This window comes from Bacillus paranthracis (assembly GCF_024296885.1).
Classification (GTDB): Bacteria; Bacillota; Bacilli; order Bacillales; family Bacillaceae_G; genus Bacillus_A; species Bacillus_A paranthracis.
The window spans coordinates 2,681,266-2,738,936 of the sequence record NZ_CP101135.1; the positions used below are offsets into that span (position 1 = coordinate 2,681,266).

42 protein-coding genes, 1 pseudogene and 4 other annotated features (2 of these 47 only partly in view) are annotated in these 57,671 nt (G+C 35.3%); of the genes and pseudogenes, 10 read left to right on the forward strand and 33 right to left on the reverse strand.

Going from position 1 to position 57,671, the window contains the following annotated elements; all coding sequences use genetic code 11:
* The 12 genes from ltaS to NLJ82_RS13920 form a co-directional block, all read right to left on the reverse strand.
* On the reverse strand, positions 1-432 hold the beginning of the coding sequence (gene ltaS / locus NLJ82_RS13865) for a lipoteichoic acid synthase (RefSeq protein ID WP_000808747.1). 1,542 nt of this gene lie to the left of the window's left edge; 432 of the gene's 1,974 nt are visible here — the first part of the coding sequence; the start codon lies at positions 430-432; the stop codon falls past the left edge of the window.
* 522 nt (positions 433-954) lie between these two features.
* Positions 955-2,580: an ABC-F family ATP-binding cassette domain-containing protein gene (locus tag NLJ82_RS13870; protein WP_000633866.1), complete on the reverse strand. Its 1,626-nt coding sequence runs from the start codon at positions 2,578-2,580 to the stop codon at positions 955-957.
* Positions 2,581-2,957: 377 nt separating this feature from the next.
* A complete protein-coding gene (locus NLJ82_RS13875; RefSeq protein ID WP_001093198.1) occupies positions 2,958-3,806 on the reverse strand; it encodes a P-loop NTPase family protein in 849 nt (282 codons plus the stop codon).
* A gap of 472 nt (positions 3,807-4,278) precedes the next feature.
* Positions 4,279-7,395 carry an MMPL family transporter gene (locus NLJ82_RS13880; RefSeq protein ID WP_000040975.1) on the reverse strand — a complete coding sequence of 1,039 codons (3,117 nt, stop codon included), beginning with the start codon at positions 7,393-7,395 and terminating at the stop codon, positions 4,279-4,281.
* Between the two features lie 250 nt (positions 7,396-7,645).
* Complete coding sequence (locus tag NLJ82_RS13885) at positions 7,646-8,212, reverse strand: TetR/AcrR family transcriptional regulator (RefSeq protein ID WP_001107304.1); 567 nt, start codon at positions 8,210-8,212, stop codon at positions 7,646-7,648.
* A 220-nt stretch (positions 8,213-8,432) separates the two neighbouring features.
* Positions 8,433-9,590 (reverse strand): GNAT family N-acetyltransferase, encoded by a 1,158-nt coding sequence (locus tag NLJ82_RS13890; protein ID WP_001100966.1) that lies wholly within the window; start codon positions 9,588-9,590, stop codon positions 8,433-8,435.
* Between the two features lie 134 nt (positions 9,591-9,724).
* Entirely contained in the window at positions 9,725-11,014 is a 1,290-nt protein-coding gene (gene aroA, locus NLJ82_RS13895) for a 3-phosphoshikimate 1-carboxyvinyltransferase (protein WP_000664608.1), read from the reverse strand.
* Between the two features lie 16 nt (positions 11,015-11,030).
* Positions 11,031-12,131, reverse strand: coding sequence for a prephenate dehydrogenase (tyrA, locus tag NLJ82_RS13900; RefSeq protein ID WP_000549201.1), 1,101 nt, complete (start codon positions 12,129-12,131; stop codon positions 11,031-11,033).
* Positions 12,124-13,224, reverse strand: a complete 1,101-nt coding sequence (gene hisC, locus NLJ82_RS13905; RefSeq protein WP_001197248.1) for a histidinol-phosphate transaminase — start codon at positions 13,222-13,224, stop codon at positions 12,124-12,126. Before hisC ends, tyrA begins: the two co-directional genes overlap by 8 nt.
* 18 nt (positions 13,225-13,242) lie before the next feature.
* Positions 13,243-14,415 (reverse strand): chorismate synthase, encoded by a 1,173-nt coding sequence (aroC, locus tag NLJ82_RS13910; RefSeq protein ID WP_001269407.1) that lies wholly within the window; start codon positions 14,413-14,415, stop codon positions 13,243-13,245.
* A gap of 53 nt (positions 14,416-14,468) precedes the next feature.
* Positions 14,469-14,688 (reverse strand) — a binding site (T-box leader).
* A 9-nt stretch (positions 14,689-14,697) separates the two neighbouring features.
* Positions 14,698-15,774 carry a bifunctional 3-deoxy-7-phosphoheptulonate synthase/chorismate mutase gene (locus NLJ82_RS13915; protein ID WP_001273581.1) on the reverse strand — a complete coding sequence of 359 codons (1,077 nt, stop codon included), beginning with the start codon at positions 15,772-15,774 and terminating at the stop codon, positions 14,698-14,700.
* Between the two features lie 195 nt (positions 15,775-15,969).
* Positions 15,970-16,206 (reverse strand) — a binding site (T-box leader).
* Positions 16,207-16,260: 54 nt separating this feature from the next.
* Positions 16,261-16,497, reverse strand: a binding site (T-box leader).
* Positions 16,498-16,605: 108 nt separating this feature from the next.
* Positions 16,606-20,118, reverse strand: coding sequence for a DUF4020 domain-containing protein (locus NLJ82_RS13920; RefSeq protein WP_079994009.1), 3,513 nt, complete (start codon positions 20,116-20,118; stop codon positions 16,606-16,608).
* A 151-nt stretch (positions 20,119-20,269) separates the two neighbouring features.
* Here NLJ82_RS13920 and NLJ82_RS13925 point away from each other — a divergent pair, with 151 nt between their 5' ends.
* The gene (locus NLJ82_RS13925; RefSeq protein ID WP_000997699.1) at positions 20,270-20,707 is read left to right on the forward strand and encodes a YndM family protein; all 438 of its coding nucleotides are present in this window, start codon (positions 20,270-20,272) and stop codon (positions 20,705-20,707) included.
* Positions 20,708-20,896: 189 nt separating this feature from the next.
* Here the strand turns inward: NLJ82_RS13925 and NLJ82_RS13930 are convergent, their stop codons facing one another.
* The 5 genes and pseudogenes from NLJ82_RS13930 to NLJ82_RS13950 all read right to left on the reverse strand — a co-directional run bounded on the left by NLJ82_RS13930 (position 20,897) and on the right by NLJ82_RS13950 (position 25,579).
* The gene (locus tag NLJ82_RS13930; RefSeq protein ID WP_014297874.1) at positions 20,897-21,427 is read right to left on the reverse strand and encodes a cysteine hydrolase family protein; all 531 of its coding nucleotides are present in this window, start codon (positions 21,425-21,427) and stop codon (positions 20,897-20,899) included.
* Positions 21,428-21,442: 15 nt separating this feature from the next.
* A pseudogene (locus NLJ82_RS13935) lies at positions 21,443-21,976 on the reverse strand (GNAT family N-acetyltransferase); the annotation flags it as partial.
* Positions 21,977-21,989: 13 nt separating this feature from the next.
* Entirely contained in the window at positions 21,990-22,295 is a 306-nt protein-coding gene (locus NLJ82_RS13940) for a YfzA family protein (protein WP_000448507.1), read from the reverse strand.
* 250 nt (positions 22,296-22,545) lie between these two features.
* Positions 22,546-24,084 carry a cell wall-binding protein EntB gene (gene entB, locus NLJ82_RS13945; protein ID WP_088334099.1) on the reverse strand — a complete coding sequence of 513 codons (1,539 nt, stop codon included), beginning with the start codon at positions 24,082-24,084 and terminating at the stop codon, positions 22,546-22,548.
* Positions 24,085-24,532: 448 nt separating this feature from the next.
* Positions 24,533-25,579 (reverse strand): DUF2332 domain-containing protein, encoded by a 1,047-nt coding sequence (locus tag NLJ82_RS13950; RefSeq protein ID WP_001260252.1) that lies wholly within the window; start codon positions 25,577-25,579, stop codon positions 24,533-24,535.
* Positions 25,580-25,959: 380 nt separating this feature from the next.
* Between NLJ82_RS13950 and NLJ82_RS13955 the strand changes: the two genes are divergently transcribed.
* A complete protein-coding gene (locus NLJ82_RS13955; RefSeq protein ID WP_000069168.1) occupies positions 25,960-27,462 on the forward strand; it encodes a malate:quinone oxidoreductase in 1,503 nt (500 codons plus the stop codon).
* Positions 27,463-27,506: 44 nt separating this feature from the next.
* On the opposite strand, the gene lsrB is transcribed toward NLJ82_RS13955, so the two are convergent.
* The 4 genes from lsrB to NLJ82_RS13975 are packed head-to-tail and all read right to left on the reverse strand — an operon-like array spanning position 27,507 to position 31,964.
* The gene (gene lsrB, locus NLJ82_RS13960; RefSeq protein ID WP_000823639.1) at positions 27,507-28,550 is read right to left on the reverse strand and encodes an autoinducer 2 ABC transporter substrate-binding protein LsrB; all 1,044 of its coding nucleotides are present in this window, start codon (positions 28,548-28,550) and stop codon (positions 27,507-27,509) included.
* Positions 28,547-29,536, reverse strand: a complete 990-nt coding sequence (locus NLJ82_RS13965; protein ID WP_000878514.1) for an ABC transporter permease — start codon at positions 29,534-29,536, stop codon at positions 28,547-28,549. The genes lsrB and NLJ82_RS13965 overlap by 4 nt, the downstream gene beginning before the upstream one ends.
* Positions 29,533-30,486 (reverse strand): ABC transporter permease subunit, encoded by a 954-nt coding sequence (locus NLJ82_RS13970; RefSeq protein ID WP_000827495.1) that lies wholly within the window; start codon positions 30,484-30,486, stop codon positions 29,533-29,535. Before NLJ82_RS13970 ends, NLJ82_RS13965 begins: the two co-directional genes overlap by 4 nt.
* Positions 30,483-31,964, reverse strand: a complete 1,482-nt coding sequence (locus tag NLJ82_RS13975) for a sugar ABC transporter ATP-binding protein (protein WP_000432618.1) — start codon at positions 31,962-31,964, stop codon at positions 30,483-30,485. The genes NLJ82_RS13970 and NLJ82_RS13975 overlap by 4 nt, the downstream gene beginning before the upstream one ends.
* 197 nt (positions 31,965-32,161) lie before the next feature.
* On the opposite strand from NLJ82_RS13975, the gene NLJ82_RS13980 reads away from it, so the two are divergent.
* Genes NLJ82_RS13980 through lsrF form a run of 4 tightly spaced genes read left to right on the forward strand, consistent with a single transcriptional unit; the run spans position 32,162 to position 35,833 of the window.
* On the forward strand, positions 32,162-33,109 hold the full coding sequence (locus NLJ82_RS13980) for a sugar-binding transcriptional regulator (protein WP_000192721.1): 948 nt from the start codon (positions 32,162-32,164) through the stop codon (positions 33,107-33,109).
* On the forward strand, positions 33,094-34,656 hold the full coding sequence (gene lsrK, locus NLJ82_RS13985; protein ID WP_000018822.1) for an autoinducer-2 kinase: 1,563 nt from the start codon (positions 33,094-33,096) through the stop codon (positions 34,654-34,656). The genes NLJ82_RS13980 and lsrK overlap by 16 nt, the downstream gene beginning before the upstream one ends.
* Positions 34,657-34,681: 25 nt before the next feature.
* Positions 34,682-35,044: a cupin domain-containing protein gene (locus tag NLJ82_RS13990; protein ID WP_000909989.1), complete on the forward strand. Its 363-nt coding sequence runs from the start codon at positions 34,682-34,684 to the stop codon at positions 35,042-35,044.
* 6 nt (positions 35,045-35,050) lie between these two features.
* Complete coding sequence (gene lsrF / locus NLJ82_RS13995; RefSeq protein ID WP_000219758.1) at positions 35,051-35,833, forward strand: 3-hydroxy-5-phosphonooxypentane-2,4-dione thiolase; 783 nt, start codon at positions 35,051-35,053, stop codon at positions 35,831-35,833.
* A 124-nt stretch (positions 35,834-35,957) separates the two neighbouring features.
* Here the strand turns inward: lsrF and NLJ82_RS14000 are convergent, their stop codons facing one another.
* The 4 genes from NLJ82_RS14000 to NLJ82_RS14015 all read right to left on the reverse strand — a co-directional run bounded on the left by NLJ82_RS14000 (position 35,958) and on the right by NLJ82_RS14015 (position 40,288).
* Positions 35,958-37,196 (reverse strand): ComEC/Rec2 family competence protein, encoded by a 1,239-nt coding sequence (locus tag NLJ82_RS14000; RefSeq protein ID WP_000780637.1) that lies wholly within the window; start codon positions 37,194-37,196, stop codon positions 35,958-35,960.
* Positions 37,197-37,549: 353 nt separating this feature from the next.
* Positions 37,550-37,876: a heme-degrading monooxygenase HmoA gene (hmoA, locus tag NLJ82_RS14005; RefSeq protein WP_000469503.1), complete on the reverse strand. Its 327-nt coding sequence runs from the start codon at positions 37,874-37,876 to the stop codon at positions 37,550-37,552.
* A 96-nt stretch (positions 37,877-37,972) separates the two neighbouring features.
* Positions 37,973-39,193: an MFS transporter gene (locus NLJ82_RS14010; RefSeq protein ID WP_000768247.1), complete on the reverse strand. Its 1,221-nt coding sequence runs from the start codon at positions 39,191-39,193 to the stop codon at positions 37,973-37,975.
* Positions 39,194-39,244: 51 nt separating this feature from the next.
* Positions 39,245-40,288 (reverse strand): ArsR/SmtB family transcription factor, encoded by a 1,044-nt coding sequence (locus NLJ82_RS14015; protein ID WP_000454573.1) that lies wholly within the window; start codon positions 40,286-40,288, stop codon positions 39,245-39,247.
* A gap of 164 nt (positions 40,289-40,452) precedes the next feature.
* Between NLJ82_RS14015 and NLJ82_RS14020 the strand changes: the two genes are divergently transcribed.
* Positions 40,453-41,646: a NupC/NupG family nucleoside CNT transporter gene (locus tag NLJ82_RS14020; protein ID WP_000273598.1), complete on the forward strand. Its 1,194-nt coding sequence runs from the start codon at positions 40,453-40,455 to the stop codon at positions 41,644-41,646.
* Positions 41,647-41,697: 51 nt separating this feature from the next.
* Here NLJ82_RS14020 and proA read toward each other — a convergent pair whose 3' ends face one another.
* Together proA and proB are read right to left on the reverse strand one after the other, a co-directional pair.
* On the reverse strand, positions 41,698-42,945 hold the full coding sequence (gene proA, locus NLJ82_RS14025) for a gamma-glutamyl phosphate reductase (protein ID WP_001006654.1): 1,248 nt from the start codon (positions 42,943-42,945) through the stop codon (positions 41,698-41,700).
* Positions 42,946-42,976: 31 nt separating this feature from the next.
* A complete protein-coding gene (proB, locus tag NLJ82_RS14030) occupies positions 42,977-44,080 on the reverse strand; it encodes a glutamate 5-kinase (RefSeq protein WP_000744724.1) in 1,104 nt (367 codons plus the stop codon).
* 131 nt (positions 44,081-44,211) lie between these two features.
* Positions 44,212-44,422, reverse strand: a binding site (T-box leader).
* 338 nt (positions 44,423-44,760) lie between these two features.
* On the opposite strand from proB, the gene proC reads away from it, so the two are divergent.
* Positions 44,761-45,579, forward strand: coding sequence for a pyrroline-5-carboxylate reductase (proC, locus tag NLJ82_RS14035; protein WP_000360694.1), 819 nt, complete (start codon positions 44,761-44,763; stop codon positions 45,577-45,579).
* Positions 45,580-45,709: 130 nt separating this feature from the next.
* Here the strand turns inward: proC and NLJ82_RS14040 are convergent, their stop codons facing one another.
* Together NLJ82_RS14040 and NLJ82_RS14045 are read right to left on the reverse strand one after the other, a co-directional pair.
* Entirely contained in the window at positions 45,710-47,350 is a 1,641-nt protein-coding gene (locus NLJ82_RS14040) for a M20/M25/M40 family metallo-hydrolase (RefSeq protein ID WP_000049529.1), read from the reverse strand.
* Positions 47,351-47,425: 75 nt separating this feature from the next.
* A complete protein-coding gene (locus tag NLJ82_RS14045; RefSeq protein ID WP_000250760.1) occupies positions 47,426-48,175 on the reverse strand; it encodes an IclR family transcriptional regulator in 750 nt (249 codons plus the stop codon).
* A gap of 267 nt (positions 48,176-48,442) precedes the next feature.
* On the opposite strand from NLJ82_RS14045, the gene NLJ82_RS14050 reads away from it, so the two are divergent.
* Complete coding sequence (locus tag NLJ82_RS14050; protein ID WP_000079971.1) at positions 48,443-49,867, forward strand: amino acid permease; 1,425 nt, start codon at positions 48,443-48,445, stop codon at positions 49,865-49,867.
* A gap of 60 nt (positions 49,868-49,927) precedes the next feature.
* On the opposite strand, the gene NLJ82_RS14055 is transcribed toward NLJ82_RS14050, so the two are convergent.
* The 4 genes from NLJ82_RS14055 to NLJ82_RS14070 all read right to left on the reverse strand — a co-directional run bounded on the left by NLJ82_RS14055 (position 49,928) and on the right by NLJ82_RS14070 (position 57,162).
* On the reverse strand, positions 49,928-51,115 hold the full coding sequence (locus NLJ82_RS14055; RefSeq protein WP_000916223.1) for an RtcB family protein: 1,188 nt from the start codon (positions 51,113-51,115) through the stop codon (positions 49,928-49,930).
* Positions 51,116-51,389: 274 nt separating this feature from the next.
* Entirely contained in the window at positions 51,390-52,421 is a 1,032-nt protein-coding gene (gene desA / locus NLJ82_RS14060; RefSeq protein WP_000171518.1) for a Delta(5) desaturase DesA, read from the reverse strand.
* Positions 52,422-52,845: 424 nt separating this feature from the next.
* Entirely contained in the window at positions 52,846-55,230 is a 2,385-nt protein-coding gene (locus NLJ82_RS14065) for an immune inhibitor A domain-containing protein (RefSeq protein WP_001227686.1), read from the reverse strand.
* Positions 55,231-55,488: 258 nt separating this feature from the next.
* A complete protein-coding gene (locus NLJ82_RS14070) occupies positions 55,489-57,162 on the reverse strand; it encodes an alkaline phosphatase (RefSeq protein WP_000497799.1) in 1,674 nt (557 codons plus the stop codon).
* A 267-nt stretch (positions 57,163-57,429) separates the two neighbouring features.
* Here NLJ82_RS14070 and NLJ82_RS14075 point away from each other — a divergent pair, with 267 nt between their 5' ends.
* A protein-coding gene (locus NLJ82_RS14075) for a DUF2975 domain-containing protein (RefSeq protein WP_000809096.1) crosses the window boundary here: on the forward strand, positions 57,430-57,671 show its 5' portion. It continues 241 nt past the right edge of the window; the window shows 242 of its 483 coding nt (coding positions 1-242); the start codon lies at positions 57,430-57,432; its stop codon lies beyond the right edge, outside the window.

Consider the following 57,671-nt stretch of genomic DNA (forward strand, 5'->3'; position numbering starts at 1 on the left):
TGCTACTAACACAATTAAAATAATTGTATCTAAGAAGTATAGCGGATCATAAAGATGTAACAACGCAATAATACTACCACCTAAATCTCCAAAGTTATTCGTTTGTGTTAATGTCGGGAACGTAATAAAGTCACTGAAAAAGCGATAGTATACGACGTTTGCGTATAAAAGAATCGACAATAACAAGTTGATAACAATTAACCAAATATAAGATCGTTTCCCTTTTGCAAATAATGCAAGTCCTAAAAATAGAACTGCTGAACTAAGCGGGTTGAAAAACAGCAAGAATTTTTGGATTGTGTTTGAAATACCTAAATTAAATTCTGTTACATAAGCCGCATATGTTTTGAGCCAAAATAAAATAACGGCAAACAGAAAGAATCCAAAATGATTGCTTAGCACGCTTTTGCTCTTTAATAAGAATTGTTTCATTTCTCCACCTCTTTTGATCATCCAAGGCTTATTTTTTTTATAAGTCTGTCTCTCTATTCAATTTTTTATCTTCAAATAGATTTTATATATTTAACTATATGAAGAATACTAGTAATTATAATTTGAAGCTAGTATTTATTCAACTATTTCTTTTTAGACATTTTGACCTTGGTTTCTATTTAACAAAATAAATTTGTAACATTTCCTGTTTTCTCCCAAGATTCATCCACTAATTATGACATCACATACTATAAACCTTTATTCACTACTTCGCAAATAAATATGTCTCCAGTTCTGGAACATTAATGTAATATAATGAAATTCACAATAGATAGCATTTAATTTTTCGATATATATTATTTCTTCATTCAGTTATTTATGCTTCAGCAATTCTTCTATGTGCAACATCCAAATCTCTTCCCTCCAATAAAGTTATCCTTGAATAATTATTCGCTATCCATAAAAATAATGGATTATAAAAAACCTCGCTCTCATAACGAGATCGAGGTTTTTCATCATTTATTATTGACCTTTGTACATTGCATCTACTTGTTTTTGAAGTTCTTCATTTTCTAAGAACTCATCGTAAGTAGCCTCTTTATCGATTACACCGTTTGGCGTTACTTCGATAATGCGGTTTGCAATTGTTTGTACGAACTGATGGTCATGTGATGTGAATAAAATTGTACCTTTAAATGCAATTAAACCATTGTTTAATGCAGTGATAGACTCAAGGTCTAAGTGGTTCGTTGGGTCGTCAAGTGTAATAACGTTTGCACCACTTAACATCATTTTAGATAACATACAACGAACTTTTTCGCCTCCAGATAGTACTGAAACGTTCTTCTTAACTTCTTCGCCTGAGAATAACATACGGCCTAAGAAACCACGTAAGAAGCTTTCTGACTCATCTTGTGGAGAGAATTGACGTAACCATTCAACTAAGTTGTAGTCACTGTTCTCAAAGTATTTAGAGTTATCTCTTGGGAAGTACGATTGAGATGTTGTAACGCCCCATTTAAATGAACCACTATCTGGCTCCATTTCACCCATAAGGATTTTAAATAATGTCGTCATCGCAATATCGTTACGACCGATAAATGCAACTTTATCACCTTTATTTAAAGTGAAGTACACATTATCTAACACTTTTTCACCATCAATTGTTTTAGAAAGACCTTCAACAGTTAATAAGTCATTTCCTACTTCACGTTCTGGTGTGAAGCCAACGAATGGGTAACGACGAGATGATGGCTTAATATCATCTAATGTAATTTTATCTAATAATTTTTTACGAGAAGTTGCTTGTTTCGCTTTAGATGCGTTTGAGCTAAAGCGCGCAATGAAGTTCTGTAACTCTTTTACTTTCTCTTCTTTTTTCTTATTAGCATCTTGTGTTAATTTTAAAGCTAATTGGCTTGACTCATACCAGAAGTCATAGTTACCAACATAAAGTTGAATTTTACCGAAATCAAGATCAGCCATGTGCGTACATACTTTATTTAAGAAGTGACGGTCATGGGATACAACGATAACTGTATTTTCAAAGTTCATTAAGAAGTTTTCTAACCATTGAATCGCTTTTAAGTCCAGGTGGTTGGTAGGCTCATCTAGTAATAGAATATCAGGTTGACCGAATAAAGCTTGAGCAAGTAATACTTTTACTTTCTCTGCACCAGTTAACTCAGACATTTTCTTATCATGAAGGTCTTCACCAATACCTAAACCTTTAAGAAGGATTGCAGCTTCTGACTCAGCTTCCCAACCGTTCAGCTCAGCAAACTCACCTTCAAGTTCTGCAGCACGCATACCATCTTCATCACTAAAGTCTTCTTTCATGTAAATGGCATTTTTCTCTTGCATTACTTTATAAAGTTGAGTATGACCCATAATTACAGTTTCTAATACTGGAAACTCTTCATATTCAAAGTGGTTCTGTTTTAATACTGCTAGACGCTCGCCTGGCGTAATATGTATGTCACCTGTTGATGGTTCGATTTCTCCAGATAAAATCTTTAGAAACGTTGATTTACCAGCACCGTTTGCTCCGATTAAACCGTAGCAGTTACCTGGCGTGAATTTTATGTTAACATCTTCAAACAATTTGCGATCCGCGAAACGCAAACTAACGTTACTTACTGTAATCATTTGTGTCCTCCTACTAATACCGCTTATTTCAGCGTTTTCTCACCGATTGTCTTAAAAAATCGCATATTACGACTCAATTATTGTAGACTATAGCTATTATATAGTAGAAGCTGGATGAATAGCAACGGTTGATTGCTATTCCTTTCTTTCCAAACTCGAATAAAACCTTTGTTTTTAATTATATTAAAGTTACATACACGTTTTAAAGAGGATTCATTTTGAAAAAACATTTATAATTGGAGTATTATGTTTATCAATTGAAATAATACAATAATTTGCATGCATTTCGCATTATAAATAGCAAACTAAAACGCTCAGAAAATATTCTGAGCGTTTTCATTTCCTTCTCCAACTAAAGCACCAGGTAGTGTAAAAAGCTATTTCACCATTTGTATTGTTAACTTATCTTTTAACATTGACCTATATGAGTCAATTTCATATTTTGTATTATTGATTTTTTCTTTTTTCATTTTTAACATATCGAATATTTCTAACTCTAAATTCCTTCTAGCTTCAAGAACTTTTATCGCTCCTTCTACCCCTGAATGTTTATGTTCTTTCCCATAGCCTTGGTTCGTGTAATAGTCGACAATTCCTGTGGACCATTCTGGATTTCTTTCTTTTAATGCCTTCCTAAATGAAAATTCAAGATCATCTTGTTCTACATAGAATAACATTGGATTTAGATTCTCTATGATTTTTGCAACTTTCATTACATAATTTATTATTTTTTCTTTTTGTTCACCGTATTTAATCATCCCAATCGTTAATGGATTTTGTATGAAACAACATTCAAAAATATAAACCTTATTATCTTCTAGAGCAATTTCAGCAAAGTCATTCCATTTGTCAGCAATTAATTCAACATTTTTATCGAATGGTAATTCATATATATCGTTTCTTGAAATATCGTTAAATAATTCGTCCGAAAACTGGTCACCAAACTCATTTTTTATCTTTCTGTATGGTAATAAATAATTGCTTCCTTTTTTTAAAACTCTTTTAAGAAGAACTTCTTTAAAATCTCCACTGTTAGATACTAATCTATCGAATTCAAATTTATTAAAACAAGATACACCATCATAGTCGGCTGGGTGGTTCAAATTCCCCTCTAAAAATAGTTCAACTTCAATTTTATTTTGGCTTAGAATTTCATTTATTAGCTTTGCAGTGGTCGATTTTCCGAATCCAGGTAAACCTTCTACTATTATTAGTTTTGTATTCATAGCTATAAATCCCTTCCCTCAAAGTATTTAACTAAGATTTAAAAAATTACTTACTCCACTGCAATCACTCCTTCAAAATACGATATTCAACATTTCCTTTAAAAAATCCTTCTTAAATTAGCCTGATCGTTAACTTAAGAACATTTTTTCACAATCTCTATCATTATTTTAACATAAATTTTCCATTTATCTTTTAAAAAAAGATAGTCCACCATTATTTGAGTGAACTATCTAAAGTAAATTATATCTTTTAAACCAAATACTTTGTCAGTAATCCCCAATCGTTGCGCTGCTGTTTTTACTGTTTTCTTTTTCTCTTCCTTTGCAATTTTACTATATAAAAGTACTTAAACAATGTAATACCAATTAAAAAAGGGATGCTAAATCATATGTGATTTACATCCCTAATTTGTGTGTTATTTTATATGTTCTCTCCCATAACTGAAACAGTTACTTTTAAAAGGCGATTCTTTTATTTCCTTTCACTTAATTTCTTTGCATAATTCTTCATTTTACTCGTTAAGCCTATTAAAGCAGGTAGCAATATCGGCATCACAATAATAGCTAATAGTAACAGTGCAACACCAACTACGGATGCTACTTGTATAAGCGTTAATACACCTGAAGGGATTAATGCAGCAAATGTACCACCTAAAATAAGTGCCGCTGATAATACGACTCCTCCGATATGACGAGAAGCAATTACAATTTTCGTCGCTGGGTCCCCTTCTAACTCATTGTATCTCATCATTACAAAAATACTATAATCCACTCCTAAAGCGACAATCATTATGAAACTAAAGAATGGAACATTCCAGCTTAATGAATCTACATGTAAAATATGCGTACTAATTTGTTCACTTATCCCTAATGATGCAAAGTAAGCTAATAGTAACGATCCCATAATAAAGATGGTGTTTAATAATGAACGTGTAATCACAATTAATACAATCGCGATTCCAATTAACATAATTGTAGCTGTACGTAAGAAATCTTGCCCAGTTACTTCTTTTAAATCAACGTTTCTAGCTGTCGTTCCTCCGATTGCTGTTTTCGCATGATTTAATTCCGTCCCCTTCAAAGTACCATCTATCGTTTTATTGAGTTCTTGAATAATTGGCATCGCTTCTTTTGAATACGGATTTACGTCTAAAATGATTGTCATTTTAGCAGTCTTTCTATCATGTGACATGTACGTATTCAAAGCTTTTTGGAAATCTTCTCCCTCCAAAACTTCTTTTGGAATATAAAATTTCTCAGAGCTTTTTGATTCATTTAGTTCTCCTAAATATTTCTGAGCATCCCCTAGGCCATTACTTACCTTTTCAAGGCCTTCTGTACTTTTAGATAGTCCTGATTGTAATTGTCCCATCTGTTCTTGCAAGTCTTTCAGCCCTGTTAATAGCTGTCCTTGCCCATCATTTATTTTCGTTAATCCGGTTTGTAACTCCAATGACTTGTTTGCAATTTGTTTTGAACCTGTTGCTCCTTCATTTAATCCATTTTTAAGATCAGCTGCTCCTTTTTGTAACTTAGTAACTCCATTGCTCATTTCTTTTAAGCCGTTATCCACTTTCAATAACGATTGATTCGCTTCTTTAAATGATCCCATCGCCGCATTGTGCTGCGCTTTCAATTTATTTAATTCATTTGACAGCCCACCTAATTGCTTTTGAGCCTCTTTAGCAATTCCTATCGTCTGCAGAATGTTAGGATCATTTGCTAATTCTGGTTTCGTTTGAATGAAATTGGTCATTAACATTTCAATTTGTTCATAACCTTTCTTCGCACCGTCAATCGCTTGAGAAATACTTTCGAAGTATTGATCGTAAGAACTTAAACCTTTTTCTAACTGCGTATAGCCAGCATGAAGTTGTGAAGTTGCATGAGATAATACACTTATATTTTCATTTACTGAAGTTAACCCACTCTCAATTTGCTGCGCACCTTTTGCTCCGTCATTTATGCCATTTGATAGTTGATTTAAAGCTGTTCCTAATGCCGATACACCATTTTTCGCTTCATTTGTTCCATCAATTAACTTTTGAACGTTTGCAAGACTATTTGAGTTCTTATTACCCATCTTATCTTTCGCAGTAGTTAATCCATCATTAATTTCCTTTATACCACCATTGGCATCTCCTAAATCTGTATTTAGTTCACCCGCTTGTTTATTTATATATAGTTCTTTAATCCTATCACCAGTTGGACGTGTCGGTGCATATACTTCTGAAACACCTTTCACTTTCAAAATCTTATCAGTTAGTTCATCTAAAGTTTGAAGCGAACTCACCTCATCTAACTTGTTATTCGATTGAATGACTAACGTACTTGGTGAAGAAAAACCAGGTGGAAAATGTTCTTCTATTACGTTAATCCCCATTTTCGACTCATATTTATTATCTACTTCAAATAAATCGTTGTAATTAAGTGTATTAGAATACTTTAATATGAAAGGAATCGATATCACAAATACAATAATTAAAGCTACAAATGGTCTTACTACTGCGTTTTTCGCAAAGAATCCCCATAGACGACTGTCTTCATGACCTTTAAATGTTTTAACGGGATAAAACATCCCTTTTCCTAAAAGCACCATGAAAAACGGATTTAACGTAGTTAATACGAGTAATAATACTGCAACACCAATTGCTACCGCTGAAGTAGATTGATATAATTTAAAGCTCGCTAAAGCAAGAGATGCAAAACCAATTAGTACTGCTATCCCGCTATATAAAACAGTTTTCCCTGCCGATTTAAATGTTTCTTTCGTAGCCAAAAATACGTTTTCTTGTTTACTTAATTCTTCTTTAAATCTCGTAAATAATAAAATGTTATAGTCCGTTCCTACCCCAAACAGGACAACAACGACAAACACTTGTGTAAAGTTAGAAAACGGAAAATTAAATTGATCTACAAGATGAGCAATAACCCCCATTGAAACTAAATATGATACCCCAACAGTAAGAAGAGAAACAATAGGAACAATCGGTGAACGAAATACAATGATTAATATAACTAGAATGAAAATAATTGAAATAACTTCAGTCTTTTTCACGCCCTCTTGAGAAGATGTAAGAAAATCACCCGCGATTAAGTCACTTCCTGTTAAGTACGTTTTTACCCCTTTCGTTTTCACTTTATTATGAAGATTATTTGAAACTTTCGATATTTCACCATGTTTTTTATCTATCGATATTTGCGTTAAAATAGTCGTATTATCTTTAGAAACTAATTGTTTCTCTAATTCTTTATTATCTAAATGTGAAACAACTTCTTTAATTCCTAATTGTTCTTTTTCATTTTGCAAAGCATTGATTGTTTTTGTTATTTCCTCTTTTTGTTCAGTCGTTAAAGCTGTTTTACTACCACTATTAAAAACTGCTATAATCTCATACTTTTCTGTCCCGTCTTTATTCATTTCTTTTATCATTTTGTCAGCAATACTACTTTGTTCTGTATTAGGAATCGTAATGTGCCCTTTTTCTTTCACTAATTTATCCATATTAGGCATCGTAACGATCATTGTAATGGTAATAACTATCCACAATAGAAAAGATAAACTTCTCCAATTTCTCAGCTTGCTCATTTGCATCATCTCCCGCGATTAAAATTTCATGTTAGTTTTGGAATGAATATTCATTCCCACCTTTTTAAAATACCATTCCGGAATGAACATTCATTCCTATTACTCTATTACATTATTTTATAAACTCTATTAAACTACTTTTTCGGAATGAATGTTCATTCCTTTAGTTACACAAATACCCTCTCCTACCCTCATTTTTTAACTATATTTAGGAATGAATATTCATTCCTGTCCTTATAAAGCTATAGAATCAAATGATTCTAATAGCGTTCCAAGAGCTTTCTTCCAATTCTTTTACTAATTCTTTTGAGTACTCTAATTGCCCTGTTGCAATTACTTTAATTAATTTTTCTAACGGTTGATATACAATAATAATTAAAGCAACTGGAGGTAACGGACGGAGTAAGCCTTTTACAATCCCATCTTCTATAATATTCATAAAGAAGCCTATAAAATCATCAAATATTTTCTTGCTTTGTTCATCAAGAAAATAACTATCACAGTGAGAATTTGTAAACAGAAAAGCATCCACATTATTTCTCGCAAATTCAAATAAACGGTTATACGTATGACTAAACTGTTCACGAATATTTGCTTCAACAGGAAAATCCGTTTTTATCATTTCAGAAAGCTGTAACATACTTTTTGAAAATAATGAATTAACAAGCGCCTCTTTATTTTCAAAATAGCGATAAATAGTACCCGCACCAACTTTTGCCTTTTCAGCGATCATTGGAATTGTCGTACCATCGTAACCACGCTCTGCAAAAAGTTGCATCGCAGCATCAAAAATATCCTCTTGTTTGTTTTTAGCCATTTTTTCCACCTCTATTTTCAGGAATGAAAATTCATTCCGTTTTTAATTATAAATTACAGGGAATAAAAGTCAAGTGTGTGACTACGTATAGTTGTAATTTTATTCCCTTATTTGTGAATAAAATTATATCAGCGATTTTCAGGATATATCAACTTACCGACAAAAACCGACGCCCAAAGAGAAAGCTGTCCCAAAATTTGATTTTGGACAGCCCTATTTTTTAAAAGAAATCATAAATAAATGCATCTCGTACCGGAACTATTTTCTCAAACGCTTGTATTTCCTCTTCTCTTCCGCTAATTAATTCTAATTCATTTAGTTCTAATGGGCGTTTGTATCCAAGCAATATTGTAGATAGTGCATTTATATCTAGCTCGATCCCTTTATCCATCAGTTCTTCTATAATTGTTATTTCATAATTTGCAAGTCTCACTGATACATTATTCCACGGTGCAAATGAATCTGTAATATGTAAGATTAATTCTTGCTGTACGTTGTTCCAGTTCAACTCATATTGTTTTAAGAACTGCTCTACATCTACAATTCTTCCCATAAAATATGGTTTTATTTCTGTTTTCACACGTGGTTCTTGCAATGTATATAACAACTGTTCGTTTTCACTTACTGTCATTTCAAGTTCTTTAATCATAGAATCATGTTGGCAAATAAAGTTCCATAGACCATTTCGTGCTTCATTATGCAGTGGTACGAATTCTTCTACAGTCATTTTAGATTTTTCTATTTTATATAACATGTAACCTGCTGCAGTTTTATTTTCATCGTAGTAAATTGCTAATGTTAAATCCTCATAAACAGCTTGTAACCACCATTTTTCATTGCGAACAAGCATACCAGAAAAACGTTCTGCAAATGTTTCATAAAGCTTCTCGACTTCTTCTGGGTGATTTTCTTTATTGAAACGTTTCACAGTACCATTCACTTGTTTTTTCATAACTAAATCACTCTTTGTCAAATGACATACGAGAAGATTCGCACAAAGTTCCCAGCCGTATTTACGGTAAAATGTAACAGCAAATGGATGTAACATTGATACTGTATATCCGTCTTTTTTCATCGTTTGAAGAGAATGTTGAAGCAATTCTTTCACATATCCGCTTCTTCTGTATTCTGGATACGTTGCTACCCCTGCAACGCCACCCATTTTAAATTTTTCTTTTCCTATGTATATATGAAACGGAATAAGGTGTAGTTTTGCAGCTAAGTCATTACCTTCCATAATACCGTATACTTCATGACTTTCCTTCATTTTTGTAAGTTGTTGTTGTATTCGTTCTTCTTCAACTTTATATTGAAAAGCGTATTCTGATAAGCGTAATGCTTCTCTAAATTTATCTTCTTTTAATCGTATAACGTTCATAGATTTTCCCCCTTCTTTATTTGAATTGTACCATAATTTAAAATATTACAGTGCGGTGAATGAAATTATATAGACTTAACGACACAAATTCAATATAAAAAAGCAGATACATCCTGTATCTGCTTCTCATCCATTTATTTAGTTAACCTTTGAAGTTCTTCGAAGAATGTAGGGTATGATACACCTACTGCTTCTGCGTCTTCAATTGTTGTTTTACCTTCTGCTAGACAGCCGGCAATCGCAAGCATCATTCCGATGCGGTGATCACCATAACTATTTACTGTATTGCCTTTTAAAGCTGATTTTCCGTAAATGATCATACCGTCATCAGTTGCTTCTATGCGAGCTCCTAGTTTCGTTAACTCAGCAACCACTGTATCAATACGGTTCGTTTCTTTTACTTTTAATTCGTGTGCATCTTTAATTACTGTAATTCCTTCTGCTTGCGTTGCCGCTAATGCGATTACAGGAATTTCATCAATTAATCTAGGGATAATATCTCCGCCGATTTCGATTCCTTTTAATGAAGATGTTTCAATTGTAATGTTTGCAGCTGGTTCTGATGCTCCTTCGTTAATTGGCTCTACAGTGAACGTAGCATCCATTTTCTCTAAAACATCAATAATACCTGTACGTGTTGGATTCATCCCTACATTTTGTAATACTAGTTTACTATTTGGAATAATTGCACCTGCTACTAAGAAAAAGGCAGCTGATGATACGTCACCTGGTACTTGAACATCTGTCGCTGTTAACTTTTGTCCACCTGCTAGTTTCACTGTCTTTCCTTCGCGAGTTACTTTAACGCCAAATGCTTCAAGCATTCTTTCCGTATGATCGCGAGAAATATGTGGTTCTGTAACAGCTGTTACACCCTCTGCACGAAGGCCAGCAAGTAAAATAGCTGACTTTACTTGTGCGCTTGCTACCGGCGAAGTGTATTCAATTGCTTTTAAATCTCCACCACGTATTGTTAGCGGTGTAAACGTTCCTTCTTCACGGCCATCAATGTTCGCACCCATTTGTTTTAATGGATTTGTTACACGTTTCATCGGTCTTTTTGCAATAGATGCATCACCTTGTACGCAAGAGAAAAATGGTGTATTTGCCAAAATTCCTGACATTAAACGTATAGTTGTACCAGAATTACCAACATCTAATACAGCTTTCGGTTCTTGTAAACCTTCTAATCCTTTACCAACTACAGTGACTTCATCACCGTTTTGCACGATGTCTACTCCCATTTCTTTAAAACAAGAAATTGTACTTAAACAATCTGCGCCAGGCAAGAAACCTTTAATTGTTGTTTTTCCTTCTGCAATCGCACCGAACATGACAGCGCGGTGAGAAATCGATTTATCTCCTGGAATTGTAATGTTGCCATTTAATCCGTTATTAACAGGTTGTATTGTTCTTTCCTTCACGTTTTCACCTTCTCATTTAAATTGTTTCATACGTTTGGTATTTTTCTTCTCCAAGCGCTAGCTTTGCTTTCATACGATCTTCTTCTCGTTGGAAGCTAATACGTAATACCCCAAGCAATCCTTCACGGGCTTCTAATATTTGCAAGTTCGTAATACTAATTTCTTCGCGCGCTAAAATACTTGTAATGTGAGCCAATGCCCCTACTTTATCTAAAACATCGACGTATAAGTCGTGATAGGCAGGAATCGCCCCTCTCTTTCTTACCGGTAAAGAGTCACGGTATTCTTTCGCATCCGCAAAATAGTTTTGAATCTCGCCTGCATCTCCGCTAGAAACTGTATCATATAAATCTTCCATTTCAGAGATCCACTCTTTTAATAATACCATTAAATGCTCTCGATTTTGCTTAACAATATCACTCCACATTTTCGGACTACTAGATGCGATACGTGTAATGTCTTTGAAACCTCCAGCAGCTAGCTGATGAATAAGTGGATTATCTCCTGCATGTTTCTCCACTTGCTTTACTAATCCAGCGGCAATAAGATGCGGGAAATGGCTTACAATCCCTGTTACATAATCATGTTCTTCTGTATTTAAAACAAGGAAATGTGACCCTGTTCCTTTTAACCAATCTTTTAACTCTTCCACAGGTTCATTTGGCACATGATTCATTGGCGTTAAAATATAAAATGCATTTTCAAATAAATGCGCTTTTGCACTTTCAACTCCCGTTTTATGAGAACCTGCCATCGGATGTCCACCAATGAAAGAAATTTCCTTTGAAAATAAAGCTTCCGCTTCATTCATAATTGTTCCTTTTGTGCTACCAACATCGGTTACAATAACATCTTTTCGTAAACGAAATGACGCTAATTTGTGTAATAACTTCTTCGTTTCTTCAACTGGTGAAGCAAAAACAATTAAATGTGCCTCTTCACATGCATGTTGTAAATTTACTGCTATTTCATCTACTACGTGTAATTCTTTTGCACGCTCTACTTGTTCTTGAAATATATCATAACCTGTTATCGTTACATCGTGCTCTTTCTTAATTGCTAATGCGAGAGAGCCTCCGATTAAACCAGTTCCAATTAATACTACCTTCTTATGCATTTGCCTCATCTCGAGACTTTCTTTTTTTATTTTCAAAGTGTTGTTGTAACACTGAAATCACTCCTTCATTTTGCTCCCTTGTTCCGACTGTAATACGGACGCCATTTGGGAACGGACGAATAATAAATCCTGCGTGTGCACAAGCTTCATAAATCTCTCCAGCATTCTCAACTGGCAAGAAGATGAAATTTGTTTGCGATGGATAAAATGGAATATCATGTTCCTTACAAAAGCTCTCGTATTGTTGTAATCCCTCTGTATTTACACGAACTATTTCCTCAATAAACTCCTCATCACCAAAAGCAATCGTCGCTGCTTTTTGCGCTAATGAAGATACGTTAAATGGCAAACGTACGACATTTAATCTCTCGATTAACTCTTCCTGTCCAATTGCATATCCTACGCGGAAAGAAGCTAATCCGTACGCTTTAGAAAACGTTCTAAGTACAAGAATGTTTTTATGTTTTTGTAAAAGCGGTAATGTCTCTGGGAAATCTTTTGCTGTTACGTATTCATAGTACGCTTCATCAATGACAATTAACGTATTTTCACTAATCCCTTCAATGAATTGAGTCAATTTTCGGTCATTCACATATGTGCCTGTTGGATTGTTGGGATTACAAATCCATACAATTTTTGTATTGTTATCTACTACTGAAGAAATTTCGTCTAAATCGTATACACCGTTATTTAACGCAACTTCCTTCACTTCGCAACCTTCTATAATTGCATGATGACGATACTGTGGGAATGTTGCTCCAGCCGTTACGATGTTATCACCTACTTTTAGTACTGCACGGCTTATTATTTGAATGACTTCATCTAAACCACTACCGCAAAGTACTTGTTCCATTTGCACATGTAACTTATTTGCAATTGTTTGACGGAGCGTTGTAGCACCTCCGTCAGGATATAAAGCATGATCCAACCACGATTTTTGCAACTCATCTAAAACTCGTGGTGAACAGCCGAATGGATTTTCATTCGATGCTAATTTAACAAACGAATGATCTCCGTACACTTCTTTCATTTGTTCAGGTGATTTACCTGGTTTATATGGTTGTAATGATGATAGTTGATCTTTTACTTGCATGTTAAAACCACCTTTTTATTAAAATTCTTTTGCGTATTTATTATGTTGCGTAATGTTTTGTTGAATTAATTCCATACGATCTTTTCCGAATTGTTCGACTAGTGCATGTGCAAGTTCCCATGCTACAACAGATTCAGCTACTACACCTGCTGCTGGTACTGCACAGCTATCAGATCTTTCAATACTCGCTTGGAAAGCTTCTTTCGTATCAATATCAACACTTGCTAACGGTTTGTATAATGTAGGTATTGGTTTCATTACGCCTCTTACGACAATTGGCATTCCCGTTGTCATACCGCCTTCTAAACCGCCGGCATTATTCGTTTTTCTCGTGTATCCTTGTTCTTCATCCCATAAAATTTCATCATGCACTTTACTTCCTGGCTGTCTTGCCGCTTCAAAACCAACACCAATTTCAGCACCTTTAAATGCATTAATACTCATAATTGCACCAGCAAGTTTTGCATCTAATTTACGATCGTAATGAACGTAACTACCAACGCCAATTGGCATGCCTTCTGCAATGACTTCTACAATGCCCCCAATTGAATCTCCGCTACTTTTTGCGTTGTCAATCGCATTCATCATTTCTTGCTCTACTTCTTTATCTAAACATCGAACTGGTGAGTTTTCAGTAATTGTTTGAATTTCTTCAATAGACAAGTTAGAAATATGTTTTGCTTTTACTCCGCCAATTTCAAGTACATGCCCTGCTATTTCCACGCCTAATTCTTTTAAAATTTGTTTCGCAACTGCACCAGCAGCTACACGAACTGTCGTTTCCCTTGCAGAAGAGCGCTCTAATACGTTTCTTATATCACGGTGACCATATTTAATTGCTCCATTTAAATCCGCATGTCCTGGACGTGGTTTCGTAATTGTACGTTTCATTTCTTTACTTTCTTTTTCCGAAATTGGCTCTGCACCCATTACTTTCGTCCAATGTTTGAAATCATCATTTTTTACGATTAACGTAATGGGTGAGCCAAGTGTCATCCCATGACGAACACCACTTACAATTTCAACTGTATCCGTTTCAATTTGCATACGTCTTCCGCGTCCGTGCCCTTTTTGTCTTCTTAATAATTCTTTATTAATATGTTCCGCCGCCAGCGTTAAACCTGCTGGTACACCTTCTAAAATAACTGTTAACTGCGGTCCATGTGATTCTCCAGCTGTAATGTATCTCATTTCTCTTGCCCCTTTACTATTTTTTTGTACAAAAAAGTCCCTACTGAGCGCTCAGTAGGGACGATGTTCATCGCGGTACCACCCTAGTTGTAGACTTCTTTCGTCTACCTCTCTTCTTCTTTAACGATCATTAGACCGTCTTTCCCATCAAAACTTGACGAAAAAGATGCTCCAAGGCTGTAATTCATGCTTATCTTTGTACTGATTCACACCGACCATCAGCTCTCTTTAACAGTGAGATAACCACTACTGTTTCCTCTTCAGCGCATATATGATATGAAATTAAGATAATTTATTTTTGAATCCTTTTAACTCTTCCATGAATTTATGGAATTCTGGAATATCCATTTGTTGTGCAGAATCTGATAATGCAACTGCTGGATCTGGATGTACTTCAGCCATTACTGCATCTGCGCCAATTGCAAGAGCCGCTTTCGCTGTTGGTAATAATAAATCTCTACGGCCAGTTGAATGCGTTACGTCAACAACAACTGGTAAATGTGTTTCTTTCTTTAAAATCGGTACTGCTGAAATGTCTAATGTGTTACGTGTTGCTCTTTCGTATGTGCGGATACCGCGCTCACAAAGAATAATTTGGTCGTTACCTTGTGCAATGATGTATTCCGCTGCGTTAATGAACTCATCAATTGTTGCTGCTAATCCACGTTTTAATAATACCGGCTTGTTAACTTTACCTACAGCTCGTAGTAAATCGAAGTTTTGCATGTTACGTGCACCAACTTGAATTACATCAACGTAGTCTAATGCCATTTCAACATCGTTTGGATTTAAAATTTCACTAATGATCGCTAAGTCGAACTCATCTGCTACTTGGCGTAAAATTTGTAATCCTTCTACTCCTAAACCTTGGAAATCGTATGGAGATGTTCTCGGTTTGAAAGCACCACCGCGCATTAATTTTAAGCCTTGGTCCTTCATCGCTTGCCCTACTTGGCGAACTTGCTCTAAGCTTTCGACCGCACAAGGTCCCATAATGAACGTTTGTGTGCCGTTACCAATCAATTCACCTTTTACATCAACGATTGTGTTTTCTTGTTTCTTTTTACGTGATACTAGTAATGCTTTACGGTTATCATCTTCTTGTAATTCTAAGCTAGCTTTGAAGATTGTTTTGAAAATATGTTGAACCGTTGACGTTTCGAATGGTCCTTCGTTATTCTCTGCGATCATATCAAGTACTTCACGCTCACGTACTGGATCAAAACGTTTCGTACCTTGTACTTGCTTTTGCTCCCCAATTTTTTGAACGATTTCACCACGTTTGTTTAAAAGGTGTAATAGTTGTAAGTTAATTTCATCTACCTGTTTACGTAATTGATCTAATTCATGATTTGCCATTTGGAAATCCTCCTCTAATGTTTTAAAAGTATAGTAAGAGAATGAAAAATTCTCTATTTTCTGAACTGGTCAATTATACAAATTTAAAGTGGAATCGATACCTCTTCTTATTTTAAACTAATAATTAGTACAAAGACACTATCCACTAGTTAAAAACCCACTTTTTTTGTACAAAAAATCCCTACTGATCCAATCAGTAGGGACGATATTTATCGCGGTACCACCCTAGTTGTAGACTTCTTTCGTCTACCTCTCTTCATTGTTAACGATCATCTGACCGTCTTTCCCTTCATAAAGATATATACCATCTTTACTACGAAAAAGATGCTCTAGGACTGTAATTCGCTCTTGTTTTTGTACTGGTTCACACCAACCACCAGCTCTCTGTTACAGGGAAACAACAACTACTGCTTTTCCTTTCAACGCATACATATTTAATTTTCAAGTTGGGCCACTAAAATACAAAAAGTCCCTACTGAATAAATCAGTAGGGACGATATTTATCGCGGTACCACCCTAGTTGTAGACTAACTTTCCGTCTACCTCTCTTCACTGTTAACGATCAATTGACCGCTTTTTCTTCATAAAGAAAATACTATCTTTACTACGAAAAAGATGCTCCAAGACTGTAATTCATGATTATCCCTGTACTGGTTCGCACCAACCACCAGCTCTCTGTTACAGTAAGACTAACCACTACTGTGATCTCTTCATTGCACTTTGTTTATTCAAATGTTTTTTGAAATTGAATAAGTATGATTCGTATTATAGAACGCTTTTCAAAACACTGTCAACAACTTTTTATATATTTTTTAAAATTCTACTTTCGCCCTACATTTCTTCTTGTAAATTCTCCATAACAATTCCGATGCGAATTATCTCATTATCTATTGCATTTATTACACATTTTTCTACTCTATACCCGATTAATAATTCTTTTATTTGAATGATTTCCGCTTCAAGTAAATCCGCTTCCTGAAGCGTTTGCAGTAAAGTAAAAAATACGTTTGCATACAACTCTTTATACATTTTTATACTCTCTGTCTTCTCAAGTATTTCATTAAATAACTGTTTTAACTCCGTTTGATTTCCCTTTCCACCTACGTCCGAAAATGATTTACAAATTATCGATAACCCTCTTTCTACTATTTCATCCATAAATAAAATAATACGTAAAAGCATTACATATTCTCTAGCTGTGATTTCACCCATTTTCGGTCGTTCTCGCAAAAATATACTGAGCCAAACTGCCCAAAATTTTTGTTGCTCTTTTGCGCTTAACGTTTTGACGTAATAGCATAAAAACTGCATAAACTTAATTTTATTTTCTTCATTTTCTCGTGTAAGTAAAGGGTATAACCAGTCTGTTTTTTGTTCCCAATACAGTACACATTTAATAAATACAAAACTGAGCCATTTTAAGAAAGCTTCCCTCGTATGCGGATGTAATACTTCCAAATGTTCTACTGCATACTTAATAAATTGCTTCATTTCTGTAAATAAAGGTAAATTGATTTGCGTGTAACACAAGCCGGCCCATGCATATTTCGTGATCTCATTTTCCTTCTTTAACTCTAAGTACGGTAACAAATATTTTCGGCACCATTGCTTCTCAATATGATAAAGAAATGTAATATCTGCTACTAAACGCGCTAACATAAAATTTGTTCGTTCTGTACTAATTCTTACTTGTTCTTCAAATAAAAATAAATATTCATACACATTGCGATCGTATAAATGATCATATGATAACAGTTTTAATAGTACAGCTGTCATTTTCCCAACAGGATGCTGAATCGATTCATTGTAAAAATCTTGTTTTCCAAGCTTAAAATCCGTATCACTTTTCATTACTTGAGGGAATACCGAAAAAGCAAACCGTTTCACATTGCGTATACTATTTTCCTCTAACTCTTCTAATCGATTACTAATTTCATATAGAAAGCTACTAATTAACCAATGAAAAGCTGTATTTCTAACGAATTTCTGTAATAGAGGAATAACTTTTTGTATTTGTTCATTTGTCAGTCCTCGGTTATTTCGCCACTCCCTAATACAAACAAACCATACTTCATTACTTATTTCGTGCATTCCAACTAATTGATATGCAAATGAAATACTCCATTCTGTATTCAATTTACATGCTTTCGATAACATCTCTAAAAAATGACGTTGTTCAAAAACACCATCTTGAGAAAATTGCTGAACTTGCTTCATAATTTCATCGTCTTTTAGTTGCAATAATCCATCGGCAGTTACATTACAAGTAATACTTTGTTCTGCGGCCTCTTTCTTTTGTACACTGTATCGATCAGAATGAAAGTGAGGATGTTTTTGCTTCATTAACTCATAACCTTTTGCTGTAGATGGACTATTTGTATCACAATTGAATAATAAATCTAAAACGAAACAAACATCAAATGCCCTCTCCTCTGCAAGATCCTTCAGTACAATTTGAATGACTTCTTCTTTTGTTTTTTCTAAAGAGAGTGCGTAATGATTTTTTATAAGTTGAAAAACTTCTTGTTTATACGTGACATCTAAAAGAATTCCTTCCTGTAACAACCATTTCATTTTCTCATCGGCGCTAACAAATACATTTTTATTCATCGCATCAATTGCAATTCGATTTTGAAGTACGCTGTTTGCTTCTATCATTTCTGTAATATAATAATTTGCTTTTTTCTCATCGTTTTCACATAGATAGGTTAAACATTCTTTTACAATTTGAATTAAAAACGCTAGATCATTTTGCTGAAACTCTTTTTCCACATTTTCCTTATCCCTTTTTTTCAGTGCCGCTTGCCTTAGTGATAACATCCGCATCTTCTCTATTCCCATCATCATAATTGGAACGGCATAATAGGAAATATGCGGTTTCATCTTTTCATTCCAAATTTGCTCCACAAAAGAAAATGTAGACACGGGTAAACGACTCGATTCCTCAAGTTCTATTGATTCCCCGGTATCATTTCCCCACTTTCTTTCACGCTTCAACTTAAGTTTGCCGTCCAAAATAAACGTTAGTAACAATAAAGCGATTTCTTTATGCTCAGGAAAAGAACATTTTTGCAGTAAGTAAGAAATTGTTTCGATCGATTTACTATCTTTTTCAGCTGTTTCTAATAAAAGCAGTGTCCACCTTGCAAACAACAACGGGTCCATTTTCATTTTCGTTTCGTTTAAGTAGCTACAAATTGTTCTCCATAATAACGGAGATAGTTTAGAATGATTTTTAAAAATTAATTGAAATAATTCTTTTTGATGACTAAAAAGAAATTGTTCCACTAACCATTTTGCAAGTAATTCATCTACTTCATTATAGTTTGATGTAATTAAAAATAAATTTTGTAATTTCCCTTCCGCTTCAAGCCATTCCACCCATTCATAATCGTGAGCAAATTCAACGAAGTAGCGGACTGTTTCAATTTTTTTTATAGATTGTTTTATGTATGATAATTGTTCCTGCTCTACTGACGGCGGTACTGTTACTATGTCACGAATTCGCATTCGTTTTGTAATATAATTATCCCCCATTAACTCCGCCCATCGTTTTACTGCTTTAACGAGAGATTGATGATTATTACCTTTATTCGGATATACAATCGGCCGTATTCCTAAATGCTCCCAGTGGTACGTATTTTCCCCTTGTGCGACAAATGCATAACGTCTTGTACTTGGTGGTAAACCAGTTGCTAAATATTTCATTACTGGGTCATTATGGCTATATCCAACGAATAAAACGGTATAATTCGAGAATAAATCAACTAAAAACCTTCTTGCCCATCCTTCTGTCAAGTAAGCCCTTCCAAAATCACCATCTGTTAAAATTAACGCTTCTTTTTCTTGTTCTATATTGCCATGTATGTAAGCAAGTCCTTTAAATGCTCTACCTGTAGGTAACGCAGGTGCGTAATATACGTTTAATTCTCTATTCATTTCTTTTATCGCAGTTGTAAAATGTCGATCAAAATTTGTCGTTACAATACGAACTTCTGTGTCCAAAGGAAACAACCTCGGAATTGCATAATGAAGCGGATTCGGTTTTGACTTTTCTATATGAACTAGATCTCTTGCAACTTGATGTACATCTTTTGTTTTCGCAATTTTACCAAGATAATAATCATGTGGTTCTGTTATTTCACGTTTTTCTACATATAATGTTTTCGCAATTTCATCAACAAGATCATCAAAATTCGGTAAGTTTGATTTCCCTTTCATAGAAACTCCCGCTCCAACAAATAATACTAACTTTCCTTGTTCAAGATGATCAATTAACTCGTCTGGAATTTCTACTTCTGAAGTAATCCACACCCAGGATTCCCCCTTACCTAAAAATGTCATATACCCTCATTTTACTATAACATTTTTTCTTTATTTTTATAATATTTAGACTAAATTCCGAACATGAAAAAGTTTTATGTAAATAAATCCGTTACAATGTATGAACTTCAGAATTTATTGTAAAACTATGTATAAATCGGAGGTGTAAATTTTGAATGATTTCACAGTAGTGCTTATCAAGTTTATATCGTGCATTATCGCATTTAGTATTGGACTCGCTTTATTTTTCCCTGCAACGTTCGTCCAAATTATTTCATTTAGTCTCTTTGTAACAATCGTATCTTATATGTTCGTTGATAAAATCATATTAAATCGAATTGGCAATACTGGTGCCATTATGTCGGATTTCTTACTAACGTATTTAAGCGTATGGATTTTCGGTAATATTTTATTAGACAACTATATGCAAATTGCATGGGGAAGCATCCTTTCCGCGATTGTCTTTACATTATCTGAAGTAATCGTTCATCGTTTCTCTGGCTCTCACACAAGGCACCATAACGATAATATTCGTATTAATCGCCGCTTCGCATATGGTACGGAGTTTGCGGAAGAACAGAATATATTGGATAAAGATAAGAAGAAGTAATATTTTGATGCAGGAGCGCCCTTTTTAATTATGTGGTGCTCTTTTTTTGTGTTTTCATTATGGTACGTGAAATTATATGAACGATTTTTCAAATATATCAACGATTATTGCAATATATCGACGTTTCGACAAAGGATATCGACTTACCGACATTATTTGACACGATTTCCTCTAATAAAAAACTGCCTCTTATTTAGAGACAGTTTCTTTCAAATCTTTTAACGTAACAACATTAGCAAACGCTCCAAACACTACGTTATGATGCTTCACAATGTCTTCAGCACGTAACACCTCTGTATCAAACGTACTATGTGCATCGCTCACTAACGTTACTTTATACCCTTCACTACACGCTCTTCGCGTTGTCGTATCCACACAGTACTCCGTTTGCATTCCTGAAATGATAACATGATCGATTCCCTTGTCTTGCAATACTTCTTTTAGGTTCGTCTTGTGGAATGAATCTGGAGTCGTTTTTTCAACCACACACTCCCCTTCTAGTGGAGCAATTGCCGCATGGATTTTCCACCCGTCTGTACCTTTTTCTAACGGATGGTCTTTCCGTCCATTATGTTGCACATAAATTACCGGAATATCATTTGAACGGCATTTCTCAATAAGCTCTTGTAATGTTTGTAAAAACTTTTCCCCATTATGTACCGGCATTTTTGCTGTATACATACCTGCTTGCACATCGATTACTAATAATGCTTTTTTCATATCGCGCAGCTCCCTTTGTTTATATTCCATCATCCAACAATCTTCTAATACCCCTTCATGCAGTTCATGTTCTTTTAAAATCTTTACCTTTTTAAATCCGCATTTTTCATAACACTTTATTGCACGTTCATTATTTACTTTCGGGTCCATTGCGATTGCTTTTGCTCCCGTGTTCTCCATAATATATGTAATTGCTGCCTGAACAAGTTTAGTTCCAATGCCCTTTTCCCAATAAGCGGGTTCTCCGATAAATTGATCCATTCCCCATACATTTTGTGATGCTTCATAGTCATATAAAGTTTTCCACTCTGAATCAACTGGATACATTTGAATATAACCGATCGGCATACCATCAAACTCTATTAAGCATCTTTTTTCATGACTATTTGGATTATGTATAAAATGATCCAGTACCATTTCTACTGATTGCGGATTATCTCGTCCTTCATAATACTGCAACACTTCTGGGTCTGTTAACCATTTTGAAATGGTTGGTGCATCCTCTTCTACTACATACCTAACCGATACATTATCTTTTTGAAATAGCATATAATACCTCTTTTTAATTATTTATATTTTTTCTAGTAGTGAAATCTTTAATTGCACTTATTAATGCGTATGGTAACAATGTAATCGCAAAAAAAGCTGTAAATATATTAAAATGAGGGATTTTATATGGCGTGAACCATTCTGTGAAAAATTGAGAATTTAATACTCTATTAAAAAATTCTCCGCCAGGTCTAAAGTTTGGTGCCCATGCAGTTACTTCACAAATAATAAACAACAATTGTACAATTATAAATGCCCCAAGATAGCGAAACCATGTTCGTTTCCAAATGGGCTGCGCCTTATTTAATTTCGTTTCCATTTAGCCCCCACCTTTTTTATTTGCATCCTATTAATTATACACTTTCTATGTTTCATTTATTAAAATTTTCTATATAATCATTTACGTTGGGGGAATATATTATGTCTAATCCTATACTTAAATCATCCTTAGAGGAAACTCTGCAAGCGGTAAAACAACAATCGCAAAGCAACTACAAGAATATTTCGAAAAAAAAATAAAAGCCAGCCTCAATAAAGAAAACTGACTTCTATCTAGAAAACTATATAAATTATAAAATTTTCACTTTAACAGTTTGTCTTCCCCAATTCATCGCTTTACTTTTTGAACCCATTAATACATCAATGCGATTACCTTTAATTGCACTTCCGGTATCTCCAGCGATTGCTTCTCCATAACCTTCTACCCATACTTTAGATCCTAATGGGATTACTTTCGGATCTACTGCGATAATTCTCATATTTGGATTAGCCGTTAAATCATGCCCCATCGCAGTTAAAACGCGTCCACCATATGTACCATTCTCACTCGGATCAGCAGTATATGCTGTCGCCACCACCGTTAATTCACGTTTAGCAGACTGCGCGTTATTTTTAGACTCTTCTTTTGCCTTTAGTGCTTCTCGTGCTTTTGCCTCTTCCTTGGCTTTGGCTATTTCTCGTGCTTTCGCTTCTTCCTTAGCCTTTGCTATTTCTCGTGCTTTCGCCTCTTCCTTAGCTTTGGCTATTTCTCGTGCTTTCGCCTCTTCCTTAGCTTTGGCTATTTCTCGTGCTTTCGCCTCTTCCTTAGCTTTGGCTATTTCTTGCGCTTTTGCTTCTTCTTTAGCTTTGGCTATTTCTCGTGCTTTTGCTTCTTCTTTAGCCTTTGCTATTTCTCGTGCTTTCGCCTCTTCCTTAGCTTTGGCTATCTCTTGTGCTTTTACTTCTTCCTTAGCTTTGGCTATCTCTTGTGCTTTTGCTTCTTCTTTAGCTTTGGCTATCTCTTGCACTTTCACTTCTTCCTTAGCCTTTGCTATTTCCTGTACTTTCGCTTCTTCCTTAGCTTTTGCTTCTTCTTGCACTTTCACTTCTTCCTTAGGTTTCGCTACTTCTTGCACTTTCACTTCTTCCTTAGGTTTCGCTACTTCTTGCACTTTCACTTCTTCCTTAGGTTTCGCTACTTCTTGCACTTTCACTTCTTCCTTAGGTTTCGCTACTTCTTGCACTTTCACTTCTTCCTTAGGTTTCGCTACTTCTTGCACTTTCACTTCTTCCTTAGGTTTTATTGTTTCTTTTGCCTTTGTTATCTTCTGTGTTTTAGCTTCTTCCTTAGCTTTCACCGATTTTTGTACTTTCGCTACTTGCTTCGTTTTCTCGTCAGCCTTTTTTTCAATTGGTGCTTTACTTGATAAGAAAGAAACATTTACATAAGCTGTTTTTCCCTTATACTCAAATTGTAGCCATCCGTCTTTTACTTGCTTCGTTGATTCAATTACATCATCTTTTTTCAGTCTGCCAAGAATTTTTGATTCTGTGTTTGATTCAGAACGTACATTTAACAAATCTGCTGTTACATGGTAAATATCTTTAGTAAACTCCGAGCTTACAAATACTTCTTTACCATTTAACTCAATTTTTGACCAGCCATCTTCGGTATTGATGACTTTTAACTCTTCCCCGTTTTTTACTTTTTCGACCACTTTTGATTCTGTAGTCGGTTTTTCACGTACGTTGAGTACATCTGCTGTTACGATCGTTTCTGCAGTAGCAGTTGTAGTAAATGCTCCCAATCCGAAAACAGTTGCTGTTGCTGCGCCAATTACTTTTTTCATATTAACCTCCATTATATTTTTTGAATTCTATCAAATACTCCCATTAAAATAAGAGATTTAATGAAAGCATTCGCAACAGATATATTAATACGACTTAATATACTGTTATTAAAACTCCTTACTCCAATACTATCAAATTCTTATTCTTAATTCTATATTTTATAAGTCGCCTTATCTTCTATAAACGTTTCATGTCGTAATTCCCGCCAAAAATAAACTTACGATTGCTAAAAAATGAAGATGAATTTGAGGATTATTCTGAGAAAGATGAATATAGAATATTATTTGAAACGAGAAGAAAAAAGTTACCGATATACAACTTGGCTTAGAAATCCCTCATTTAATAATTACATTAGAAAAATGAAATCATCACTTTGATTCCCAATCAGTTTAATAAAAAATAGCTAATGGAATATCTCCATCAGCTATTTTTTATTTTGAAGAAATACTAACAAGGCATCTTCTTCCCAAGCTTCCAGCTAAACCATCTCCCATGCCCTTCCGTTTCTCCAACCGTTTCACGATATTCGTTTCCGTTAATATAATAATCAATATGAAAGTCCCGGTCCCACATGTTGTTATAAAGATGGAATACATCACGCTTTGCACCGATTTCTTGGATTTGTTTTTCTAGCTTACGTTTTACTTGTTCAGGTATTTGATTGGCGACGTGTGTATGAAAAATGCAGATAACAGCATCTTCACTTATTTGTTCAATAATAGATGGTAATAACTCTACACCGTCTCCTTCTATTAATTGAACAGATTTATTTTTTACTAAAGATGCAGCTTGGTCAAAGAGTTCAAGCCTTTCCTTATGTTCTGGCCAAACAAGTGCACGTAGCCATAAATAATCTTCGTTACTATGTAAATCATTTACATGTAAATCTAGTCCAATTCTTTCTACGACAGGTGGACTTTCTTTTAATAAATGAGGCACATTCTCCCCTCTTATTTCAGAAGTTACATGTACATTCGAGTTTATATTTCCGTACGTTTCATCTGTACCGTACGAATAGCTATATTGGTCCCAAAATAATTGTAATCCAGAACTTGTCCCAATTTCTATTAACGCTAACGGTTTATTCACTTTGTTAAATATGTAACTGAAACTTGGATATAAGTACGCACATCGTCTTACTTCATTCGTTTGAACGAGTTTCGTTTGTAATAAATTAATCATTTCTTCTCTGTACATTTTACAGAAATCTTTAAAATGATCAAAAGCTTGATCTAAATCCGTATTAGCATGTTCAACTAAGCTACTATAATACGTTTTTACATGATGTTCTTTCCCTGCTAACAATAAATAATGTACTGCACCTAATAATAAGTTTGGGACTGGTTGACCTACCTGAGCATAGGACGATAGTGTAAGTACTTCCTCATCTTCAGCAATTTTCATTGATAAATATTCATATAAGTCACTTGACCCTTTACATTCCTTTATTGAAAAATTTCGAAATAAGTTTGCGATTTGTTCTTGTGTACGCATGTGTATCCCCCTTTTTAATATTCAGAATAATCATACAATAAATTTTTAAAAAAGTCCCATAAAAAGGTATCCTTTCTACCGACTTTTGGATACGTAAGCTTTTTCGAGATAATTTCAAACTGTAATTTTTTTCTATTCATTAACTGAAAAGTGCTTGTTAAATAAGAATTTTGGCAAATAAAGCGTTAAATATTTTAAAATTATCAGATAACACTAGATATTTTAGTCTATTAATTATTATAATAGAGTATGAGATGGTTATACAATTGAGACAAAAAAGGTAAATACCTAGGTGGGGCCTAGGCGGTGTTTTCTTTTTACGGCTTAGACACAGTAAACACCTACTCTTTTTTGCCAATATAGGGGATGGAGAGATTATCATGAGCAACATGCAGCAAAAAACAGACGTTATCTTAATTGGTGCAGGAATTATGAGTGCAACGTTAGGCTCATTGCTAAAAGAATTAGCACCAGAATGGGAAATTAAAGTTTTTGAAAAACTCGCAAGTGCCGGGGAAGAAAGCTCTAATGAATGGAATAATGCAGGTACAGGGCATTCTGCGCTATGCGAACTGAACTATACTTCCGAAAAATCTGACGGATCTATAGATATTAGTAAGGCTGTAAAAGTGAATGAGCAATTCCAGCTTTCAAGACAATTTTGGGCATATCTTGTAAAAAGCAAATTAATTCGTAATCCACAAGATTTTATTATGCCTCTACCTCATATGAGTTTAGTACAAGGTGAAAAAAATGTGCAGTTTCTAAAAAACCGTTTTGAAGCGCTTTCAAAAAATCCACTGTTTCAAGGAATGGAGTTTTCCGATTCTCCTGAAACATTAAAAAAATGGCTTCCACTCATTATGGAAGGTCGTACATCTAATGAGCCTATGGCGGCAACGAAAATTGACTCTGGAACAGATGTTAATTTTGGTGCATTAACACGAATGTTGTTTGATTACTTAAAAACGAAAAATGTCGAGCTAAACTACAAACATAGTGTTGAAAACATTAAACGCACGAAAAATGGTTTGTGGGAAGTGAAAGTACACGATATGAATAGTGGTAAAATTGAGCATCACACTGCTAAATTCGTCTTTATTGGCGGCGGTGGCGGTAGCCTACCTCTACTTCAAAAAACTGGTATCCCTGAATCAAAACATATCGGTGGCTTCCCGGTAAGTGGACTATTTATGGTATGTAAAAACCAAAAAGTTGTAGAGCAGCATCATGCGAAAGTGTACGGTAAAGCTAAAGTTGGGGCTCCGCCAATGTCTGTACCTCATCTAGATACGAGATATATAGACAACAAAAAAGCATTACTGTTTGGGCCATTCGCAGGCTTCTCACCTAAATTCTTAAAAACTGGTTCAAACCTTGACTTAATTGGTTCTGTAAAACCAAATAACGTCTTAACAATGTTAGCTGCTGGTGTAAAAGAAATGGGACTAACAAAATACTTAATTCAGCAAGTTATGTTATCACACGAAAAACGTATGGAAGAATTACGCGAATTCATTCCGAACGCTAAAAGTGAAGATTGGGATATTGTAGTTGCTGGTCAGCGTGTACAAGTAATTAAAGATACTGATGCCGGCGGTAAAGGTACACTTCAATTCGGTACAGAAGTTGTTAGTGCGGCTGATGGATCAATCGCGGCGTTACTAGGTGCATCACCGGGTGCTTCTACTGCCGTTCATGTTATGCTTGAAGTATTAGAAAAATGTTTCCCAAGCCGAATGGTAGAATGGGAAGGAAAAATAAAAGAAATGATTCCTTCTTACGGCATTTCACTAACTGAAAATCCAAGATTGTTCCAAGACCTTCACACTTCTACAGGTCGTACCCTTGGATTAAATGAAAAAGAAACAGTTCATAATTAATGAAGAAATAAAAACGTCCGATACATTCGGACGTTTTTTCGTTACTAGAAATTATATTTTTCAATATTATCCTTTGTAAATACGACTCGTTCTGGTAGTACGATAATTCCGTTCCCTTCTGCCTCATAGTCATATCCTTGAATGGAGTTTGGCTCTACTTTTACTTTTCCAATTCCTTTTACTTCGAAGCTATCCCCCACTTTTAACTTCTTCCCTTTTACAACAATTTCATTTGCAACATACGTTGCGAGTGCACCTTGTTGTTTTACATCCCATAAACCAAATTGTGCTACTGTTCCTCGTTTTACGTAATCACGCATAACGTTTGGTGTAGAGAAGCCCGTTACGACAACCTTTTTATCCATTTTTAAATTTTCAGCTGCTTGTGCCATTGCCGGAAGTGCCGTTGCATCTGGACAAATGACTGCATTAATATCAGGATACGTTTTTAAAATATTCTCTCCTACTGACAAAGACTTTTGCGCATTATTTTCACCGTACTGCGTCGTTACAATTTCCCAGTTCGGATATTTCTTTTTAATAATTTCTTTCGCTTTCGTTACCCATTGGTTTTGATCCGTTACTGTCGGGCTAGAATAAAAGAATGCTACTTTTCCTTTATCTCCAATTTGCTTTGAGGTCATTTCTATTAATAAATTAGCAAGTTGGTCTGGTGTTCCTTGGCTGATATAAAAGGAACGGTCTTTCGGATTCACATCAGAATCCCACGTTAAGACAGTCATTCCTTTTTTCTTAGCACGTTGCAGTGATTGTGATAAACCATCTACTGATGTAGAAGAGACCATAAGTGCATCATAGTTTTGGTTAATAAAATTATTTATATACTTTACTTGCCCTGATACGCTTGCTTCAGACGGTCCATCATATTTCACTTGTACGCCTAGTTTATCCCCCATCTCTTTTGCTCCTTCACCACCTGATGTAAAGAAGCCAACTCCAGTTAATTTTGGGATAAATGCAAATTTCACATCATCAGCTTTTTTCTTATCTGTGGTTTGACTAGAACAAGCGATTAAACCGATTAAACAAATACATACAATGAATACAATCCCTAGTTTTCTCTTCATGACATTTCCCCCTTATGCAAATTCTTTCTTTTCCCCAGTGTGAATTGATGTAATTTGAAATGTCTCATAATAACTGAAAGAATAAGAATCATACCAATTACTACGTTGGATTGTTCATTTGTTAAACCCGTCATTTGCAAACCATACTGCATGAGCCCAATAAAAATACTCGCTAGTACAGTACCGATAATGCTTCCTTTTCCCCCTGTAATAAGTGTCCCGCCTAATACGACTGCTGTAATGATTGGTAAAATTGTTTCACTTCCCATATCAGCACGTGCGGAACCAAAATATGCGGTTAAGAAAGCACCTCCTAATCCACCTCCTAACCCGGAAAGTATGTAAGCGATAATGACTACTTTTTTCGTTTTAATCCCGGTGTATTTTGCTGTATTCTCGTTCGCACCTGTTAATTTTACATGGCGCCCGTATATAGTTCGGTGAAATAATACAGTAAATAAAACTGTTAATACGATCAGTAGCCATAATAAATTCGGTATTCCTATAAAACTACCGTTTGCCAGTTGTACAAATGTGTCAGGTAAACCGCTTATTCCTTCGTACCCAGAAGCACCTGCTCCTCCTGAAATGACGAGTGCAATTCCTCCGTATAAAAACATCGTTCCGAGTGTAACGACGAGTGGTTCTACATCTGTCATTTTTATAATGAGTCCGTTTATAGCGCCTGCTAAACAACTAATTATTAGGACGATTATGACAGCAAACAAAATAGATATTCCGTTCATCCAAAGTACACCGATCAAGATCGAAGTGAGACCCATTATTGAGCCGACCGATACATCAATTCCTCCTGTTACTATAACGAAAGTCATTGGTATCGCCGCAATTGCGATAAATAGGAAATCATTTGTACTAAAAAGGAGATTACTAATATTTAAGAAATCACTATTGATTAAACTAAAGAGAATGAATTCTATAAGAAGCAATACAATTAGAACACCTTCCCATCTGTATACATACTTCATAGATTCATCCTCCTTTCTGCCTTCCACTTTTTCATAACACTATCCAGTATGATGATAAGTAATAATAAAAAACCTGAAATAGCATTATTCCAAAATGCTGGTATTTTTAGAAAGACGAGTGAACTGCTTATTGTTTCTAAAAAGAATGCTCCTAATGCAGCTCCAAATAAAGATCCTGTTCCTCCTTTTAAATGAACTCCCCCTAGTACAGCAGCTGCGATAACCTGTAGTTCTATCCCAGTTCCTGTTTGATTAGGAACGAATCCGATATTCATAACAAATATGCAACCAGCGAGCGCAGCACTTATGCCTGAAATCATAAACGCACATATTTTCACTTTATTAATAGGTATACCAATAAGTCTCGCGCCATCTTCATTATCACCTACCGCATAAAAGTATCTTCCAAATGGCACCTTCCTTAAAAAGAAGTATAGTAGTAGTAAAATAATAAGAACGAACCATACAGTTATAGGTAAACCAAAAATGACGATAGATGACAGCTGCTTAAAATCGTTTGGAATATCTTCAATCCACTTCCCGCCTGTAAAAATTAACATGGCACCCCTAATAATTCCTAACATGCCTAATGTCATAATAATGGCCGGTACCCGAAATTTTGCAACACCAATTCCATTTATAAAACCGAGAATAGCGCCAAGTATAATAGCAGCAAGTATGGACAGAGATGCATGATATCCATCATTTAACAACATTCCGCAAACTGCTGCACTTAACCCCATGCTTGAACCAACTGATACATCTATATTTTTCGTAAATAAGACGAACGACTGGCCAATTGCTAACACGACTAAAATAACGCTTGATTTCACCATTAAAGATAACGAGTTAAATTGGATAAAACTAGGATTTATCATTCCTACAATAGCTATATAAATTAGTAGTAACAGTATGATAGACGTTTCATGCATTTTTAACATACGTTTCATTCCGCTACACCTCCGTATGCAAGGCGTGTAACTTCATTCACACTCAGTTGTTCTTTTTCCATATGAGAAACAAATCGTCCATTTCTCATTACATATACACGGTTTACTAATTGAACAATTTCTTCAACATCTGAAGAGATTAATAAAATTGCGAGTCCTTCCCTTTTCATTTTTTCGATCGTCTCATAAACTTCAAGCCTTGCTTTCGCATCAATTCCACGAGTCGGCTCATCCAGAATAATAACTTTAGGATTACATGCGAGATACTTTGCAAGCACGACCTTCTGCTGATTACCTCCTGATAAAGATGCCAGTTCTTCATTCATATCCTGTACAACAATTCGGAACTGTTCTATAAACGAATTAACTAAAGCGCTTTCTTTTTCTTGATTTATAAAAAAGCGATTATTTTGCTGTAAACTTGCTGCTGCAATATTTTCTTTAACAGAAGCAATTGAAAAAATGCCATTCCTCGCCCTATCCTCCGGCACATAAACTAGTCCTTCGTCTAGCCTTTTATGCAAAGAACACGTATCAATTGATTTTCCACCCAATAAGATAGACCCTGATTTTATAGTTTTCAATCCAAATATCGCTTCTGCTAATTCCGTTCTACCGGATCCTATAATGCCAGCAACACCTACAACCTCACCCGCATGTACAGTGAATGATATATTTTCGAATGCGTGACCATTTATATCAACCACTTCTAATATTTTTTTCGTCTTTGCTGTCTCTTGAACTACTTCTATTTTCTCTTTCTGTTTATATCCTTTTGGCAATAGTCCCTCCATTAACATGTCATATGTATAGTCACATACATCACCTTGGCTTACAACCATTCCATCACGTAGTATTGCTACTTTGTTGGCAATTTCAAAGATTTCTGGAAAGCGATGCGTAATATAAATCATCCCAATTCCTTTTTCTTGTAAACTTTTCATCAACACAAAAAGACTCTTAATTTCGTGTGTTGTTAATGTCGATGTTGGTTCATCTAGAATAAGAATCTCAGCTTCTCTTATTAATCCTCTAACGATTTCTACTAACTGTTGTTGTGCAATCGATAATGTTCCTCCTAGTTTATTAAGGTCAATATCCCATCCTAAGCTGCTAATCAATTGCTCAATCTGTACTCTTAATTTCTTTTTCTTTTCTTTTAACCCGATACATATATTTTCTTCAATAGTCATATGCGGAAAAATGAGTGGTTCTTGCGGTATTAAATACATACCTTTTCGGTGTGCTTCTGACGGATTTGAAAACTGTTGCTTCCTTCCTTTTACATACATCTCTCCATCATCATACGAATATAACCCCGTTAATATTTTCATTAATGTTGATTTCCCGGCGCCATTTCCCCCCACTAAAGCGTATATATCTCCGCGCTCTACTTGTAAGTTCACTTCTTTTAATACAAGTTGATTTAAAAACGCCTTACTCATTTTCTTTACTTGTAATAAAGGTACGTTCTCCACATGATGTCACCTGCCTTTATACAGAACATTTTTTGAGAAAATAATTATTTGTTCTACTTGTTTTGTAGCATTGTATATTCCTTTTTTTATATCTAGAACACTTTTTTCTACGTACTATTAATCGCTTCAACTGGAATAAACAAAATATATGGTACATATGTTTAAGCTGTGGTCAATTGTTGAAAGGGATGAAGAGTATGACTCAGCTGAACTTTGAAGAGAATTTATTAACGAAAGTAGCTTGGTACTATTATAAGGACCAATTAACACAACAGGAGATCGCTTCACTTCTTCATATTTCAAGAAATAAAGTCGTCCGGTTATTAGATAAGGCACGCAGTGAAGGCATCGTTACATTTCACGTAAAAGGGACTGGTTTGCACTGTTTAAGTATTGAGCGTGACTTAATGAAAAAGTTCTACTTAAAAGATGCTTTTATTATCCCGACCCCAGTAAACAATTATCACGATTCTCTCGGAAAAGCTGCTGCACAATATTTAGAAACTCAGCTCCAGCAAGGAGATTTACTCGGTATTGGCTGGGGAGAAACCATTAGCAAAATGCTAGAAAACATTCATTTTGAAAGTTCTATCAACCTTTCAATCGTAACGCTAACAGGCGGGGTAAATCACTATCTCCCGAGAAAACAAAACTATTTACATTACATGCAAGGTGATCTTCACATTATCCCTACGCCGTTTCTAGCGTCTACAACCGAAATGGCACAAAGTATTCTATCAGAACCGAGTGTAAAAGATATGCTTCATGTCGCTTCACTTGCTCATACGGCTGTTGTCGGTATTGGAGGACTATCTCAAGACGCTACGATTGTAAAGAAAGAAAAATTAACACTACGTGAGATGACATATATTCGTAGTCAAAACGGCGTAGGCGATATTTTAGGACAGTTTTATAATACAAATGGCGATTTATTAGAGCTCTCGCATCACAATCGTCTAATTGGCACGCCTCTCTCTATTTTGCGCAATATGAATCATGTCGTCGGTGTTGCTGGAGGTACAGAAAAGATAGATGCAATTTATGGTGCCTTAAAAGGAAAGTTTATTCATACATTAATTACCGATGAGGAGACTGCCCTCTCCTTATTACGAAAGGATGGTGATTGTTCATGTCCCATTTATTAGCTTTCGATGCTGGTACAGGAAGCATTCGAGCAGTTCTTTTTGATTTACATGGTAATCAAACTGCAGTAAGTCAAAAAGAATGGATTCACAAATCTGACCCTCGTTATCCAGGCTCTATGAACTTTGATGTAATAGAAAATTGGAAGCTAGTACAAGAATGCACGAAAGAGGTTCTTCAAAAAAGCAATACCCCTGCCTCTTCTATTCTTGCTATTAGCGCTACAAGTATGCGGGAAGGATTTGTTTTATATGATCAAGATGGGCAAGAAATATGGGCCTGTGCAAATGTTGATGGGCGTGCATCTGCGGAGGTTAGTGAACTAAAAGAAATTCGGTCACATCTTGAAAAAGATTTATATACAAAGTCTGGTCAAACTTTTTCATTAGGTGCTTTACCCCGCCTACTTTGGATTAAAAAACATGAACCTGACGTCTATAATACTATTCACTCTTTTACAATGTTAAACGATTGGATTTTATATAAACTGAGCGACGTGCTGCAAATTGATCCTTCAAACGGTTGTACGTCTGGAGTCTTTGATTTACAAAATAGAAATTGGGATAACGATGTAGCTAAAGAGTGTGGTATAACTTTGCCATTTTCACCAAAAGTAAATGAAGCTGGTACAGTAATTGGCAACGTTACAAAAGAGTGTGCAGCATTAACTGGATTACGTGAAGGAATTCCTGTCGTAGCCGGGGGCGGAGATGCTCAAATGGCATCGCTCGGAACTGGAGTTGTGAAACCGAATCAAACATTAATATGCGGAGGTAGTTTTTGGCAACAAGAAGTGAATGTTACTGAGCCAATAATAGATCCACAAGCTGCGATTCGTATAAATTGTCACGTCGTACGTAACCTATGGCAATATGAAACGATTGCCTTTTTCCCAGGCCTCGTTATGCGCTGGTTTCGAGACGCTTTTTGCCAAGAAGAAAAGAAACTTGCTGACAAACTTGGTGTAGATGCTTATGAATTACTAGAAGAACAAGCGAAAGACGTACCTGTCGGTTCACATGGCATTATCCCTACTTTTTCAAACGTTATGAACTACATTTCTTGGCGTCATGCCGCACCTTCTTTTTTAAATTTAAGTTTAGACGCTGACAAATGCGGAAAAAAAGAACTATTTCGTGCTATTGAAGAAAATGCCGCCTTCGTTACACTTGGCAACTTAAAATTAATAGAAAATCTAACTGGTACATTCCCTTCTGAAGTTATTTTTGCTGGCGGTGCCGCTAAAGGAAAACTATGGCCACAAATTCTATCAGACGTCCTTGGTATTCCTGTAAAAGTACCTGTTGTGAAAGAAGCAGCTGCTTTAGGAACTGCAATTGCTGCAGGAGTTGGTGCTGGCATATATGCATCTATGGAAGAGACTGCCGAAGAGTTTGTACAGTGGGAGCAAACATTCGAACCAGTTACTGAAAATCACGAACTATATAAAGAGTTCTATAAAACATGGAAAACTGTATATGACAGTCAGCTCACTTTAGCTGATAACGGGCTCACCTCACATATGTGGATTGCGCCTGGTGCACTGTAACACATTACATAAAGGAGTGAACTGTATGCTAAAAGCGAATGAAAATGACTTCTCCTATCGCTTCGGTGATAACGGGCCGAAATATTTAATACAAGGTCCGAATATTGATCTTGGCCTTGTTGTCATTCAGCCTGGGCAGGAGTTTCAAAACCATTATCATACGACGTGCGAAGAGGTCTTTTATGCATTAGAAGGTGAAATAGATTTCTATGTAAATAACGAAAGAGTTCCAATGAAACAAGGTGATGTCCTGCAAGTTCGTCCTCATGAATCTCACTATCTTATTAACCATTCTGACAAACCTTTTAAAGCGGTTTTTATAAAGTCACCACACTTACCAAATAAAGATACTGTTCAAACGGAAAATCCAACATTAACGAAGGAGTGATTTTGAATGACTTGGGGATTTAAAAATCGATTAAATACAATTTTACCTGATGGCAGAGCGGTTATGTTAGCAATAGATCACGGCTACTTTTTAGGACCAATTCACGGGCTTGAACAACCACTTGAAACAGTTAAAAACTTACTTCCTTACACAGATTCCCTCTTTTTAACGCGAGGTGTACTTAACTCCTGCATTCCTGAAAACTGCAGCACACCGATGGTTATGCGTGTATCAGGCGGAGCTACTGTCGTCGGTAAAGACTTAGCGAATGAAACAATTGTTACCCCTGTAAAAGAAGCAGTAAAACAAAATGCAATTGGCGTCGGCGTATCTGTTTTCGTCGGATCAGACTATGAAACACAAACAGTTACAAATCTCGCAAATGTAGTTTCAGAAGCTCACGATTATGGTCTGCCAGTACTTGGCATTACCGCAGTTGCAAAAGAACTGCAAAAACGTGAAGCTCGCTTTTTAGCACTTGCTTCCCGTGTATGCGTTGAAATGGGTGCTGACATTATTAAAACGTATTACTGCGAAGGATTCGAAAAAATTACAAGCACTTGCCCTGCACCAGTCGTCATCGCGGGCGGCCCAAAACTAGATTCAATTGAAGACGCATTAAACATTACGTATAACGCCCTGCAAGAAGGTGCAATCGGCGTAGATATGGGCCGCAACATATGGCAATCCGAACATCCAGCTGCGATGATTCAAGCGATACATGGGATTGTGAAAAATGGGTTGAATGTGAAAGAGGCGTTGGAACTTTATAATGATGTAAAGAACTAATGTAAAGGGACAGACTATATATTAGTTTGTCCCTTTACAACTTTCATAAACAAGTGTCTCTTCGTTTTCACTAATTAATCTGATGTACAACACTTAAAACTCATTGCTGATAGAGTGTACTTATTTACAACATCTGTTCATAATCTCTTTTATGACATTCCGTACAATGAAATGATTTTTGATTCATAAAGAAATTATGTATTTTATTTTGTGGTAAATTCGTATAACGAGCTGACTTAGTTGATATACACCCTGATGCCAATGAAACAGTGCTCCAAAGAGCTTCATCAAATTTCCCAGCATTACCTCCATGGTGCGGAACAACCATTACATACGGTTTTTCTATCTTTGAATTTGAAATTACTTTATAGATTTGTCGATAAGAATGATCTCCTGTTAATAAGCCTATAGAATCATTTCCTTCAACAGAAAGCACAATACCACTTTGATTTATATTACTTCCATCAGTTGAACGAAATAACTCAAAATTATTTATCTTTCCTTGAGAGATCAAATCTATCCTTCTTCCCGTTTTAGGAGAAGGTTTAATGATATCAATTCTTATACCTAATGATTTTAAACGATTTAAAGCTTTATTAGCTTGTAGAGTATTCGGAATTTTAGATGGGGCAACTAAATTCTTCATTAATTTCAATTCTACATCATTTAAATCTAATATCCCTCTATAATGATCCAAATCCCAATGACTAATAACGGCGTAATATGGTCTATCTATATTTACTTTATTAAGGATTTCATTCATTTCTTCATTACTAAACTTTACATCTCCACCTAAATCATAAATTAAACGAAACATACTATATCTAAAAAACCAATCAAAAAACTCGCATTTCAAATCCCCATCACAATAACATCGTCTTCTTTCAACTATCTCGTTCCAATTTCCGCATCCAACATCTTTAACAATTAACTCCAAATTACCAAATTTCTCTTTTTTCTTCATGTCTTTATATAACTTAGACTCAGTAAATTTTTCAATCATTTCAAATTCCCTAATAATCTCTTTTGTCGTTAGAAATTGTTGAAAATTTAGTTTTGCAGTACTTTTTTGTTCTAGGTAAAATCTGATTAGTCTATTTTCCCTTCCTTCTTCTTCATTTAAAATTCTGAATTCCTCAAATATACAAGCTGGTATATCGTACCAACTCCCTGCTCGCGGACCTTTATATGCCTCAAATTTCATTTTTTGAAAGTGCAAAAGTGTCTTCGAAGATTCTCTTGAAATTTGCACCTCTAAAAGTTGTGCTACCTTTTCTAAATCCGCCATTGAATTAAAATCCAATATAATATCGTATGTTTTTAATTTATTATTAAAATTTACCTTTTCACAATATAATTTCATTTCGTATCTCCTAATTATTTTGATGTATTTTTAGCCGTTAATTCATTTAGTAAAACCACTTCTTTTATCATTTTACTTCCGTCTAATTATAAAATCTAGATATTAAGTTTCTATATCGGACAAATAACTACTAGCTATTAAAAATATGTCTAAATCATTTAGACATATAAACAGGATATATCTCAACTAAAGTATGTTACTCAATAAGAATATTCAACGTGCTTAAATTTGAAATTCAGTTAGATTAAAAAGCGTTTTTAATGGGATTTATTCCCTTTCCAAACTGGATAAGGGGCTATAAAAGAGGATATTTGTTTATTAATAAACAAATATCCTCTACCTTTACATATATATTACGACTGTTGATAAGCCGCTTTCGATGATTTTACATAATAAACTGCATGATCCACATTAATAATATGATCTGGTTTTGGTTTACCACGGCTCGCTCTATGTCCAGCTAAATGTTCTTCACTTGTTTCCCAGTTTTTCCATGCTTCTTCAGATTCCCAGCGAATCATAACGACTACTTCTTCGTCGCCGCGTCTTACTTTTTTCACAAGAACACTTAAATCAATAAAACCTTCAAACTTTTCAATAATACCTTCTCCAGTAAAACGTTCTACAACTATATTTGATGTACCTTCTTTTACTGTAAATGTTTTCGTTTCGATAAACACATATCCCACTCCTTCATTGTAATACGAATACTACTATACTTCTATTATAGTTGATTATGATAATTATTTTCAATTATAAAGTTTAAATTTTTCGAATTATGCTGTTTTCTCTTCAACTGCCCCATCTAAAAATTTGAAATATGGGAGTAAGATTCCGATTAAAGAAGTGACACATATAATTGAACCGATAATAAAGTATAGTGCTCTTACTCCCCACATTTCACTCAAAATCCCCCCTACTAACACACCTAATGGCATAGCGGATCGTATGAAAAATAATCGCACCGAAAATACTTGTCCTATCATATTGTTCGGAACTGATTGTTGGCATATCGTCGTATTATAAACATTGAAAAAGGCAATACAAACACCTGCAACTATTTCAATTATTACCGCTATTACAATACTGTGGTTAAAACCTAGTGAAATGTATGTGAGCCCCCCTATAAACAATCCTCCAAGCATAAATATACGCCGGCTTTTATATGTTACTTTTCCGACTAGTATAGTTCCAACTACATAGCCAAGTGGGAATCCGGCCATAAAATAACCATATTCCGCATATCCCGCTGATAGCTCATCTTTTATATAAGGAAGATTTGTAACCATCGTTACCCCAACTCCAAATTGCACGAAAGTAAGAAATATACCGAGCCAAACGATGATTGGTTTTGTGAAAAAATATGTAAAACCGTGAAGAAACTGTTCTAGCCACGTTTTCCGAATAGGTTTCGACGTTCTATTTTCTTTTATATAAAATAAGAAAGCACCACTAACAAATAAACATATGCATACGAAAGATAATGTAAGTCCTGTTCCAATCAAATGAATGACTACTCCACCTAATACTGGCGCAAGAAACATCATAAGACGAGTCATTCCATCAATGTACGCATTTGCATCTTGAAGTTGTTCTTTCCTTACAATGCTCGGTGTAATTGCTTGATTTGCAGGTGTATAAAGTGGTGTAATAAGTCCCACTACAATTTGAACAACATAAATGTGCCAAACTTCTAAACTGCCGGAAACTAGCATTATCAAAGGTAATAAGAATACGGACGCTCGTATCCATTGTGAAAAAATCATAATCCACTTCCGACTCCATTTATCAATAAATGGGCCACTTATTAATTGCAGTATGAGTGATGGAATGAAATATAATAACCACATACTACTTAAAGCCATTTCCGATCCTGTTAACTCATATACTAGAATTGAATTACATAACGTTCCGAAAGCCCCTCCTAATTCTGAGATTGCACTACCAATCCACATAAAAAAGAACGAACGATTTTTCAATATATGTTTCAATTTCATACACCAACTTTTCTTTTATATTCCTCCCTTTATGTACATTCTTGTTGTATATTATCTATTTAAAAACGCATCTAATTCTTTCGCTAACAATTGTACTGCTTTCTTTCTTAATACATATTTTCCGTCATGTATATCCACTAACTTCGCCGCACGTAACAATTTCAAATGATGGTGTATAGTAGATTTACCAAGTTGCAGTCTTTCTGTAATTTCCTGCAATGTTCGTTCTTTTTCGAACAACATTTTTACAATACGTAACCTCGCTTCATCCCCAAGAGCTTTATGCTTTTGAACTAAAAAATAATTCGGTTCATAAGGATCTTCAGGATGGATACTTTCGTTTGCAACTGGATAATGAAATACTTTCGTATCTTCAACATCCGCCTCAATATTCCACGGTCTGTACGTTATTTGCGGGATAAGAAGTACGTAATGAACACTTGGTTCTGGCATATAATGAACGCCACCTGTAGCCCACTCGACAAACTCTTCTGGTTTCATCTTTTTATTCATTTCACTCTTTGCTTCGTAGTCTCGTTTTAATATAGAAAGTATTTCTTCTTCCTCTTTCTGAATAACGCTCTCATACCAACCTGTCATAACAGCAATTAAATGGGATTTTAGCACTTGTACATCAACATCACATATAAAACGAATATACGTAGAGAAAAACTGATGTTCTTGTGTCAGTTCCATTAGTTCATGTATTGCAGTTACGTTTCCACTTGCCGCTAAAGTTCTTTTTTCTTGGTACTTCTCCCCTAAAAACGGTAAACATATATATTTCAAATCTACTTCTGAAAGCGAATCGATTTTACCATGAAACTGTGCTAAGTCCTGAAAATCCTCTTCATACAACAACTGAAGTAACGCTTTCCACGTATTATGTTTTTCTACAAACTGTAAGTGCTCTCTCATTTCTTCTGTTAATGATTGCTTCATTTCTTCCCATTCATTTTGACTCTTTTCAAGTGTATCAATTAACCTCTTATGAGTAATTGCTGCAATGCCAAGCGCACATTCGAAAAGTATCGAATATTTCACTTGAACGTTATAAGTTTCCCTCTTTCTACTCGTTATGTGATAGACCTCCATTTTTATCCCCTCCTTGTTTGCTATATATTAAATTCTATTTTTATCGAATTTTACCTTCCGCATTTTTAGAATTAACAAAATTTTAGTTGAAATACATTCATTCTAAATTAAGAAGAATAGGAGCTTTTTTATATACAAATAATAAGCCTCAAGGAGTTGTTGACATGTATTTCATATTGAATATGTTAGGGATTTTCGTTGTCATATTAATCGTTTTCTTATGTTCGCCTAATAAAAAACATATAAAATGGAGACCAATTGTAATTCTCATCATATTGGAGCTTTTTATTACGTGGTTTATGTTAGGCACAAAGCTAGGCAGTATTATCATTAATAAAATTGCTTCATTTTTCAGTTGGCTACTGGCATGTGCGAATGAAGGAATTCGATTTGCATTCCCTTCTGCTATGGAAAATCAAACAATTGATTTCTTCTTTAGCGCATTACTTCCTATCATTTTTGTTATCACGTTCTTTGATATTCTTTCTTACTTTGGAATCTTAACTTGGATTATTGATAAAGTAGGTGCAATTATTTCAAAGATTTCTCGTTTACCCAAGTTAGAAAGCTTCTTTTCGATTCAAATGATGTTTTTAGGGAACACCGAAGCGCTTGCTGTTGTTCGGGATCAATTATCTGTTTTAAAAGAAAATCGTCTGCTGACTTTTGGAATTATGAGTATGAGTAGCGTCAGCGGATCCATTCTTGGTGCTTATTTATCAATGGTTCCAGCAACATATATTTTCAGCGCAATCCCATTAAACTGTATTAACGCATTAATTTTAGCCAATGTATTAAATCCTGTGGAAGTTTCGAAAGAAGAAGATGTTGTTTATTCACCTTCCAAACATGAAAAAAAGGATTTCTTTTCTACTATTTCCAACAGTATGTTAGTCGGGATGAATATGGTTATCGTTATTTTAGCTATGGTAATTGGATATGTAGCTTTAACAGCATGTTTAAATGGGATTTTAGGATTTTTTGTAACGGGTTTAACAATTCAAAAAATCTTCTCTATTATCTTTAGTCCTTTCGCTTTTTTACTCGGTTTATCGGGCAGTGATGCTATGTATGTAGCTGAACTAATGGGGATCAAAATAACGACGAATGAATTTGTTGCAATGATGGATTTAAAATCAAACTTAAAGTCTTTACAACCGCATACGGTTGCGGTGGCAACGACATTTCTAGCTTCTTTTGCTAACTTTAGTACAGTGGGTATGATTTATGGAACTTACAACTCATTATTTGGCGGCGAAAAATCATCAGTCATCGGGAAAAATGTTTGGAAGCTTCTTGTGAGCGGAATGGCTGTTTCCTTATTAAGCGCTATGCTTGTTGGGCTTTTTGTATGGTAAATAATTTTTAAAATAAAAGACACCCAAACGAAAATTGAGTGTCTTTTATTTTTATTTTCGAATTTGTCCATTACCACGAATTATATATTTTGTGGAAGTTAATGCAGGAAGTCCCATTGGTCCCCTTACGTGTAGCTTTTGTGTACTGATGCCAATCTCAGCTCCGAATCCGAATTCAGATCCATCAGTAAAACGAGTTGATGCATTGTGATACAGCGCAGCAGCATCAACAGATACGAAAAATTTGCTGACGTTTTCCTCGTTTTCTGAAATAATCGCTTCAGAATGCATAGACCCATACGTATTTATGTGGTGAATCGCTTCTTCTATAGAAGAAACTATTTTAACTGCTAGCGTGAGAGATAAAAATTCTGTCCCCCAGTCTTCTTCTGAAGCAAGTACAATTGACGAATCCATTGCCAATGCTTTTTGATCACCACGTAGCTCCACGCCTCTTTCCTTCAAAGAAGAAAACAACTCGCTACCATATTGCTGCGCCCAGTTCTCATGAAGTACAATCGTTTCAATCGCATTACATACAGATGGACGCTGCGTTTTTGCATTTATAATAATATCAAATGCCATTTGTTTATCCGCTGTTTCATCAATGAAAATATGACAATTTCCTGCACCTGTTTCAAGTACTGGAACAGACGCTTCCCTCACAACAGTATCGATTAATTGTTTGCCACCTCTTGGAATAAGAACGTCTAGATAATCATTCATTGTAAACAACTGCTTCGCACTATCTCTCGTTGTATCTTCTATAAGCTGTACACTTTCTTCTGGTAAGCTTGTTTGTTTGAGCGCTCTGTGAATAACGGCAACAATGGCTTTATTAGAATGAATAGCAGAAGAACTACCACGTAATATGACTGCGTTTCCTGTCTTCAAACAAATAGTAGCAGCATCCACTGTTACATTCGGTCTTGCCTCGTAAATCATCCCAACAACACCAAGTGGTACACGCATTTCCTGAATAGATAGTCCATTTGGCCTTTCCCATGCACTTACACATTCTCCTACAGGATCACGTAATTCAATTAGCTGCTTAATCCCTTCTGTCATATCAACAATACGCTGTTCATTCAGCATAAGGCGATCAAGGAGAGAATCAGAAAACCCTTTTGCCTTACCTTCTTCAATATCCCTCTTATTTTCCTCTAAAATATAAGCTGTTTCACTTATTAATTGATTTGCAATTGCAGCAAGTGCTTCGTTTTTTTGATGTGTAGATTTTAGTACAAGTTCCCTAGCAACCTCTTTCGCTCTTTTCCCCTTTGCTAACACTTCATTCATTTTTATTTCCTCCTTTTTAACATCACTATTCTTAAAGTGAAACCCAATGATCCCTATGGATGACTTCATAATTATGCCTTTCGCCTCTTGCTTGAATATGTTGGCTTTGCATACCTTTTATCTCTCTTAATTCCTCTGCGCTATATGTGCATTGTCCTTTTCCAATTACGCGACCTTGTTGCGTCATGACTTCTACAACATCGCCAACTTTGAAAAATCCTGACACATTTGTAACACCCGCAGGAAGAAGACTCTTGCCATGCTGAATGATAGCTGTAGTTGCTCCGGCGTCTATTTCAATTTGACCGCTAACAACCGAATGCAAGGCAATCCATTGCTTGTTCATCTTCATTTCTTTTTGAGGGGCATTTCCGACATACGTCCCGTCACCTTTCCCCTTTAAAACATCAACAAATTTCTCTTGTCCACGTCCTGTACCGATAAATACACTTACCCCAAGAGATAGCGCCGTCTTTGCAGCATCAATTTTTGATTTCATACCGCCAGTCCCAAGTTTTGAGCCAGCATCTCCAGCAAGAGAAGCAATTTCTTCTGTAACTTCAGGAAGGAAATAATATTTTTTCGCATCCTCATTTTTTTGAGGATTTTTATCATATAAACCGTTCACATCTGTAAAAATCATCAGCATATCTGCCGAAACAAGTCCGCTTACTAAAGCTGACAGCATATCATTATCACCGAACGTTAACTCCTCTAAAGAGATGGAATCATTTTCATTAATAATTGGAAGAGCAGAACGGTTTAGTAACTCTCCTAACGTCGCGTAAGCATTACTATATTGTTCTTTTCTAGAAAAATCACTTCTCGTCAGCAATAGTTGCGCAGTAACGATGCCATATTTACGGAATTCCTCCGTGTATGCCTGCATTAATAAACTTTGTCCGACAGCTGCTGCAGCCTGTTTTCCTTTAATTGTTACAGGTCTGCTAGGGTATCCTAGAGCAGAAAAACCTGCAGCAACGGCCCCAGATGTAATTAATAAAACTTCATGCCCTTCCTCTTTCAATCGAGCCAATGCGGCAACATGATCTGAAAGTTGTTCTTTAGAAATGCCTCCATGACTATCCGCCAAAGAACTGCTCCCAATCTTTACAACTATTCGCTGTTTCTTCACTTTTTTATCCCCCAAGTCTAAAATCAAAGTTTTTTATACATTACACTTCTATTCATACAGCTTTCTTATAAGTGCTGCACGTAGCCTATTTAAGAGCAAAATAAAAATGACCGCTTCGCCCTTAATAAAATAAAAAGGACGAAACGGTCATTGTTCCGCGGTACCACCTTAATTGATATACATAGATATCCACTTGGTGCCTATAACGCAGGCAAACGCCTAAACTTTCATTTAAGACTCAGGGATAGGTTCGATATATTCTATACGAGGAATCTTTCAGCCGGTGAATTCCACTCTCTTTCGCAAGAAGACATATGTACTATTTCCCTTCAACGATTTTCGGTTTAATTTTTTTATATTATGCGATATAGTTCGATTTGGTGTCAAGAGGTATTTTAAAAATAAATAGAACGACAAGTTACTTGTATGAAATTATTGCCCTACTGAATGAAAATACAAATCGATATAAGGTCAATTCATATTTATAAACATAAACCTTATATTTTAGTGTATATATTTACAGAATGTTGAATATAATTGATTTTTATCTTTTCGTATTGCAAAAAGGAATATATTCTCTTAGAATGTTTCTTTATATTGCACAGAGATGTTATTGTTATATTAAGATAACAATTTCGAAATGATATAATTTATTAAAAAAGGAGCAAGATTGAGTTATTATGGATAAACAAATTGGATTCATCGGATGCGGAAATATGGGGATGGCTATAATTGGCGGGATGCTAAATAAACATATAGTGTCTTCAAATCATATCATTTGTTCAGATTTAAACACGACAAATTTAGAAAATGCTAGTGAAAAGTACGGAATAACTATAACTACTGATAACAATGAAGTCGCTAAAAATGCTGATATTTTAATTTTATCAATTAAACCAGACTTATACCCATTAGTAATTAACGAAATTAAAGAAGTGATAAAAAACGATGCTATCATCGTTACGATCGCTGCTGGTAAAAGTATTGAAAGTACTGAAAATGCCTTTAATAAAAAATTAAAAGTTGTAAGAGTAATGCCTAATACTCCTGCTCTTGTTGGAGAAGGAATGTCAGCATTATGCCCGAATGAAATGGTGACAGAAAAAGATTTAGAAGATGTGCTAAACATTTTCAATAGTTTTGGTCAATCAGAGATTGTAAGTGAAAAGTTAATGGATGTTGTAACATCTGTAAGTGGTTCTTCACCAGCATACGTATATATGATTATAGAAGCGATGGCAGATGCTGCTGTACTAGATGGCATGCCAAGAAATCAAGCATATAAATTTGCTGCTCAGGCAGTATTAGGCTCTGCAAAAATGGTACTAGAAACAGGAATACATCCAGGTGAATTGAAAGATATGGTTTGTTCTCCTGGCGGAACAACGATAGAAGCTGTAGCAACTTTAGAGGAAAAAGGCTTACGAACAGCCATCATTTCAGCTATGCAACGTTGTACACAAAAGTCTGTCGAACTATCTGGTCAAACGAAAAAATAAAACTATTAAAGAGATCACGTTAGTTATGAATTTCATTAGAAATGCACTACATGATAAACGGCCAAACTCGAATTTACTTGAGTTTGGCCGTTTTAGTTGTTAATTATATTAAAATAATTTCCCTTCCCTACTATACTTGTGTAATTTTATTAGAAACAAGTAATTTTTCAATGCAAATCGGTAACATGTCTAATAGCGTTTCAAATGCGTAATTTACATCTAGACGTTCTGTCCATTGATGTGCATCTTTTCCTACCGGTCCCATATTTAAAACTGGAACATCAAATTCTTCTAGTTCCTGAAGTGGAATTGAGTAACCTTTATCCCATAATGGCATATTGTCTACAAGTGAACTCATTGAATGTAATGGATTCTGTAAGCCCACATAACTCAAATCTGAAATTCCTCCAAAATAGTTTTGGTTTTCAAATGAAATATTATGATTGAAGTTTGCATACTTTTCCATCTCTCCAACTACCTCTTTAATTAATTGGTTGTTGCGTGAACTTACAGCTGGATAATATGGCGGAGCAAAGAAAAGTACAATCATCGGTGCTTTTTCTTTACATAAGATGGCTAATTTATCTACTAAATCAATCGTTACCGCACGATCATCTTTATCTTCTCTATTTTTTATAATGCTAGATTGAATTTCATTTATTTTCTCTTGCCCATGTTGTTCAATTGCATATGCGATAAGCTCTTCATACGTTAATACATTTACTTTGAGGTTAGGTGGTATGAATGGATTATATTTAGAAAAACAATATGCATGTTTTTCATACGACTCTTCTATTTTCTCTGCTACTTTCGTTACTTTTTGACGCAGCAATGAAACGACATCTGTCATTGATTTTTCTAATAAAAACAAATTAAATAATGTGACTGCACGATGCGGAATTTGTACAGAGTAATCCTCCTTTAAGTCCCTTTGAAGTAAATTAGTTGGCGGAGGACTCGCTTCCCCTTCTACAATATCACAAAGGTCTGTATTCAACTCTAATTCTGCTGTTATTAATGAAGCCATATAACTCCCATTTAGGCCCGCAAAAGGTTCACCTACATGTGTCTCTTTTCCGTAGCAAAGAAAACCAGGTAACACTTTACCAATAGAACCAGTATAAATATATTTCTTTTGATCACCAGGGTGCCTTGAAAACATAGGCTCTGAATTTAGTACCGTTTTATACTCTAAATCATGTTCTCTTGCTAACTCTAGTAATCTTGGAACAGCAGCTCTCATCCCTACAGAGTTTACTTCTTCATCTGGTACAGCCAATAAAAGAACATTCCCATCAAATCTTTCTTCGCAAGCTTGCTCAATCATTGCCATTTGTAATGCGAGGCCGCATTTCATATCCATTGTTCCTCTACCAAATAGCCAATCTCCATGTTCTAAATCTTCACGTACATGGGCCGGTAATTCATCTTTATGAGAATAAAACATAGACGTTAACTTTTTAGGATTGAATGCATCTTCTTTCCACACGCCGTAATCTTGCACATCTACAACATCAAAGTGACTAACAAGAACTACGGTATTTTTTGTACTGTCACTTTTCTTTACTAGTGCTGTAACAAAGTATCGTCCATCGCCCGTCGGATTTTTTTGCAAATGATGCGGGTTTTCTTTGAAGTACTGTAAATCAGATAATTGTTCCACAACAAAGTCTGGCAATATCACTTCAGCTTCTGTACCTGTAATACTAGGAATTTCAACAAGACCGCTTAATAATTGAATCAATTGTTCTTTTGATTGCCACTTTGACATATAAATCCCCCTATTTTTCCGCATTATGAAAATTAATTCCAATATATGAATAAAAAATGACGGCAGTTATCAAAATTATAGTTCTGATGTACTGCCGATTTTTATTGATATTTCATGAGCTGCTTGTTTCACCTTACTAATAAGAAAAGAAAGTCGATCATCATTAATGCGATGACTAATTAACCCAACACTTAATGCTCCTACTACTTTATGATTAAATCCGATAATAGGTGCAGCTACTGAAGCTGTCCCTTCTGTTTTTTCTCCATAACTGACAGCATATCCTTCGTTTCTTATTTGCTTTATTTGATCAAGAAGAATTTGCTTATGTTCTGGTAAAGCAGAAAGTAGCTGTTCAACAATATATTCCATTTCATTCTGTTTCATATTGGCAAGCATCGTTTTATTTGCGGCACCAATTGAAAGTGGAATTTGTTCCCCTAGGTTATCGATAACTCGAATTTTTAAAGGACTATCCATTCTTTCAATGATAATAGAATGTGTTCCATTTGGAATGTTCAAATAGACACTTTCTTCTACTTCAGAAGCCAAACGCTTCATTACTTCTCTTGCGACTGATCTGTAGTCTACCTTCTCCAATTGTCGTAATCCTATTTCCATCCACATTGGTCCAATTTTGTACTGTTTCGTCTCTGAAATTTGCGTAACTAGCCCATGCTCGATTAGAGAGTTAAGTAGTCTATGTACTGTACTAACTGGGAGATGTGCTCTGTCCGCTATATCAGAAATGGCCCAATACTCTTTTTCATTAGTAGAATTTAATAACTTTATAATACTTATTGCTCGATCAATGGACTGTACCATAACTCACCTCTACTTGACTTGTAATATGTTAGTACGCTCAATTACCTATCAATTTAACAAAAATTCGAAATGAAATCAATCTATTTATTCAATTTTCTAAAAATAAAAATATGCTGCGAACGATAATTTGAAAGCGTAAACAAAAAAATATTGACTTTTCTTTTTAATTATCTGAAAATTATAACAAGATTTCACATCACGGAATACATTCCATAATACGGAAAAACATCAAACTTTATGCTATCAACTACGAAAGTGAGGAAAACAATGGCGCAAGTAAATAATACAAACAATGAATTAAAACGTACGATGAAAAGTAGACACTTATTCATGATTGCACTCGGTGGTGTGATTGGAACGGGGTTATTTAACGGATCTGGCTTTATCATAAGTCAAGCTGGACCTGGTGGATCCGTACTTGCCTTTATGGCCGGTGGATTATTAATGTATTTTGTTATGCTATGTCTTGGTGAGCTCGCTGTAGCCATGCCTGTTTCAGGCTCTTTCCAGGAATATGCCACTAAGTTTATTAATCCTGCAACTGGTTTTACAATCGGATGGTTGTATTGGTTAAGCTGGGCGAATACAACCGGCCTTGAATTTACAACTGCCGGCATTACAATGCAGCGCTGGTTTCCTGATATTCCTGTTTGGGTTTGGTGTTTAATATTTGGCGTTACAATCTTCACGATTAACGCATTATCTGCTCGTAGTTATGCAGAAACAGAATTTTGGTTTTCAAGTATAAAAGTATCTGCCATTATCGCTTTTATTATTCTTGGCGGCGCCGCTATGTTCGGTTTTATTGATTTAAAAGGCGACGAACCAGCTCCGCTATTATCAAATTTCGTGAATCATGGTGGTTTATTCCCAAATGGACTTGCAGCTATCCTATTAACAATGGTTACAGTCAATTATTCCTTCCAGGGTACAGAACTTGTCGGAATCGCTGCAGGTGAAAGTGAAGATCCGGCAAAAACTTTACCTCGTTCTATTAGAAATATTATATGGCGTACGATGTTTTTCTTCGTCTTAGCAATCTTTGTTCTCGTTGCTTTAATTCCTTGGGAAGAAGCAGGATTAACAAAAAGCCCGTTCGTTGCCGTTTTTGATAATATCGGTATTCCATATGCCGCTGATATTATGAACTTTGTTATTCTTACTGCTGTTCTTTCTGTCGCAAACTCAGGACTATACGCGGCAACTCGTATGCTTTGGTCATTATCCAAAAATGAAATGGCTCCAGCCTTTTTAAAGAAATTATCATCACGAGGAATACCTTTGAATGCTTTAATTATGACAATTGCTATTTCTGCTTTTTCTCTTTTAACAAGCGTTGTAGCTGCTGAAACGGTTTACTTATGGCTAATTTCCATTTCTGGAGTTATAACAATCATTGTTTGGATGTCAATTTGTGTCTCTCAATTCTTTTTCCGCAAACATTATGTAGCAGACGGTGGAAAATTAGAAGACTTAAAATTTAAAACGCCACTTTATCCTCTTGTACCAATTCTTGGTTTCGGATTGTATGGCATTATTTTAATCAGTCTTATTTTCATCCCAGAACAACGACTTGGAATCTATTGCACTGTACCATTTATCATCTTTTGCTACACGTACTATCACTTTAAAGTTAAGAAAAGAATTTCTACTAACACTAATAGTGAAACTAAAATTAGCGAGACGATGTAATACCCTGCTTATCTAAAAGATCGCACATGGCTTCCACTTCATGTGCGGTCTTTTATCATTTTAATTCGCTTTAAAATTATATAATGGCTTAATAATATGCTTTATATCTATTGTCTCTTTCGTATTTTCGATAATTTCATTCATTGGCTTGTATACCATTGGTGCCTCATCAATTGTGCTCTCTGCTACCGATGTAGTCCAAACTTCTGTCATCGTATTTTGGAAGTCCTCTAGACTCAATAATTCTTTAGCCTTCTTGCGACTCATGATACGTCCTGCCCCATGCGGACCAGAATAGTTCCAATCTGGATTACCTTTACCAAACGCAATAATTGAACCATCTCTCATGTTAATTGGAATAATGACTCGTTCATCTTTCTGAGCTGAAATAGCACCTTTTCGTAGAATCATATTTTCTATGTCTATATAGTTATGTATTGTAGTAAATTGATCGGTTACTTTCCAGTCCATTTTCGTAACAATTTCATCGATCATTGCTTTACGATTTAACGCAGCATACTTTTGAGCAATATTCATGTCATTCATATAATCTTTGAATCCCTGTCCTTCTAAATAAGCTAATTCTTTTCGAATATTAGGCTTCTTTATTCCACGTAAAGTTTCTTGTATTTCTTTTTCTCTCCCTTCTTTCATTAATCTCTTAATAATCTCATCTTTCATTGATGTAACATCAATGAGTTGTTCATATGCGAAGTTCTGATAATACTCTGCTATTTGCTTTCCTAAATTACGAGAACCACTATGAATGACAATATATACATTCCCTTTATCGTCTTCATTTAGTTCGATGAAATGATTCCCTCCTCCAAGAGTACCTATACTTTTTTGAGCGCGTTGTAATGTAAATGGTGCTCTCACACCATCAAAATCAATCATTTTTGAGAATCGATGTTCTTTATCTCGGATACGAAAACCACTTGGAACGAATTTACGAATTGTTTCGTCTAAATAATCGAAATTAATTTCTTCTTTTTTCTTATCAATTACAACAACTTCCATACCACAACCAATGTCTACCCCTACAAGATTAGGAACGATTTTATCTTGTATTGTCATTGTTGTCCCAATCGTACACCCTGCTCCCGCATGTGTATCTGGCATAATACGAATTTGACTATCCTTTACAAATTCTTGGTTACAAAGATCAATAATCTGCCCTGTCGCAGTCTCATCAACGTTATTCGTAAATACTTTCGCTTCATTGTATTTTCCTTGTAATTTCAACATCTTTCATTCCCCTTCCTTTTGAAAGAATTATTTTATTACGTTGTTTCTGTTCTCATCATTACTCTCATCCACCTTTTGCTTTCCATTATATATGTATGATATCCTTCACAATAATAAAAAATAATGATGTTTTATCTTGTTTACATAATATGATTATCGTATCCTTTAATTTATACCTACATATGAGTATTCCACGTCCTCAATATCCGTTATATATAACAAAAACTCCCCTTAAATCGAAAATGATTAAGGGGGAGTTTTATAGCCGATGAAATTATAATTCCGATTTCACCCGAACAGAAACATTATTTTTAATTATATTTTTTACATCTTTAAAGCTAACAAAATTGTTACTTTTCTCATCCCAAAGACGGAAACGGAGTGATCGTAAGCTTGTAGCAAGTGTAATTGTTGGTACATTTTTTAACGGAAGCGTATTATTGTGTGCCTCTTCTAGTTTATAGTTAGGTACTCTTGGACTTAAATGGTGAACATGATGAAATCCAATATTACCAGTTAAGAATTGCAAGATTTTTGGAAGTTTATAAAATGAACTTCCTTCTACTGCCGCTTTCACATATTCCCAATCTTTATCTTCTTCAAAGTAAGAATCCTCGAATGTGTGCTGTACGTAAAACAGCCAAATCCCTACTGAACCTGCAATTAAGAATATCGTACCATGTACTAATAGGAACGATTGCCATCCTATTGCCCAGCAAAGTATTGCTACTACAGCAACGATAATAATATTCGTCAAATACGTATTCATACGTTCTTTCTGTCTTGCACCTTTTCGGTTAAATCTATTTTTAAGCAAGAAAACATAAATCGGACCTAATCCAAACATAACGAATGGATTGCGATATAAACGATATGCTAAACGAAGTCTAAATGGTGCAGCTACATATTCATCGACTGTAAGCGTCCAAATATCTCCTGTACCTCGCTTATCTAAATTACCACTTGTAGCGTGATGAATCGCATGCTCATGCCCCCATTGATCAAATGGGAATAACGTTAACACACCCATACATGTACCTACTATTCTATTTGCACGTCGACTTTTAAAGAATGAATAATGGGTACAATCATGAAAAATTATGAAAATTCGCGTCATAAAACCAGCAGCTAACAAAGATGGAACTAATGCTAACAGATAAGAAACAGACAAACTTTTATAAGCGAGATACCATAAAACAACAAATGGCACGACTGTGTTAATAAGTTGCCACACACTTTTTTTAATTGTTGATTTTTCATATGGAGCAACTTGTTTTTTTAAATTTTTAGTATTTTCTAATGTCATTTTACTAATTCCTTTCCTTTTTGTTGCTAATTCATATTATAGCATACTATTAGTATCAGGTGTTAAAAGTAGATGTAATAAATTGAAACTTTAATCAGTGGGGGTTTTGTTCATCCCCCACTGATTATTAGTTGAACCAATCGGGCTTTTACGGGCAGTTGATCCCCCACCTAACTTCTTTGCTTCCGCTGAATTTTGAGGTGAGGGTCTTACTGCCCGTTAATGCGGGATAAATATTATATACTATAAAAATCTCTTTTTTCTTACTCAATACTTACAAATTACTTACTCCCCAAATAGCGCTATAATTGGACAAATGGAGCGTTTTATTTATAAAATGAACTTCTACAAACTTTTTCACAAGCAGAAAAGAGCTGCCATAAGTCAGTTTCACCGGCTTATGGCAGCTCCTCTTCATTTTATTTTATCGATGGATCCAAACTGCACCTGCAGACTTGTCTTCAGCTTGACCTACTACTTCAAACTTCAATCCTAGTTTAGGTAACTTACGTCCCGCATCTGGAATAACGCTGTTGATGTATTGCTTAGAATCATCAAATTTTGCAACTCCTGGTAATCCTTTATAGTCAAAGATACCGCGAGTTGGTGAATTTACTTTCCATGCTGGCGTTTGATCAAATGAGAATGCCGCATCGGCAATTTGATAACGTGTACTGCTCTTCACAGTAGGTTGTCCGTTTAATGTTCCTACGATTGCCTCTGGATGAGAATCAACTACTCCAAGGAACCCTTCACCTGGATGAACGCCTACCCAGTTATCTGTAAAGCTTTGATCCGCATACCATACAACCATTCCTGTATTAAATACTGGACCACGTGCATATTGTAATGCAGTATCAGACCCAGCGTAATTACGCCACTCGATATAGTAGTTATGTTTCTTCTGTTCAAATCCGTTAGACACAGTAAATCCTTTTAATGTCATTGCTGGCTGGCCTTCTGCGTCATCAGAGAAAACAACTTTTCCATCTACAGTTAATGCTGCATTGTCTAACGCAAATCCTTTATATGCTACTGCAATATCTGTTACATACTCAAATTGCAGTTTTACTTTCTTTCCTTTGAATTGATTTAAATCATATGATTTATCAATCCACTTACCATCCGTTGTATCTATACCGCCTTTTACATCTTTTTCGCCCATTCGATCAATGAGTGTCTTCGTTCCATCTTCTGCAATCGCATATACGTCAAGGAAATCATACTTCGCTTCCAGTTCGTAAAATGCCTTATAATCGAACTTGGCATCCGTTGCAGTCGTTAAGTCAAATACTGGTGTCTCAAGTGTTGTATGAATGTCATTTCCTTTCGTGCTGTAATAAAACTTCTTACCAAATGCTGACTCAATATTTTTTATATCTTTGTCCGGCAAGTTAACACGAATGATTCCTGGTCGTTTTGATTTTGTCACACTTTGATCTAAATACGTTGCAGTACCGATTCCCGTGCGAAGTTTATCATAATCGACCTCAATAATATTCGCCCAGTTCCCCTTCATATTTTTTTGGAAAAACTCTTTATTTTGTGGTGAGAAACTTGTTGGCTCTGTACCTGCAATTTTTCCAGCCCAGCTACCGCCGCTCATTAGGGACCATGATTCAACTGGTTCACCTTGTCCTGAATACTTTGTATCATATTCATCTGGCAAGCCTAAATCATGACCATATTCATGTGCAAATACACCAACCGCTCCGTCCTCAGGCTCGATTGTATAATCGTATGCAGCCATCTTTCCGCCCCAGTTCGAAACAGAAGATTTTGTACCATCAATCGCATATGGCTTCGATCCTAGTTTTGAGCGATGAGACCAAATCGCATCATCTTTCAATTTACCACCGCCAGCTTCTTGTCCCACGCCTGCATGTACTACCATTAAATGATCAATGATTCCATCTGGCTCATTTTTATTTCCATCACCATCTTGGTCGTATTGATCAAATTGATCATAATCAGCTAAATTAATGCCTTTTGCTACCGCTGCTTTCAATGCTTCTTTCACAAAATCTTTTGGGCCTAAAGGACCTTTATTGTCATGACCAGTTCCCGCATCAGCACCATAATCTGACGCTTTTCCTGGAACAGTAAGCCATTCCGTTACAGTTCCATCAACTGTGTAGCTTCCGCCAGATTGTTCTTCATAATACTGTTTAAATGTATTAATCTTCGATCCATCAAATAACGTAAATGGCTCATCACCAAATAACATTTTTTGATAATGTTCACGATTAAAGTCCTTAGAATACATATAACCCGGTTCTTGATCAATATTATTATGCTTAAAATCGCTAAATTCTACGAGTAATACAAGTACTTTATCTTTTCGAACAGCCCCATTGTACTCAGCTTGCTTCGCTGGTGTAGTTGGTACTTTTCCATTTAATTTTCCTGGGTTCAATCCTGCACTTTGCCCAGCTACTGGTCCTACTTCGGGCTGCTGCGCCTGTTCATTTTCCTGCATTTTTGTATCTTTTACTTTTTTCATAAAATCTGAAGCTTCTTGCGTAAGATTATCTCCTGTCAAGATTTCTTTTCCAGGGTTTTCCCCTTTCTTTTTCTCAACATATTTTTCGACAGCCTTTGATGTCTCAGCTTGTGATGCAGATTCATCAATTACTCCCCTTTGCTTCAGTGCTTCTGCCAATCGCTCCTCTGGTATTAAATGCTCATCAATTGGTAGAGATGGTGGCGCATCAGCATATGCTGCATGGCTTCCAAAAGCAAATGTACTACTTAGCACGGCTGCTGTTGTTAATACCGCTAAAGGTTTTAATTTCTTTTTCTTTCTCAATGTATTTCCTCCCCAGTGTCTGCAAATTATCGATTTTTGCCGATAGCAATATAATATTCGTTATAATACGAATATTCAATCTTTTTAAAGCGCTAAAATGTTGAGAAATATTTTTTCTAGGATGAAAAACATAAAATAGGTAAATTCACAGGAAGTTCACTCTAGAATTTGTGGTTCTCTTTCCTCTTTTTTTCGAGTGAAATCTCATCTATACAAAAATGCCAATTCCTAAGTAGTAGCTAAGGAATTGGCATTTTTTTAACGAGAATGCTTTATGAATAAACGACTTGCTTCTTCTGGTACATAGAACTTACCATTGCTTTCTACAACAACACTTCCTAGTTCATAATCTTTATTCTTAATACGAATTATATTTTTGTTAACAAATAATTGAGCTGTTACATTATTATGTTTTACTATGAGTACAGGGTTCGCTACATCAGTTTTATCTATTGTTACAGTTGCACCATTCTGCTTAAAAGCTAATTCACTCTCTACAAATAATTTGTTTGTTACTTCTTCTAAGTTAAAGCCCATCGCTTTCGCTATTGTCTTTGCAACGTCCGTGTTTTGAATCAAACCAACTGGCTTTTGAGGGCCGTATGAATATAAAAATACATCCTCACCAGTATGACCTCCTGTTGTAAAGCCTATGTTCGCACGGTTAGCCAATAATGTAGTGAAAATTGGACCTACGTCTATTTTCTTTTTAACCACTTTTAACCTTTCTTTTTCATCATAAGTTAAATTGTCCAACCCGTATAATTTAGCTACCTCTTCTACATTGGATAGATCAGATTTCAAATTATTGATAGCCCCTTCAAGTGTCATTTTCGCTTTTTTCAATGGATCAATATATGCAGAGACCGGCGTAGTATTATAACCTTTTGTCGTATTCATATTGCCAATAGAAATACCGCTATTACCATGGTCCGCTACGACGATTAGCATCGTATTACCATCTTTTTTTGCAAATCTTAATGCTTCTGCAACTGCATGATCAAATGCTAACACATCACTAATCATCCCAATTGGATCATTCACATGTGCTGCCCAGTCTGGCTTGCTTCCCTCCACAAATAAAAAGAATCCGTCTTTATCTTTTGATAACGTTTCAATTGCTTTTTCCGTCATTTGCGAAAGCGTTGGTTGCTTTGGATTTGTTGCTTCTCGGTCCATATCAAACGCTAAGGCATTATGTGAAAAAGAGCCCCAAATTTTATTAGATTTAGATTTCAATAATGCCTCTTTCGTTTCCACAAATTCGTATCCTTTGTTTTGAATTACTTCTATTAAATCTTCACCATCTTTTCGAATTCCACTACTTTTCACAGGGAGAAGTGCCGCTTTTCCCCCGCCTAATACGACATCTATATTTTGATACACTTGCTGCTCCGCGATCACTTCAAAATTTTTACGATTCACATGATGAGCGGAGAATCCAGCAGGAGTAGCATGCTGAATTTCAGCTGTGGCAACAATTCCAGTAGCGCGACCAGTACGTTTGGCACCTTCTAAAACATTGGCAACTGGCCGTAACTTGTCCTCTTCTTTTATTGGTTTTAAGCCAGGTGAACTCACAATAGTAGGTAATACCCCTACATATCCTGAATTCGATTTATTCCCCGTTGCTAAAGCTGTAGCTGCTGGAGCTGAGTCTGTTATAGCTGATTCCGCCGAATATGTACGAACTCCTCCTGTTACAATTTCATCTAATGCAAGTGGTTTCCCTTTATACAAGCGAGCTAATGTGGTTGCTGAAGAACTTGTTCCGTCCATAACCATCATGATTACATTTTTCGGTTGTCGTTCTACTTTTTTCACTTTCGCTTCCACCGTATGATCATCCATCATACTTTCAGTACATAACATACTTAGTGTTATCGTTCCTACTAACAGTAACTTCTTCATCTTTAAACCCAATACAAACATGATTGCGCCTCCATTAGTTTCACATTCATTTACATACAAAATTCTGACTGCCTACATATGTTTTATTAGTTCCCAATTTTTCTAAAGCTAACAATAGGAACTTTCTTATTCATTACATCTCGGTATAGTTCATCTATCTTATAAAGAAGATTTTTCATTATTAACTTGTTAAACAATAAATCCCCAATTGAATTAAATAAAAATTTATTGTTTAACAATAAATTTCGTGGTAAATTAATAAGATATTAAATAAATGAGGTGCTTTTTATGAAACAAGGATCAACACTCTTCCTAAAGACAGCTGTGATTCTAATGGGTATCCCTGTTCTTGCTATGTGCATTTTTTTAGTTCCTAAAATAGGAAACTTCGCCGCAGAATTATATCCTGATATTGCATATATTAAATATCTTGTATTTATCAATTTATACGCGACAGCAATACCTTATTATTTTGCGCTGTATCAAACATTCAAACTTTTAAACTATATTGATAAAAACAACGCATTCTC

Coding starts and splice junctions, on each gene's coding strand:
- NLJ82_RS13870 (WP_000633866.1), bottom strand. CDS start 2,580: ATGATTACAGTAAGTAACGTTAGTTTGCGTTTCGCGGATCGCAAATTG.
- NLJ82_RS13875 (WP_001093198.1), bottom strand. CDS start 3,806: ATGAATACAAAACTAATAATAGTAGAAGGTTTACCTGGATTCGGAAAA.
- NLJ82_RS13880 (WP_000040975.1), bottom strand. CDS start 7,395: ATGAGCAAGCTGAGAAATTGGAGAAGTTTATCTTTTCTATTGTGGATA.
- NLJ82_RS13885 (WP_001107304.1), bottom strand. CDS start 8,212: ATGGCTAAAAACAAACAAGAGGATATTTTTGATGCTGCGATGCAACTT.
- NLJ82_RS13890 (WP_001100966.1), bottom strand. CDS start 9,590: ATGAACGTTATACGATTAAAAGAAGATAAATTTAGAGAAGCATTACGC.
- tyrA (WP_000549201.1), bottom strand. CDS start 12,131: ATGCATAAGAAGGTAGTATTAATTGGAACTGGTTTAATCGGAGGCTCT.
- hisC (WP_001197248.1), bottom strand. CDS start 13,224: ATGCAAGTAAAAGATCAACTATCATCATTACAACCATATAAACCAGGT.
- aroC (WP_001269407.1), bottom strand. CDS start 14,415: ATGAGATACATTACAGCTGGAGAATCACATGGACCGCAGTTAACAGTT.
- NLJ82_RS13915 (WP_001273581.1), bottom strand. CDS start 15,774: ATGGCAAATCATGAATTAGATCAATTACGTAAACAGGTAGATGAAATT.
- NLJ82_RS13920 (WP_079994009.1), bottom strand. CDS start 20,118: ATGACATTTTTAGGTAAGGGGGAATCCTGGGTGTGGATTACTTCAGAA.
- NLJ82_RS13930 (WP_014297874.1), bottom strand. CDS start 21,427: ATGAAAAAAGCATTATTAGTAATCGATGTGCAAGCAGGTATGTATACA.
- NLJ82_RS13940 (WP_000448507.1), bottom strand. CDS start 22,295: ATGGAAACGAAATTAAATAAGGCGCAGCCCATTTGGAAACGAACATGG.
- entB (WP_088334099.1), bottom strand. CDS start 24,084: ATGAAAAAAGTAATTGGCGCAGCAACAGCAACTGTTTTCGGATTGGGA.
- NLJ82_RS13950 (WP_001260252.1), bottom strand. CDS start 25,579: ATGCGTACACAAGAACAAATCGCAAACTTATTTCGAAATTTTTCAATA.
- NLJ82_RS13955 (WP_000069168.1), top strand. CDS start 25,960: ATGAGCAACATGCAGCAAAAAACAGACGTTATCTTAATTGGTGCAGGA.
- lsrB (WP_000823639.1), bottom strand. CDS start 28,550: ATGAAGAGAAAACTAGGGATTGTATTCATTGTATGTATTTGTTTAATC.
- NLJ82_RS13965 (WP_000878514.1), bottom strand. CDS start 29,536: ATGAAGTATGTATACAGATGGGAAGGTGTTCTAATTGTATTGCTTCTT.
- NLJ82_RS13970 (WP_000827495.1), bottom strand. CDS start 30,486: ATGAAACGTATGTTAAAAATGCATGAAACGTCTATCATACTGTTACTA.
- NLJ82_RS13980 (WP_000192721.1), top strand. CDS start 32,162: ATGACTCAGCTGAACTTTGAAGAGAATTTATTAACGAAAGTAGCTTGG.
- lsrK (WP_000018822.1), top strand. CDS start 33,094: ATGTCCCATTTATTAGCTTTCGATGCTGGTACAGGAAGCATTCGAGCA.
- NLJ82_RS13990 (WP_000909989.1), top strand. CDS start 34,682: ATGCTAAAAGCGAATGAAAATGACTTCTCCTATCGCTTCGGTGATAAC.
- lsrF (WP_000219758.1), top strand. CDS start 35,051: ATGACTTGGGGATTTAAAAATCGATTAAATACAATTTTACCTGATGGC.
- NLJ82_RS14000 (WP_000780637.1), bottom strand. CDS start 37,196: ATGAAATTATATTGTGAAAAGGTAAATTTTAATAATAAATTAAAAACA.
- NLJ82_RS14010 (WP_000768247.1), bottom strand. CDS start 39,193: ATGAAATTGAAACATATATTGAAAAATCGTTCGTTCTTTTTTATGTGG.
- NLJ82_RS14015 (WP_000454573.1), bottom strand. CDS start 40,288: ATGGAGGTCTATCACATAACGAGTAGAAAGAGGGAAACTTATAACGTT.
- NLJ82_RS14020 (WP_000273598.1), top strand. CDS start 40,453: ATGTATTTCATATTGAATATGTTAGGGATTTTCGTTGTCATATTAATC.
- proA (WP_001006654.1), bottom strand. CDS start 42,945: ATGAATGAAGTGTTAGCAAAGGGGAAAAGAGCGAAAGAGGTTGCTAGG.
- proC (WP_000360694.1), top strand. CDS start 44,761: ATGGATAAACAAATTGGATTCATCGGATGCGGAAATATGGGGATGGCT.
- NLJ82_RS14040 (WP_000049529.1), bottom strand. CDS start 47,350: ATGTCAAAGTGGCAATCAAAAGAACAATTGATTCAATTATTAAGCGGT.
- NLJ82_RS14045 (WP_000250760.1), bottom strand. CDS start 48,175: ATGGTACAGTCCATTGATCGAGCAATAAGTATTATAAAGTTATTAAAT.
- NLJ82_RS14050 (WP_000079971.1), top strand. CDS start 48,443: ATGGCGCAAGTAAATAATACAAACAATGAATTAAAACGTACGATGAAA.
- NLJ82_RS14055 (WP_000916223.1), bottom strand. CDS start 51,115: ATGTTGAAATTACAAGGAAAATACAATGAAGCGAAAGTATTTACGAAT.
- desA (WP_000171518.1), bottom strand. CDS start 52,421: ATGACATTAGAAAATACTAAAAATTTAAAAAAACAAGTTGCTCCATAT.
- NLJ82_RS14070 (WP_000497799.1), bottom strand. CDS start 57,162: ATGTTTGTATTGGGTTTAAAGATGAAGAAGTTACTGTTAGTAGGAACG.